This is a genomic window from Bradyrhizobium sp. 195, assembly GCF_023101665.1.
GTDB lineage: Bacteria > Pseudomonadota > Alphaproteobacteria > Rhizobiales > Xanthobacteraceae > Bradyrhizobium.
This window is the reverse complement of record NZ_CP082161.1, coordinates 3,655,023-3,712,450: the sequence shown is the minus strand read 5'-3', so window position 1 is coordinate 3,712,450 and position 57,428 is coordinate 3,655,023. Positions and strand designations below refer to the sequence as shown.

Below are 57,428 nucleotides of genomic sequence, written 5' to 3'. Positions count from 1 at the left end.
CCGCGACGCACGCGGATAGCAAGCTGTCCGTTCCGCCGTATTCTACCGGGAAAGGCAAGGTGAACAGACCGAGGTCCTTGAGCATGTCGAACATGTCTTGAGGATATTCGGCCTTGCGATCGATATCCTGGGCACGCGGGGCGACGCGATCTTTCGCGATCCGGCGCACCAGTTCTTGCACTTGCAGTTGGTCGTCGTTGAGCCACTGACTCACGAATGTGCGCTCCATCTTCATAGTCGCCGCTTCAGGGTCATTCGTGGACGCTGCGCTTTCTTGCGTCAACGTTCGGAGAGCGATGCCGCGACTTCAACACATCCATGTCGTCTCCATCTCGACGCAGCAAAGAGCGCGAGCGAACGAAATCCAGGATCCATCCCTCTGATTTTCCTATTCAATTTGACCTCTTGACAATTCATGACCATCGTTCAGAATACAGAACGCCGTTCGGAAAACGGTCCCGGAAAACAATAACGTAGGGAGATGTCCATGAGCGCTGATGGCAACACCGCATCTTCTCAAGATGCTCAGGTGGTCAAGTCCGCTGTGCGAACGCTTGAAATTCTCGAGTATTTCGACGAAGTGCGGCAACCGCTGAACGTGGTCGGAGTCGCCGCTGCGCTTGGCTACCCTCAGTCGAGCGCCGCTGCACTGCTGCGTAGCCTGACCGCCATGGGTTATCTGCACTTCAATAGGAAGAAGCGCACTTATATGCCGACCGATCGAGTGCCGTTCCTCGGCAGCTGGATCAATCCGCCTCTTTTCGAAGATGGCGCATTGCCAAGACTCATGCGGGCAATAGGAAGGCGGACGGGGCAACTGGTCGTGCTTGCCGCGCGCAATAAAGATCTGGCTCAGTACATTCACGTCTTGAACGAGCCGTCAGCTGTTGCTCATCACATCAAGATTGGACAAAAACGACCGCTTGCCACGTCTGGCGTCGGACAAATCCTACTGAGTGCGATGGATGAAAAGGCGGTTAGGCGCCTCTATCATCGAATGAACGCGTACACGGCTTCAACCAGCGAGAAGACCGACATTCCCGAACTTCTGGCGCAACTGTCCAAGGTACGGCAGCGCGGTTACACGTTCTCGCGTAACCGCGTGGTGGAGGGGTATGGCGTCATCGCATTTCCCGTCCCAACAGCGCGATCGAATCCCCATTTGGCGCTCGGAGTCGGTGGCCTCTGCGAAACATTGCAGACGCGAGAAACGGAAATAGTCGACGCGGTCAGAGAAGAATTGAAGGCTCATTTGAAGCTGACCAGTTTAGGATTTGGTGACACGCCGCGGCTCTCCGGGCATCGGCCGCCGGCATTCACTTCGAACGAGCCAGCGAATGTCGCTGCACAACGTGTCGCCTGATCGGAGTTTTCATGGGACCGCTTTCGGGACTCAAGATCGTCGAGATGGCCGGCATTGGCCCTGGTCCGATGACAGCCATGATGTTGTCGGATATGGGCGCCGATGTGCTCCGCATCGAGCGGCAGACGGACTCCGGCCTTGGAATTCGCCGACCAGAAAAATACGACCTGTTGCTGCGTGGTCGTAAGGCATTGGCTTTGGACCTAAAGAACAAAGCCTCAATCGAGATTGTTCTCGATCTCATCGGAAGATCCGATGCCCTGATCGAGGGCTTTCGTCCCGGCGTCATGGAGCGATTGGGACTGGGGCCCGAGATTTGCCTTGAACGGAGCCCGAAGCTTGTTTTCGGCCGCATGACTGGCTGGGGACAACACGGACCGCTCGCCCAGGCAGCTGGTCACGATTTGAATTATATTGCGTTGACAGGCGCTTTGAACGCGATCGGCAGAAAGGGACAGCTGCCGGCCCCTCCGCTGAATCTGCTAGGCGACTATGCGGGTGGCGCCACCTATTTGGCCTTCGGGATCGTCTGCGCAATGATGGAGGCACAACGCTCCGGTAAGGGGCAAGTCGTCGACGCCGCAATCGTCGACGGGACAGCTCATCTCATGACAAGCATTTTTGGCATGCATGGCGCAGGCATGATGAGCCCCAGACGGGGCGAGAATGTCGTCGACTCCGGCGCGTTCTTTTATGATATCTACGAATGCGCAGATGGCAATCTGATCTCGATCGCGCCGATTGAAGGGAAATTCTACAAGGAACTCCTGGAACGGCTGGGTATTGAAGAAGCCGACCTTCCGGCACAATTCGATCGCGCCCATTGGGAGGCTGGAAGATCGGTCTTCGCGGATGTGATCAAGTCCAAGTCGCGCGACGAATGGTGCACTATCTTGGAAGGAACCGACGTTTGTTTTGCACCGGTCCTAAACCTGGACGAGGCACCTCTCCATCCGCATATGAAGTCAAGAGAGACCTTCATTGAAGTGAACGGCGTGGTGCAACCGGCTCCGGCTCCGCGCTTCAGCCGAACCGTTCCCGATCGCCCCTCGCCTCCCCGAAAGGCCGAAAATACATCTCTCGCGGAGGCACTCGATGGATGGATGACCGCAGCCGAAATTGAAGCTCTTCGGGCTACCGGGCTAACCGTTCAATCCTGAACGGACCTTCGTGCATAGGGGATCAACGCCCGCGGAACGTCGGCTTGCGTTTTTCCAAGAATGCTTTTGCCGCATCGCGATGATCTTCGCTAAGGAACAGCATTGGCTGGTAGTCGACTTCAGCAGCCAAAGCATCTTCGAGGCTGACGCAACCTCTAGCGAACACCGTTTTGGTCAGCGCCAGGGGCAGAGGCGCCACAGCCGCATATTGCTTCGCGATTTCCAATGCTTCGGCAAGCGCTTGCCCTGCAGGCACAACGCGATCGACAATCCCGATCTTCTCGGCCTGGGCCCCTTCTACAACCTCAGCCAACATGATCATCCTTTTCGCTCGAGGAGCACCAATCCTCTGCGTCAGCGTATAAAACAGTCCAATGTCGGGAATGAGCCCGATCTTGGCGAACGCAGGACAGAACTTTGCGTTTGCGGCTGCAACAACGAAGTCCGACGCAGTGGCGAGCGACAAGCCCGCACCAAACGCGTAGCCTTCCACGGCTGCGACAACGGGCTTTTCGGAACCTACGATTGCCTTTACCAGACGATGGGCTGTCTTCATCCAGGCCCTGCTGTCGAGCACTTGGCGATCGGCGGTCATTCCCGAAATGTCTCCTCCCGAACTGAACGTACCTTCTGCTCCGGTTAGGATGATTGCGCGGCACGATTTGTCGGTCGCCAACTCCTCCAATTTGGCGATGAGTTCGAGGATCAACTTACGTGAGAGAGCATTACGGGCCTTGGGATTATTTAACGTGAGAACCGCGACCGTTTCGTCAAGTTGGACTGAGATCAACTGATCCATGGGAGCGCCTCCATGCGCAGCGTGAAAATCAGATGACCTTTTCTTCTGCGGCGCGTCGGGTCAAATGCTTCCTCGACACGGTGAGGATCAATCCGCCAGTGCGCATATATGTGCGATCGTCGCATCCGCCCGTCTTAGCTGTAGGGCCCATTCAGTACGAAGGTGTAATCTCGTACGTCTGACATGTGCGAGTGGACGATGACTACCGACGAAAGCCGGCCGACGGTCCTCTATGAAGTGAAAGATCAGATTGCCACGGTGACGCTGAATAGGCCTGAGCGCCTGAACGCGATCACCGACCAGCTGACTTCTGAGCTTTACGACATCATGCACACCGCCGCCGCCGACCGCGACGTTCGTGCAATTGTTCTGACCGGCGCTGGGCGAGCGTTTTGCGCCGGCGGTGATATTGCAGGCTTCGGAAGTCAGACACCAAGCGACCTCACTACAAAACTAGCGAGGTCCTTCGACATGAACCGCCGCGCCGATTTTCAGACCCGTCACACGTATTTCCCATCCATACCAAAGCCGGTTATTGGCATGATCAATGGCGCGGCTGCGGGTCTAGGGTTGCTATACGCGCTCTTCTGCGACGTCCGCTTCGCCTCAGAAGAGGCAATCTTCAGTACGTCGTTCGCTCGCCGCGGCCTCGGCGCCGAGTATGGTATAGCATGGATCCTCGCTGAACTTGTTGGGCACGCGAATGCCCTTGATCTTCTGATCTCGTCCCGAAGGGTGGAAGGCCCCGAAGCGCAACGGCTTGGCCTCGTCAACAGAACATATCCGCTGGCCGAACTGAGGAGTGCGACCTATGCGTACGCACAAGACCTCGTAACCTGGTGTGCACCGAGTTCGATGCGCATGATGAAACGCGGAGTGTACGAAGCTTCATTCCAGACTTTGCATGAAGCAGTCATCTTGGCGAACCAGGACATGCTCCGAAGCAACGGCTCTAGCGACTTTCGCGAAGGAACAGCTAGTTTCCTCGAAAAGCGTCAGCCGCGTTTCGACAAGCCACAGTAATTGGATAGATCTAATGGATGCTCCGATGAATCTGACTTCAAACGGCCAGATATGGGCTGTCGTTCAGCATCGGCTCGATAGTTGGCGAGATGCGAAGATTGAACGCATTTCTGCTCCGGAACCCCGTCCCGGGGAGGTTCTGATCGCGACAGAGGCCGCCTCGCTCAACTTCGCTGACCTTCTCATGATGGAAGGAAAATATCAGCATAAGGCTCCTGTGCCCTTCGTACCGGGCCGCGATGCTGCAGGTACGATCCTGGCCGTTGGCGATGACGTAGAATATTTTCGCATAGGGGACCGCGTTGTCGCGACCCCGAATTGCGGTGCATTTGCCCAACAAACGATCGCCGCAGCCGCCGTCTGCCAGAAGGTCCCGGCAGGCGTTTCCATCGAAGCCGCGGCGGCTTGCGGCACCGCGATTCCAACCATCGTCGCCGCTGTTCGGCTCCGCGCTAGACTGAAGGCCGGCGAATGGGTTCTTATATCGGGTGCGGCCGGCGGTATGGGTTCTCTTGCGGTCTCTTATGTCAAAGCCTTAGGCGCACGTTCGGTCGCTCTCGTCTCGTCGGCTGAAAAAGAGCAAGTGGTTCGTGATCTGGGCGCAGACCTGGTAATTCGCACCGACAAAATGCCGGATCTCAAGGCTGGGCTTCGCACCGCCTTGGAGGCGAACAATCTCGAGGGCGTCGATGCGGCAATTGATATGGTAGGGGGAGACGCTTTTGACGCGATGATCCGGTGCATCAAGCCGGAGGGACGGTTGGTTGTAGTGGGTTTCGCCTCAGGTCAAATTCCGAAGATTGCTGCGAATTACCTCCTGCTAAAGGATATCGCCGTCATCGGCTCTTCCATCACACGATTGTTCCGAGACCGTTCTGAAGCGTTTTTGCGTCTGTGCGACGAAGCTTACGACATGGTCGCGACTGGCCGCTTGCAAGTCGCCATCGACAGCCGCCACCCGTTGGATCGCTTTATTGATGCCGCAACCCGACTCTCCGACCGCGCGGTTGCGGGCAAGGTCGTTCTGCTACCGTAGTCGATGCCAGCCTTGGCATGCCCGCCGGTCTGACGTCGCCGGAAGGTTCTTCGCACCGACGCTCCGCGCATCTTCGGAGCCGCTGACGGTCACCTGGTAAACCCTGAACCTCCCAGCTCCCGGCGATGGAACTCGGCCGTGCTGTCGACCGCCCGGTTCGTAGACGAGAGGCAGCCAACAGTCGTCGATGCGCAAGATCGGCGTCACCGATGTCGACGAGCCCGACCGGGGCTGAATTGATTAATATCCGAGATAATGCTCGCGGATGTGATCACTTTCGCGCAGCTCGGCAGCTGAGCCCTGCAGCGCGACACGCCCTCCCTCGAGCACATACGCTCGCGCTGCAACTTGCAGAGCGAGCGTGACGTCCTGCTCCACCAACAACACCGTCAGACCGGTACCGATCAACCGCCGCACCGCCTCGTAGAGCTCCCTCACTACGAGCGGAGCAAGCCCCAGCGAAGGCTCGTCGAGCACGAGGAGCTTTGGCTTCCCCATGAGGGCCCGTCCAATCGCGACCATCTGCTGCTGGCCGCCAGACATCGTCCCAGCGAGCTGACGCCTCCGTTCAGCCAAGATCGGAAACAATGAGAGCACTTCATCCATGACAGCCATGCGCTCACTGCTTTGACGCAATACTGTCCCACCGACCAAAAGGTTTTCGACGACCGTCAGGTCCGGAAAGATGTGGCGGGCTTCTGGCACCTGGATCAGACCGCGGCGCACGATGGCATGTGGTGCGCTTCCCTTGATCGATTCATCCAGGAAGCGAGCATCGCCGGAGAATCCGAGTAAGCCCGACAAGCAACGCAACAGCGTCGATTTCCCAACGCCATTTGCGCCTAGGATCGCGACCGCTTCACCGGGCGCAACGGTTACATCAACCCCGCGCAAGACCGGCAGCGATCCGTATCCGGCCGCTAGGTTCGACACTTGAAGCATAGAGTTCATGCGGCATTCCCGAGATAGGCCTCGATCACTCGCGGGTCGCGGCTGATCTCCTCGGGCGTTCCGAAGCTGATCAACTCGCCGGCGTCGAGCACAACTATGCGGTCGCAGAGAGCCATGACCGCACGAACCATGTGCTCGATAACGAGTACGGTAACGCCGTGATCGCGAATCTTTCGGATATTCTCGATCGCTTCGTCGGCCTCACGCGGCGTGAGCCCCCCAAGGGTCTCGTCCAGAAGGATGAGGCGGGGCTTTGTCGCCAAAGCACGTGCGATCTCTAGCCTGCGCTGCTCAGCGAGGGTCAGCTCAGCCGATCTGACGTCTCGTCGGTGCTCAAGATTCATTTGACCGATGATTCGATCCGCAAGAGCGACCGCCTGCCCTTCTTCGTTCCTGACGAGAGCCGAAGCCACGACGATCTCCCTGACGCTCAAACTGGGAAACGCCTGAGCGATCTGAAACGTGCGCGCCACCCCCAGATGGCACACCTCGTAGGGCGGAAGCGCCTGAATTTCCTGAGCATCGAAGCGGATGGTGCCAGATGTTGGCCTAGCGAACCCTCCCAGCATCGAGAACAGCGTTGTCTTGCCGGCGCCATTTGGCCCGATAACTCCCAGAATTTCGCCACGCCTAACGTCGAATGAGACGTCGCTAACGGCGACCAGCCCGCCGAACGCCTTCCTCAGTTTCTTCACCTCCAGTACACTAGAACCGCTCGCCTGGGAGTACACTGCCACTTCGGCAGCGTCGGCCACGGAACCTGCAGCTGGGATTCTTAATTTCCCTCGCGACATTCCCAGTCGCGACAACCCCGCAACTATCCCGCCTGGCCACAGCAAAATGACAGCGATCAACGCGACACCATAGAGCATGTGATGAAGACCACCGCCCCCATGATCTTGCAAATAAATACGCAGAAGTTCTCCGGCGGGAAACAACACCAAGGGCCCAACCAATGGTCCGAGTAGCGTCCCGGCGCCGCCTACCACAGTGAAAAGCAGAATGAAGATTGTGATCTCGATACCGAACATCGATGGTGGATCGATGAATCCGATGAACTGCGCTTGGAAGCTACCCGCGAGCGACGCCGCAAAAGCGCTGAGGGCCAACGCTTCCTGCTTGATGTAAAAGGGATTGACGCCCATCGCGGCCGCAGCGGCTTCATTGTCATGGACCGCCCGCCAAAAGAACCCCCGACGGCTCGCGTAGAGCAGCGAGACGGCTGTTAGAAGGAGACACAGCATTGCGGCTATTACAAAGAGAAATGCCCGTGGCTCAGAGAACCGAAAGTCCCACAATGACTTTCCGATCGCCTTCGCATACAGGCCGTTCGTGCCCCCAAGAGCCCGAAATCCGCCAACCCCGAATTCAAGAATGTACGAGAATGCCAAGGTCAGTAACGCGAAGACCAGGGGGCTCATGTTTCGTCTAAATGGCAGGTATCCGACCGCAAGCGCGGCTGCCGACGCGATCACCCCACCGGCCACCATGCCTATCCAAGGGCTGATACCGAATGTGGAAGCGAGATACGTCGAGACATAGCCGCCAATCCCAAAGAATGCCGCATGTCCAAACGACACTTGCCCGACGATACCGCCGATAATATTCCACGAGACGCACAGATACATCCACGTGAGCAAACCGACCGCGACGGAGATCACGTAAGATTCCGTGAATGCCGCTACGATCGCGGTGAAGACAACGATCGCCCCGATGCTGGCCACAGTCGGTCGATCAATCCGCGAAACAAGCTTTTTCATGCGTTGCTTCCGCGGCCAAACAAGCCTCTGGGGCGGAAGAGCAACGCGGCGCCAAACACCAAGTATGTGAGCGACGGTGCCGCCGGATTATTAAGCAGCGCCGCGGCCAATGATTCGATCAAGCCGATGATCAATCCACCTGCAAATGCGCCTCTTAGGTCGCCGAGACCGCCAAGGACGACAACGAGCAATGAGAGAAGGCTCAACCTGATACCGGTTGTGGGCGTGACATAGGAGAATGTCATCAAACATCCGGCCGGCACTGCGAGCATCGCGATGCAACCGGCGAAGACAAAGAGTTGAGTTCGCTTAATGTCGACGCCACATAGCCATGCCATCGTGGGATCCTGCGCCGTTGCGCGGATACGATGACCCACTTCGGTCATCGTGAGAAACGCCGAGACAAGCCCACACATCAGGAGCGAAATGATGAAACCGGCTAGTTGCGGCGCACCTATAACGATCCCACGAACGCGGTAGGACATATCCCCGAATGCCGAATTCGCATTGAATAGGTCCGCTCCAAACATCATCAGAACTGCACTTTGGATCACGAAGGACACGCCGATTGTGAGCTGGGCCTGCATAAGCGGGCTCGCTCCGAGCACAGGTTTGATGATGAATTGGAACAAGACGACGCCCAATAAACCCATTACCGGGATGAGCACGACAGCAGCTAGATACGGCGGCAGTCCGAATTGTTGATTCAAAACGACGATGCCGTACATGGCGATCATCAACAGATCGCCGTGCGCGAAGTTGAGAACGCGCATAACGCCGAATACGAGCGCGAGCGATACTGCGATCAGTGCGTAGATGCCGCCTGTCAACAACCCGGAGATCGCAGCTTGCAGCAACAGTTCGACGCTAGGCATGTCCATTGCTCACCTTAGCGGCGCTGTCGTAGACGTGGCGATATTTGATGGGAATACGGTTGCTTTGCGGCTGGCGCCTTCCTTCCATTGCGCTACGAGCGCTCGCGCACCGGTATTCCTTCCGTCGGCATCGAACTTAATGCCCCCGGGAATAGGAGTCTGATCCGAATCGAGCTCAAAGCCGCGAAGAAGCTTTTGCAAGTCTTCACGCGTGGGACTCGCCGTCCTTTCATACGCGCGTTGCAGGATCTTGCCCAACGTCACGCCACCGGCGTAGCACATGCCGACGTAACTCGACGGAAGTGCATTGAATTTCTTCCGATATTGCTCCGTCAGATGGGCAACGCGCTTTAAATCCGGGCTGAAGTAATCGATGTTGGAGAGTTTCAGCCGTTCGATGAATTTCGGATCGACGAGCTCGGGCAGGCGCGGATCACCTGGCCCGCCGCCAATTCCAACGACGTATGGGGTGAAATCGAGCTGCTGCATCGCCTTAATGCCGGCCACCACATCCTCTGTATATCCGGCCCAGACGAGGATCGTGGGTTCCTTCTCTTGCACCTTCTTCATGATAGGCAAGAGATTTCGCTCGGCACGGTTGTACGAAACTTCAATGACCGGCTTTGCCTCCGCCCTTTCCAGTAATTTCCGGACCAATTCCCCGCTATCGGTACCGCGCGGGCTGTCCTCGTAGAGCAGCGCAATCTTTTGGCCCTTGAGCTCGGCATCGCCGCCCGCGAGCAATTTCAGAAATGCGACGGTCGTATCCGCCTCGTCATTGCTGGTGATCTGCTGCGTGAAGTACCATTGATAATGCCGATTGATGATTTCGGACGAGACCGCGCTTACGTTGAAGAAGGGCGTTTGGGAGGCCTCGGCGAACTGCGCCGCAGTCGAGGTTGCCGCGCTGATATCGCAACCGACCACCAAAGGGGCCTTCTGCAACCTCACGAGCCGCTCCATTTCGCGGCGCGCAACGTCAGGCTTGCCCTGCGAGTCCGTGAACTCCACGGACAATCGTCGTCCGTTTATGCCACCAGCATCATTGATCTGCTGCACTGCAATTTCGAGACCCTTTTTGCCATCTTGCCCCAAGATCGCGAGCGAACCTGTTAGTGGCGTCAAGACGGATACGGTGATGGGGTCTGAGGCAGGTTGGGTCTGCGCCTGGACGGCCGCGGCTTGAAGTACCGCGACTATTGCAGCAACGCACGGTAAGATACTCAGCGCCCTCATGGCTTCTCCCAGAGCTAGTTGTGGTTCTTCGCGGTGTCGTTTGCGGCTTTTGAGGCAAATCCACCCGCAAACCAAGTTAAGATCGGAACGGCGGGAGCGATGAACACATACGTGTTTTCCCGCGGGGTCCGAGACCTCGGGATTCGTTACGCGAAGTTGGGACGCCGCTTTTCCTTGAAAGAGGCGAGCCCTTCCTTAGCGTCCGCTCCCAGCAGTACACGGGTCGCGGCCGCAATCTCTTCCTGCAGTCCGTCCTCGACGTTCCCCGCAAGCGCTGTAAGCGACAACGATTTCATCGTCGCGATACCTTCGCGACTGCGAGTTGCCAATGTGTTGGCATATTCCAATGCCTTGCTCGCGAGTTCGTCCGCGGACACTAGGTGTGCGATCAAGCCCCAATCTTGCGCAGTCGTCGCGTCGATCCACCGTGCGCTGAACATGAGATCGCGTGCGCGCTGAAGTCCGATCGCTCGCGGCAATCGTTGAGAGTTTCCCCAACCAGGTATCAGGCCAAATGAAGCATGCTGATCGCCGAAACGCGCAGTATCAGCTGCGAATATAACATCACATGCAACGGCAAGCTCGAGACCTCCGGCGAGGCAAAGACCCTGGACAGCAGCCACAATCGGCAGCGGGCTAGTCACGTGAATCTAAAGTTCGCCACATAAAGTCTGTTGAGCTTTGTGGCAGAAGCGTTTGACGGAAGCCAAAATCTGATCGGCTGACTTGGTCCATTTGAAGGGCTTCGGGTTTCTGTTGTGCAGGTCGATGAAGGTACGGATGTCGGTCTCGAGCTGCCTGACGGAGGTGTGAACACCTCGCTGGATCTGCTTTCTGGTGAGTTCAGCGAACCAACGCTCGATCTGATTGATCCATGACGCGGAAGTTGGTGTGAAGTGGACATGATAGTGCGGCCGGCGAGCGAGCCACGCTTTGATCCTGGGTGTCTTGTGGGTGGCGTAGTTGTCCATGACGATATGGACATCGAGGCCTTCAGGGACCTGGGCATCGATCTCTTTTAAAAACTTCAAGAATTCGACTGCCCTGTGCCGCTTGTAGCATTTGCCGATGACGAACCCCGAGGCGACGTCGAGCGCGGCAAACAGCGAGGTCGTACCGTGCCGCACATAACTGTGCGTGCGCCGTTCCGGCAGGCCAGGCATCATCGGCAAGACCGGCTGCTCGCGATCGAGCGCCTGAATCTGGCTTTTCTCATCGATGCTGAGGACGAGCGCACGGTTCGGTGGGGATAGATAAAGGCCAACGATATCGCGCACCTTGTCGACGAACAGCGGATCGCTCGACAGCTTGAATGTCTGGCTACGGTGCGGCTGCAAGCCGAACGCCGACCACATTCGGCGGATCGTGGTGTGGGAAAACCCAGTTTCCGCCGCCATCGAGCGGATCGACCAGTGCGTCGCGTCGGCTGGCGTCGTCCGCAGCGTTCGCTCGATCACGGCGGCAACCTGATCGTCGTTGATGGTGCGAGGGCGGCCAGGTCGCGCTTCGTCAAGCAGGCCATCACAGCGATCCTTCAAAAACCGGCGACGCCACTTACCAACGGTATGTTCGTGAAGGCCGAGTTCGGCAGCTACGGACTTGCTTGGCAAGCCATCCGCACACCGCAGGATCGCACGGCATCGCTCAGATAGCGACCGGGCTACGCGATGGCGACGAACTTGCCTCTCCAAATACGCCCGCTCCTGCGCACTCAGCACTAACGGCGCGATCGGCCGGCCTCGCTCACCTGCATTCGCCACTCGCACTCTCCTCTGCAGAGATTCGAGCTATCAACTAATGTGACGAACTTGCGTTCCAGATGACTAGCCTCAAAGCGACATAGCGTCTTGTGCCCAAATTCGAGGAATGCTCTTAGGGTCTCGGCTGAGCGGCCGACCTCTTCGACTTCGTCGAGTTCGGCGCCGGTACAGAAATTCTTTCCTTGTGCCAGAACGAGTATTGCCCTGACTTCAGGGTTACCTTCGAACTCGTTCAATGCACTTTCGAAACGACGGAACATTTCCAACGACAGACAATTGAAGCGATCCGGCTTTGCTAGTTCGATGATGCCGATTGCATCCTGACGCCTGTAGTTGACAGGCGACCCCTGCCCCGTTCCGTCATTCATAACTGCACAACCTTTTTGAGATGCGGTCCTATCAAAGATGATCTCGACCGAGAGGCCGCCTGAAAAGGGCTGCTGGCCAAATCACACCCATATGCGATTTGGGCAGAACGACTTGCGCGCCGAGAGGCATTCTGGGACCTCAGCGCACCCCGCGCGGAGCTTCACCTACCTTCGTCCAAATCCTGGGAGCAATCGTGACAATCAAAGGCAAGGCCTATATCGCAGGCATCTACGAACATCCGACCCGCCATGCCCCCGAGAAATCGACGGCGCAATTGCACGCCGAGGTCGCGAAAGGTGCTCTAGCTGACGCGGGGCTGAGCATCCGGGACGTGGACGGATACTTCTGCTCCGGCGACGCCCAAGGTGTGCTGAACTCTTTGGTAATGGCGGATTATCTGGGCCTGAACAAGCTGAAGCACTTTGATTCCACCGACGTGGGAGGATCAAGTTACATTGCCCATGTCGGGCACGCCGCGGCAGCGATCGCAGCCGGAAAATGCAGCATCGCCCTGATTACCTTGGCCGGAAAGCCGCGCACCGAGAAGCCCCCGGTACGGCCTGGCGGACCAGAGATTGCATTCGAAGCGGCGCTCGGCGGCATTCCGGTCAACACCTACGCGATCTGCGCAATGCGCCACATGTACGAGTACGGCACTACCAGCGAGCAGCTGGCTTGGGTCAAAGTCGCAGCCTCCCATCACGCTCAACATAACGAGAATGCCTTTCTCAGAAAGGTCGTCACGGTGGACGACGTTGTCAACTCTCCCTTGATCTCGGATCCGCTACATCGCGATGATTGTTGCGTGGTCACAGACGGTGGCGGAGCGATCATCGTGACTACTCCAGAGATCGCGAAGAGCCTGAAGCGCCCCCTGGTCCGCATCATTGGACACGGCGAATCTCAGAAGGGGCAGTACGGCGGAAAGGACATCGATCTTACGCATTCCGGAGCGGTGCGCTCGGCTCCGGCGGCATTCAGCGAGGCTGGCGTGACGCACAAAGACATCAAATACGTCTCGATCTACGACTCTTTCACGATAACCGTACTGATGCAGCTCGAAGATCTTGGATTTTGCAAGAAAGGTGATGGTGGAAAATTTGTTTCGGACGGCAATCTTATTTCTGGCGTTGGAAAGCTACCCTTCAACACTGACGGTGGCGGCATGTGCAACAATCATCCGATCAACCGTGGTGGCATTACCAAGGTGATCGAAGCCGTCCGCCAATTGCGCGGGGAGGCGCACCCGAAAGTTCAAGTCCCGAACTGCGACATCGCCCTCGCACACGGCACCGGGGGCTTCCTGGGTGTCCGTCATGGCTCCGCTACCTGCGTCTTGGAGAGAGTGTAATGTCCGAAAGAACCTATCTGGCCCCCACGCCCAATCCGGAAACAGAACCATTCTGGACAGCGGCGGCCCAAGGCAAGTTCCTGATCAAGCGCTGCAGGGAGTGCAAGGACGTCCATTACTATCCTCGCGCACTTTGCCCTTTCTGCTTGGGCGAGACCGACTGGGAGGAAAGTCGCGGCGAAGGCGTCGTCTATAGCTTCACCATCACCCGACGCTCGCCTACCGGCCCCTACAGCCTCGGATATGTGACTCTCGCGGAGGGCCCACGCATCTACACGAATTTCGTCGATTGTGATCTCGAAAAGCTCCACATTGGCGCGAAAGTGAAGGTCGTCTTCAAGGCTACAGACGGGGCCGGCCCCCCGCTGCCTCTCTTCACGCTGGCCTAATCCTGAGCAGAAAGCCCGACGGTCGAGTTTCCGGAAGGCGCACGAGAGGAGCGCACGATGCCCATCGATTATCCAGCCATCCTCGGCCTAAAGTCAGAGGGTGTGAACTACTCCTGGAGCGATCGCGAAGTCATGCTCTATGCGCTAGGCATCGGCATGGGCGCGGATCCGCTTAACGAACAGGAATTGCAGTTTGTCAACGAGGCATATGCGACCCAACGGGCACTGAAGGTCGTCCCATCCTTCGCTTCTGTATGCGTCTGGGGCGCTCGTCCTGGATTTATCGATCTCAATCGAGTTATGGTCGTCGACGGCGAGCGCGATATTGTCTTCCACAAGTCGATGCCCACCTCGGCGGATGTGACCGCCGATGCGCGTGTCCGCGGCGTTTACGACAAGGGCAAGGACAAAGGCGCGATCGTTCAAAATGAAGTGGTCGTCAAAGACCTCCAAGGCGAGGCGATCGCCACCATAGTCTCTTCCAGTTTTGCCCGGGGCGATGGTGGCTTCGGTGGCCCGTCCGATGGAATGCCTGAACCTCATCAGATACCTCGGCGGGCTCCTGATCAATCACTTCGGATCAGCACTCGGCAGGACCAAGCGCTAATCTATCGGCTGTCCGGCGACCGGAATCCTCTTCATAGCGATCCCGAGTTCGCGCGTCGCGCCGGTTTCCCAAAGCCAATTCTCCATGGCATGTGCACATACGGACTGACCTGCCGGGCCGTTTTGCAGAGTTATGCCGATTACGATCCTTCAGCCTTCCGGCGGCATCGCGCCCGCTTTTCAGCGCCGGTATTTCCGGGCGAAACGGTTACAGTCGATCTTTGGAAGGACGGCGGCTCGATTTCATTTGAAGCTCATGTACGCGAGCGGAACGTCACAGTCGTAAAGAACGGACATACTGAGCTCGGTTGACCCCATCGCCACAGAACTCGCCGCATGTGAGCTGCGGCCGCCATTTGATCAAACAGACTGACGGGATTAGCATGCAAGATCATCTCGATCATCAAGACATACGCGATGCAGTTGCGAAACTGTGCGCACAGTATCCCGGCTCGTACTGGCGCGATCTAGATCGCAAAATGGCCTACCCGACGGAGTTCGTCAAAGCGCTCACGCAATCGGGATACTTGTCGGTACTGATACCAGAGAACTACGGCGGCGCCGGTCTTCCCCTCTCGGCCGGAACAGCGATCCTAGAAGAAATTCATCGTTGCGGCTGCAATGCCGCAGCCTGTCATGCCCAGATGTACACCATGGGCACGGTGCTAAGGCATGGTAGCGATGCGCAAAAGCAAAAGTTTCTGCCAGGCATTGCGAGCGGAGAGCTACGGCTCCAGGCCTTCGGTGTGACCGAGCCGACTAGCGGCACCGATACGAGTTCGCTGAAGACGACAGCCCGCAAGGAAGGCGAGCACTACGTTGTGAACGGTCAGAAGATCTGGACGAGCCGGGCTGAGCATTCCGATTTGATGCTGCTGCTCGCGCGCACGAGCTCGAAGGAGAACGTAAGGAAGCGCACCGACGGGCTTTCGGTTTTTCTCGTCGATATGAAGGCGGCGCTTGGTCAGGGTCTCACGATCCGCCCCATCCGGACGATGATGAACCATTCCACCACCGAGGTCTTTTTCGACAACATGAAGGTTCCTGCTGAGAACCTTGTCGGCGAAGAGGGCAAGGGATTCCGCTACATCCTGTCGGGCATGAATGCCGAACGGATCTTGATTGCGTCCGAGTGCATTGGGGACGCCAAATGGTTCATTAAGAAGGCCACCGACTACGCAAACCAGCGTGTCCTTTTCGGCCGGCCAATCTCCCAGAACCAAGGGGTTCAATTTCCGATCGCCAAAGCTTACGCAGCGATGAGGGCAGCCGAGCTGATGGTGCGCGAAGCGACGAGGCTCTATGAGGCCGGTCTCGATTGTGGTGCCGAGGCGAACATGTCCAAAATGCTGGCCGCCGATGCATCATGGGAAGCAGCTAACGCCTGCCTACAGACCCACGGAGGCTTTGGTTTCGCAGAGGAATACGACGTCGAGCGCAAGTTCCGGGAGACTCGCCTCTATCAAGTCGCACCTATCTCTACCAACTTGGTTCTGTCCTACGTGGCAGAACACGTGCTCGGAATGACGCGCTCCTACTGAGCACAACTCGGTAGCGTAGGGCAGATCATGCGGGCGCTTGACGGCATCAAAGTAGTATCGATTGAACGGGATATTGCGGCTCCGTTCTGCACCTCGCGGTTGGCCGACGCTGGGGCTACAGTTCTCACGATCGATCACCGCAACAGCGATCTTGTCCCCTCCCCTGATGCTTCCACGCCTGAACCAATCGGCTGCCTCGCTTGGCTCAATCGCGGTAAGAGTTCGATCGCCCTCGATTTTGCAACAGAAATTGGCCGCCAAACCCTCGAACGGTTGATTGCGACCGCCGACGTGTTCATGCAAAATCTGGGGCCAGGCGCGATGGACGCGCTTGGCTTTCCGCTTGAGCGTCTATGCAGCGCTTATCCTGGGCTCATTTGCTGCAATATCTCGGCCTTCGGCGATACAGGCCCATACGCGCATCGCAGAACATCTGATAATCTGATCCAAGCTGAGAGCGGCCTGGCGTCCATTACAGGTGGCCCGGAGGAGCCTGCCGTAGCCGGCATTCCGATCATCGAATTGGCAACCGGGGCTACGGCGCATGCAGCAGTGCTTGAGGCCCTCATCGCGCGCGGGCTAACAGGGAATGGGGCCGACATTCAAATATCGATGTTTGACGTCATAGCGGACTGGCTCACTGCTCCACTCTTGAATGCAGAAGCCGGTCGCTCGCCGAAGCGCACGGGACTCGTTCATCCCTTACATGCCCCGCATGGAGTATTTCGATCCAAAGACGGAAAAAACATTCTTGTCTCAATCCGAAGCGACGGCGAATGGACCAGACTCTGCCTTGAGGTGCTCGAGGCTCCGACGCTGCCAGATGATCCACGCTTCAGAACGGCGGCTGACCGCATTCGGAACCGGCGGGCTACCGACCAGGCTGTTTCTGACGTCTTCGCGACCTATTCCAGAGGTTCGCTAGTTCGGCGATTGACCGATGCCAAGATTGCGTTCGCGGACGTGAATACGATGGCGGACTTGAGCGCCCACCCCCATCTGCGACGTGTAACGGCAGAAACGTCAGATGGTCGGGTCAGCTTTCCGGCGCCTGCCCCTATCGTCATCGGTGAGTCCCGCAACTATGGCGTTGCTCCAGGCTGGCAAAGCTCTGATCGTTCCGGCCCTCAGTTGACGGCTGCTTTCACTCTCATCGCACGCGACTGAGGCGCGGCTCGCGCTTGGATACCTGGCTTCGGCAAGAGCCAATCCAGCTGATAGAGCGACCCAACGTCAGAGACCCGGTCAACATCCGCACAACTAACAACTTGGAGCACAATGTCTCAGCAGAAGTGGATCGTGACAGCGCCGCGCAATCATGACGCCCCTTGGGCAAGAGGCGTTGGACATTGGTGGCACGGAGCTACGAGGTCGAAGAGACGACTTGCCTTTCAGAATGCCTGTTCGGACCGATTGCCGCGCCCGCATCGAGCAACCGCTCGATAGCGCGATCGTCAAGACCGGCTTCCTTCAAGACTTCGACGCTATGTTGCCCCAGTTTTAGTGGACCTCGCCGAAAACTGGTAGTTTCATTGTCGAAGCGGGTGGGAGCGTCAGCAAGAAGAAGTGATCCCTCGGTTTCATGCTCGAACTCGTGGAAGAACCCTACTTCTCGAAGATGTGGATCTTCAAGCAGGCTGTCGATCGTGTTGACTTTGGCGTTTGGTATCTCGAGCCGTGTCAGTACTTCCTCCCATTCGGCTGTCGTTCTCGCTTTCAGGCATTCGCCGGCCAGACGGTACAAATCTGCGATGTTCGTCGTGCGAGTTGCGAGAGTCAGGAAACGCGGATCTTGTTTTAGGTCAGGTCGACCTACTTCGTCAAAAGCGTCTCCACTGGACGTCGCTGTAAGCCATCACCGCGATGTAACCATCTTTGGTCTCGTGAGGCCGCCGCCATGGATTGAGCAGCCGCGTGTAGCCCGAGTGCCAGTCCTCGTCCTGAAACATCTTACCGTAAAGGTGTTCGACCAGCACGAACGAGGCCATCGTTTCGAACATTGGCATTTCGACTATGCCACCCTTGCCGGTGCGTTCACGTTTGAGAAGAGCCGCCAAGATCGAATACGCGCCGGCCAGCGCGCATGTTTTGTCGGCTATGACGGTCGGAGCGAATTTGGGACGTCCATCAGCGTCGGCCATCAACGAAGCCAACCCGCACTGCGCCTGGATGACGTCATCGTAGGCTGGTCGCCCGGAATAGGCGCCCCCCTCGCGGTATCCATAGAGACCAGCGAACACGATCTTCGGGTTGCGAGCCAGTATGCGATCCGAAGAGAGGCCAAGTTTCGTCGCTTTCTGCGGACGCATATTGTGAACGAGGACGTCTGCCTGATCGATCAGCGCATAGAGAGCCTCGAGCGCTTCCGGCTTCTTCAAATTTAGCACAATGGACCGCTTGTTTCGATTGACGCCCATGAAGAGCGCGGCCATATCCGCGCTGCGGCCCGGCCCGGTGTAGCGCGTGCTATCGCCTTCCGGGGTTTCCACTTTAACGACATCCGCCCCCATGTCGGCGAGGATTTGAGTAGCGTAGGGCCCTAAGATGACGGTCGTAAGGTCGAGTATGCGGATGCCATCAAGAGGTCCAGACATTCGATGTCTCCAGATATTATTTTGACAAGCGGATCAACGGAAACCCACAAAGACGCGGCATTGTCGCCCCTACAAGCGTGATGACGCCATCCGCGGTAAATGAACACAACCGTGCTCAATGGATGTGTGATCGGCAACCACACCACCCAGTTCTCAGACGGAAAGAAGCTTCCTCCGCGCAAAACCTCTGACGCTCGCGCGCAGATGGAGATGAGCGTTGTCATCAAACGACGAGCAGAACGGAATCATACAGCCTTTAGTTCGGCTAAGATTTCCGGAACCGCCTGGTAGAGGTCGGCGACCAGGCCGTAATCGGCGACCTGGAAGATCGGCGCGTCCTCGTCCTTGTTGATCGCGACGATCACCTTGGAGTCCTTCATGCCGGCCAGATGCTGGATGGCGCCGGAAATGCCGACGGCGACATAGAGCTCGGGGGCCACGACCTTGCCGGTCTGGCCGACCTGCCAGTCGTTGGGCGCATAGCCGGCGTCCACCGCCGCACGCGAGGCACCGACACCGGCCCCAAGCTTGTCAGCGAGCGGCTCGATGTACTTGGCAAAATTCTCGCGGCTCTGCATGGCGCGGCCACCGGAGACGATGATCTTGGCCGAGGTCAGCTCGGGACGGTCGCTCTTGGCGACTTCCTCGCCGACGAACGACGACAGGCCGGGATCGGCCGCCGCTGCCACGTTCTCGACCGCGGCGCTACCACCCTCGCCCGCTGCCGCGAAGGTCGAGGTCCGCACCGTGATGACCTTCTTGGCGTCCTTGGACTTCACGGTCTGGATGGCGTTGCCGGCATAGATCGGGCGCTCATAGGTGTCGGGGGCGACCACCTTGGTGATCTCCGAGACCTGCATGACGTCGAGCAGGGCGGCAATGCGCGGCATCACGTTCTTGAAGCGCGAGGTCGCGGGCGCGACAATCGCGTCCGGAAGCCAGCGACACGACCAGCGCGGCCAGCGGCTCGGCAAGATCGTGCGCGTAGAGGTCGCCGTCGGCGAGCAGCACCTTCTTCACGCCGGCAAGCTTGGCGGCGGCATCCGCCGCGGCCTTGGCGTTCTGGCCGGCGACCAGCACCTCGACGTCCGCGCCGAGCGCGGCAGCCGCGGTCAGGGCCTTGTTGGTCGCATCCTTGAGCGACGCATTGTCGTGTTCGGCAATCAGAAGCGTCGTCATCAGAGCACCCCGGCTTCGTTCTTGAGTTTCGACACCAGCTCGGCGACGTCCTTGACCTTGACGCCGGCCTTGCGGCCGGCCGGCTCCGTCGTCTTGACGACCTCGAGACGCGGAGCGACATCGACGCCGTAATCGGCGACGGTCTTGTCCGCGATCGGCTTCTTCTTGGCCTTCATGATGTTCGGCAGCGAGGCGTAGCGCGGCTCGTTGAGACGCAGATCGGTGGTGACGATCGCCGGTCCCTTCAGCTTCACGGTCTGGAGGCCGCCATCGACTTCGCGGGTGACCTTGAAGTCGGAGCCTTCGACCTCGAGCTTCGAGGCAAACGTCGCCTGCGACCAGCCGAGCAGCGCGGCCAGCATCTGGCCGGTCTGGTTGCTGTCGTCGTCGATCGCCTGCTTGCCGAGGATGATCAGGCCGGGCTGCTCTTCGTCCGCAATCTTCTTCAGGATCTTGGCGACCGCGAGCGGCTCGACGCTGCCTTCGGCCTTCACCAGGATGCCGCGGTCGGCGCCCATGGCAAGACCGGTGCGGATCGTCTCCGACGCCTGCGCCGGGCCGATGGAGACCACCACGACCTCGGTGGCCTTGCCGGCTTCCTTCAGGCGCAGCGCTTCCTCGACCGCGATTTCGTCGCACGGGTTCATCGACATCTTGACGTTGGCGAGTTCAACGCCCGATCCATCGCCCTTGACGCGGACCTTGACGTTGTAATCGACCACCCGCTTTACCGGCACTAAGACCTTCAATGTTACCTCTTAGAGTTCTGATCGCAGATGCGCTGCGTTAAGGCTGCCGCCGCCCATGGATGCGAAGTCGATCTGCAGGCAACCAACGAATTCAGCAAGAGCCGCGATCTCTGTCCAGGAATTTGACACATATGCGCTATCCATTCGGATCGCCGGCCTTTTCCAAGTACATCTCGTGTTTCGTCTTCAGAACGACGTATACTCGACGCGGATCTCGTTCCGAACGAGCAATCCTGGCGCGAGAACCGTCTCAACTTGAACAGCCGCGCACCGCGAGGATCAAGCGATCTTCAACATTTGAACATGAGCAGGGAGGCATCGTGACAACAGCTGAGGTACTTCGCGAAAAAGATGGCGCAGTGACGGTTCTTACATTGAATAGACCTGAACGTCAGAACGCGTGGACGTACGATCTTGGGGACCTCTATTTCGACCATCTAGATGAGGCAGACGCGGACCCAGCCGTGAGGGTCATCGTTGTGACTGGCGTGGGGCGCGGCTTCTGTGTTGGAATGGACGCCCAATCACTCGAGAAGTCGGCATCTGGAGCTCGACGACTGCCATCGAAAGGCCGTCGCATGACCCACGCTCTCACCGTGCGAAAGCCCATCATCGGCGCGATTAACGGCGGGTGCGCTGGGTTTGGACTGGTTCAGGCTCTACATTTCGACGTCCGTTTTGCAGCAGAGAGCGCTGTTTTTTCAACGGCTTTCGTGCGCCGTGGACTGAACGCCGAATACGGCTCGTCGTGGCTATTGCCTCGCATTGTCGGTCACGGCCGCGCAATGGAGCTGTTGCTATCCGGACGGCGCGTCAGCGCAAATGAAGCTGAGCGAATCGGTCTAGTTACGGCGGTACTACCCGACTCGCAATTACTCGATCATGCAATGCAATATGCTCGTGAAATCGCGGCAAACTGTTCGCCCGTCGCGATGGCGGATGCTAAGCAGCAGGTCTTCAGTGATTGGCTTTCCGATTGCACCGCGGCCGAAGATGGAGCCAAGGCACTCGGACACGCGCCAGGGCACCGCATTGATTTCGCGGAGGGCGTTGCCAGCCTCATAGAAAAGCGGCCGCCACGCTTCGCCGACCTACAGCCAAAAGGCGAGTAATCATCCGATCGACCCAAAGGCGGACAGCTTGTCCACCGCCTTTGGGTTCTTGACTATTGTGCACCGGCGACGGCGGGAAGCCTGGCCATAGCCCCAACGGCGTCGTCGATCATGCGATCGATGATCACCTCCACGGGCTCGACTTTGTCGGCAAAAATGGCTGCATGTCCCAAGTCCAGCATGCCTTTGCTCCAGTCCCCGGTCCTATAGGCCTCGCGAGCGAGGTCGCCCATGATGTGCGGCCGGTACGCCTCGAAATCAACTGTTTGGAGACGATCCAACTCGGCTGCAGCTTTTGCGCTCTCGTTGTTAAGCACACGATGGTTGTCTCGAATCGCCGTTTTGACGACAACGCTCTCAGTACCGTCCAACGTCGTGACGTGCTCCTTGTAGCTGCGGCTGATCCAGAGCTCTTCGGAAACAATCATCCGGGTTCCGAGGATAACGCCTTCCGCTCCCATTGCCAGCGCACCAACCATCTGCCGACCAGTCCCAATACCACCGCCGATCACGACTGGCACATTCACGACAGCCGGCGCATGTGCCGCCTGGACCATGGTGCCGATTTGAAACACACCGGGGTGGCCTCCGCACTCGTTCCCGACAACGATGACGGCGTCGGCTCCAGCTCGCACGGTTGCCAGAGCGTATCTGACCGCGGGCACCTTGTGCAGGACCACAATTCCGGCGTCCTTGAGCCTCGCCATCAACGGCTCCGGACTGGCACCAGCGGTTTCAACGCAGGTCACCCCCTCTTCGATCAAGATGTCGAGCTGCCTCGCAGTCTTTTCGATGCCCCCGGAGATCCTCGAGATGTAGAGATTGACCCCAAACGGCTTACCGTCTGTCAGTTGGCGACAAAGCCGCAGCTCGGAGCGGAATTGCGCGGGATCAGAAAACCCGGCGGCAACGATAAAGCCCATCGCACCGGCATTGACGCAGGCCGCTACGTATTTCGCATCTGATACGCCCGGCCCAAGACCTCCGCAGAGAATTGGATGTCGGATGCCGAGCAATTCCGTCAATCGGGTTCGAAAGGCCTGCGGACGCATTTGGTGACTAGTTTCCTGAGGTTCGATGATCCTATCGGGCTAACCCTTAGCATCCCGCGCGCGCTCAGTGACGCGAGGAGCCGCCCAATGGCCATACGATCGCACATATGTGCGATCTGGTATCTGAGGACATACCGTTTATCACTCCCCAGAAACCGTTCTGCTCTCAGCCCTTGCCTTTCGGTTTGACCGTCCTCGCACTGGGGACGTGGCCAAGCATCTTTGAGATAGTCATCGCGGCGGTTCTGACCTCGGGCACAAGTCTAGCGAGTGTCTTCCCTACGCGCTCTTTCGGAGCTCCGAGCGCGCATGCCGCAATCAGTTCGCCATTGTGATCGAAAATCGGCGCGGCGATGCCGCATCGACCAAGCTCCGATTCATCGACGTTGACGCAAACTCCCTCGCTCTTCACTTTCGCCACCTCCTGCAGGAGCGTCTTTTTCGACGTAATGGTCTTGGGCGTATAGCGCTCGAGCTCGATGGACTGAACGACATCGTTGCGCTCTTCTAGTCCCATAAACGCCAAAAACACCTTTCCAGTCGATGTCGCGTGCAGCGATCGACGCTCACCCAACCCGACAGCGTAGCGAAGCCTATGCCTGCCCTCCACCTTGTCGACGTATAGGACGGCGCGCTTGTCGCTTGCGAGTACGGCGAGGAGAACCCCTTCTCCTGTTCTTCTCGAAAGATTCTTCAGAACTGGTCGGGCAACTTCTCTCAGGTCGCGCTCTCCCAGAGTCCTCATGCTCAATTCGAAGATTTTCGTATCAAGCTGATACCGCCCGCCTTCATCCAAGCTTAGATAACCACGCTGGGTCAGCGTCTTCAGTAGAGGAAATAGACTGCTTCGAGGCGCATGAAGCTCATCGCCAAGATCGGTCAACGTGAGCCCGCTCGCCGAGTAAGCCAGCAATTCGAGCACATCGAGGACGCGACCGGCCGTTCGATGACCCTCGCGACTTGTGCTTGACGATCCGGGTCGCCTCTTCTTATTGTCCATCTGTCTTTCCTATATCCGAACTTGTTTCGTAGATACGAAACGCCACCCCGGAGTTCCGCCTACGGCGGCGTCGAGCGCGATGCAACGAAGGGGCACAACCGGGTGATCGAGCACATGAACGATAAGTATCCCGACTTGAACCTTTATGTCGACGGCAGATGGGTTCGGGGTAACGGCGAAAGTAGGCGAGCAGTCGTGAATCCGGCTGATGACTCAATCCTCGGCGAGCTCCAATACGCCAGTCGGAACGATCTCGATCGCGCAATAGAAGGGGCCGAGAGAGGGTTTTCCGAGTGGCGAACCGTTGCGCCAGCCAAACGTGCGGACATTCTCCTTACTGCCGCGCGGATTCTTCGACAGCGGAAGGATGAAATTGCGCGACTTGCTGCTCTTGAGGAGGGGCAACCGTTCGAGGAGGCCAAGAGCTACGTTCTCCGCGCTGCGGAAATTATCGAGTGGGACGCGAATGAGGCCAGGCGACTGTATGGCCGCGTTGTCCCGTCGGAATCAGGACTGCGTATGATGGTGCTACGTGAGCCCATCGGTCCGGTCGCTGCATTTACCCCGTGGAACGCGCCTGTGTTCACGCCTTGCCGCAAAATCGGTAGCGCGTTGGGCGCGGGCTGCTCGCTGATCATGAAGGGCGCCGAAGAAACGCCTGCCAGCACCGCAGCCGTTGTCCAATGCTTCGTCGAAGCAGGCCTCCCAGATGGCGCGCTCAACTTGGTATACGGAGATCCTGGGGAGATTTCCTCCTACTTGATCGCTTCGCCCACGATCCGGCTTGTTACTTTCACCGGCTCGGTTTCCGTGGGCAAGCGGCTGGCTGAGCAAGCAGCTCGTCACATGAAGCCCAGCGTCATGGAACTCGGCGGCCATGCTCCGGTCATTGTATGTGAAGATGCCGACGCAGTCGCTGCCGCTCAAAAGCTCGCTTACGTAAAGTACCGAAATGCGGGCCAAGCTTGCCTATCCCCAACGCGTTTCTGGGTCCATGACCGAGTCCACGACGCGTTTTTGGATCGCTTCGTCGCCGAGGTGTCGAAGATCAAGGTAGGCCCCGCCTTCGAGGCCGGCGTGTCCATGGGGCCGGTGGCAAATTCGCGCCGATTGGCAGCAATAGAGGGTCTCGTGATCGATGCCGTCGCTCATGGTGCACGGGTGGCGTATGGCGGAAACCGTATCGGGAATGGCGGCTGCTTTTTCGAGCCGACAGTCCTCGTCGACGTCCCCGATCAAGCACGGATCATGTCCGAGGAGCCTTTTGGTCCAGTCGCAATCATCAACCGGTTCAACGAACTTGAGCCAACAGTCTCACGCGCAAACGGACTTCCCTACGGACTTGCCGGCTATGTCTTTACGCGTTCCGCGGCGACGGCCGAGCTTCTTGCGCGGCAATTGGAATGCGGAACGATTGGAATAAACCATCTCACCGTGTCGACTTCCGGCATTCCATTCGGAGGAATCAAGGACAGCGGCTTCGGACGCGAGGGCGGCATCGAGGGAATAGAATCTTACACGATTGCCAAGACCGTTTCGCATCTAATGTGATCGCATCGAGAAAAGCGTGGAAGGAAAGAGACCGATGGCAGCTAGAAAGACCTGGTTCATCACGGGCTGTGATTCTGGAATGGGACTTGCGATCGCCGAGACAGTTTTGGAACATGGCAACGTTGCCGTTATGACGGCGTTGAATCCGGCGAATGTCGCGGGATTGCGCGAGCGCTTTCCGAATACCGCAATCTGCCACCAGCTGGATATTACAGATGGCGGATCCATCAAGCGCGTCGTCGATGCGGCGGAGACCATGACCAAAGGCATTGACGTACTCGTCAATAACGCTGGATATGGAATCCTGGGCGCGGCGGAGGAAACCACGCCAGCCGAATACCGGCCGATGTTCGAGGTAAACTTCTTTGGGCTGGCCGAGGTCACGCGCGCCGTGCTTCCGGGAATGCGGAAGCGTCGGAGAGGCCACATCTTCAACACCTCCTCTTCCGGCGGTTATGCTGCCTCCCCAGGTTTCGCGTTTTACGCGGCAAGCAAGTTTGCCGTCGAGGGGTTTTCCGACGCGCTGGCACAAGAAGTCGCAGCCTTTGGCATCAATGTCACGATCGTTGAGCCAGGTTCGACACGAACGAACTTCGCCGGGAGTTCGCTGAAGCGTCCACTGAATCCAATTCCCGACTACGAGCAATCAGCTGTATCGCTGACCGCTACGCGAATGACTGCGCGTGATGGGGCGCAGCCAGGGGACCCCAAGCGGCTTGCCAAGGCCCTGATTCAGCTTACTGACGAAAAGAACCCGCCGCTGCGTATTCCGCTTGGAGAAGATGCCATCGACCGGCTCGAGAAACGGGTCGCGACACAAGCTGCGGAGTTCCAGAAATGGAGATCCCTTTCACTATCGATCGCCTTTGACTCGCCGGCGAATCCCGTCTGAACAGCGCGCGCCTGCGCCCTGAAAAGGTATCGGTTGATCTAGATGAAAGCCATTCTTTGCGAACACTGGTGCGGACCAGAAGATCTCAAGCTGGTAGATTTGCCTGATCCTGTCCCCGCACCTGGCGAGGTCGTCATAGAGATACGAGCAGCCGCTCTGAACTTTTTCGACTTGTTGAAGATCCAGGGTCGGCACCAGATAAGGCCGGCCCTACCATTTTGTCCCGCAAGCGAATTCTCGGGCGTGATCGCGCGGGTTGGAGCGGGGGTAAGCGATCTCAAGCCGGGCGACCGTGTTTTGGCAAGAGCGGGAACCGGCGGAGCAAGCCAGCAGGCCGCCGTCGCAGCCAAACTGGTCTCAAAGATCCCTGACAATCTCGACCACGATCGAGCTGCTGGTCTGACGGCAATCTACACGACCGCACTCCACGCTCTGTCTGATCGCGGCAATGCACAAGTTGGGGAGTCGCTTGTGGTCCTTGGCGCTGCCGGAGGCACGGGCCTTGCTGCCATCGAAATAGGAAAGCTGTTGGGGTTGCGGGTCATTGCCTGCGCGTCAACCGACGGGAAGCTGGAGTTTTGCAGGGCTCACGGCGCCGACATCTTGGTAAACTACGCAAGATCCGACTTTAAGGAGAACTTGAAGCGCATTGGTGGCGAGAGAGGGATTGATCTCGTCTTCGACCCGGTCGGTGGTGATCGTAGCGAAGTCGCCCTGCGTTCGCTCGGCTACGGCGGGCGCTTCCTTGTGATTGGTTTTGCTGCGGGCGACATCCCGCGGATCCCGCTAAACCTGCCGCTACTCAAAAGTTGCGATATTCGCGGTGTCTTTCAATGGCTGTTTGAGGAGAGATTTCCCGCTCATGCACGATCCAATATGGACCAAATCATTCAGTGGGCGAGCGATGGGAAGCTGTCCTCCCACGTCCACTCGATCTTCCCGCTCGAGCGCATCAAAGACGCGCTCTCCATCCTATCCACGGGCAAAGCAATGGGAAAAGTGATCCTGCACCCGCAAGGCTGACGTTGTTTAATAGCTGCGGACATGTCGGCCGCATCAGCCTGGCGCCCTAAGAGCAACCAAGGCGTCGACAGCAACGATCTGATCACCACGGCAGATCAGCGGATTAATATCGATTTCTGCTATGCGGTCGGCCTGATCCGCGACAAATTCCGAGAATAAGGCAATCACAGTTGCAAGCGCCTCGATATCAACTGGTTTCGAGCCGCGGAAACCTTCGAGAAGGCGCCGTCCTTTTAGCATTCGCAAGAGCAGAATGGCCTCGGGCTTCGTTACCGGAGCCAGCGCCGTCACCGTATCCCTCAGCAATTCGACGAACACTCCACCAATCCCGATGATCACCAGCGGTCCAAACAGAGGATCGACTTTTGCTCCGAGCAAGATTTCGACACCATCCTTCAGCATCTGCTGAACAAGCACACCGTCGATTCGCGGTCGAGGACTGATCGCTTGGATCTTCGCTAGTATGGCGGCAAAGGCCTCGCGCACTTCGCTCTCATTCTTCAAATTGAGGTGGACGCCCCCGATCTCAGTCTTGTGCGGCAAATCCGGCGATACAATCTTGAGAACAACGGGGAAACCCAGATCCAAAGCCGCGAGCACGGCCTCTTCAGGCGTCTTTGCCAGCCGCTCTTCGACGGTGGAAATACCGTAAAGTCCCAGCAACTGCTTGGACTCGTCCTCGGTCAGAATGGCGCGTTTCGTGGCAGACAGAAATTCATGCGCGCGTAATCTTGCATCTTTTGACACGCTCTGTCGCTCTGCCGAGGCAATTCGGCGCACTGCTTCGCGCTCATGCCAAGCCTTCAAGGTCGCGCAACATCTCTCCATCGAACGAAAAAGAGGCAGATGCGGCGCCTGTTCAAATTCGGCGGCTCCTGGTCCTGTCAACCAGCCGGGCGTCCATACGACACAAAGTGGCTTGCCGGTTTCGGCAGCCAAAGCTTCAAACGCAGGTATTCGCGAGATCGCATATTCTGCCGGCATCGGGTGAGGAATAATGGCTGTACCGTATGAGTCATGGGTAAGGAATGCGCGCAAGACGTTGGTTATGACCTCCGGCTTGGCTCGTCCCACGCCCGTCATATCGCAGGGATTGTCGGCCGTCCCGAAGTCGGGAATTGAAGCCTTGAGTTGGGCCCGCAGATCTTCGTCGAGGGATGGCAGAATCAGCCCGTTCGCCTCGGCCGAATCGGCCGCCATGATGCAGATACCTCCTGAGGTACCGGCGACAGCGACCCCCTCGCATGAGGGCCTCGGTGCTTTCGCGAAGAATGCTGCAGTTTCTAAAAGGGCCTCCCAGGTGTCGACGACGATTGCTCCAGTTTTGCGCAGGAGCGCTCTGTACGCAGCTTCTGACCCGGCCAAGGAGCCTGTATGGGACATCGCCGCCCTTGCACCTCCCTCGCTCCGTGCAAGCTTCAGCACTATCAGGGGCTTGTCAGCGGCCTGCGCTACTTCGGCGGCCGCCAAAAGACGCCTTGGAGCACTATGTCCCTCGAACACGCAGGCTATCGATTTGCAATCTGGGTCTTCAGCTAGAAAAGCGATGAAGTCCGCCACATCGACATCGCAGGAATTGCCGCCTGCAAGCATATGACTGATCGAGACGCCTTGTTGGTTTGCGGTTGCGAGAGAACCGCCCATCGCGCCGGACTGGCTGACGATCCCGATCGCGGGGCCGCGTGCCGGCAGGATCTTGACCCCGCGGTTAAACATTGCAGCAAAGCCGGTCATGAAGTTGATGACGCCAATGCAGTTGGGCCCGACAAGCCGCAAGTCTGCTTCACGCGCAATTTCGGCGATACGCCGTTGCGACGAAACGCGATCGCTCCGTCCTGTCTCTGCGAAACCAGAGGAAAAGATTATCGCGCCGCCGACTTGATTATCGGCGCACTCCTTCACAACCGCCTCTACACCCTCGTACGGAACCGCGATGACGGCGCAGTCGATTTTTTCAGGCAAGGCCCGCAGACTGGGATAGCACCTGTCATTTCCGATAAGCTCGTACTTGGGATTAATCGGATACACACGACCAGCGAATCCCCGCAGATTTTCGAATGCTGAGCTGCCCAGTGCTGCAGCGTTCTGAGAAGCCCCGAAGACGGCAACTGTCTTGGGTTCAAGTAACCGGCTAAGCCGTTCGCGGCGATAGAGTCCCCGGACCAGGTCTGTCTCAGTCATTACAATCCCTACGCGATCGGCCAGTCTGCCATCAGGACGCGGCAAGCGTCCGCCCGATAATGCTACGCAGTATTTCGCGAGTACCGCCGTAGATTGAGAAGGATGGAGAAGCGAGCATCACATAGCGAAAGACATCGCCGAAGGCGCTGTCTTCCAACTCCGTCATGTCCAATATGTCGCGGGCGACTTCGGGAATCGATTGTTCGAAAATCGAACCGAGGTCCTTGACCATCGATGCCTCGACGCCCACTTCAAGACCTGCCTGAAGGGCCCCGGCGATGGAGAACGACATTCGCCGCAGTGTGGCAAGCTGCGCCGTCAAGCGACCTATCGCGATCGCCATGCGCTCAGACGACTTCGACTTGGACAGGCGTACTAGCTCTTTAAGCAAAATGCTCGCAGTTAGGAATCGCTCCGGTCCGCTCCGCTCGAATGAGAGTTCGCTCATCACCTGCTTCCAGCCAGCCCCCTCCTGGCCGATAATGGCACTGTCAGGCACAAGGCAGTCTGTGAACACGACTTCGTTGAAGTAATGATCGCCGGCGATATTCAAAATTGGTCGTATGGTTATTCCAGGCCACGACAGATCGATGAGGAACTGGCTCATGCCTTCATGTCGCTTTTCAGCTCTCGGCCGTGTCCGGCAGAGCAGTATCATATAGTGCTTTCTGTGAGCTCCAGAGGTCCAAATCTTGGTACCGTTGATTCGCCACCCGCTTCCGTCGCGTACGGCGCGGGTTCGCAAATTCGCCAGATCTGAACCGGCGTCGGGCTCGCTCATCCCGATACAAAAGAAGATTTCGCCGCGAACAAGCCACGGAAGAATCTCCTGCCGCTGCGCTTCAGTGCCATAGCGAAGAAGGAGTGGCCCGCTCTGCCGGTCGCCAGTCCAATGCGCAGCGACGGGCGCACCCGCAGCCAGCATCTCTTCGAGGACGACGTAGCGTTCAAGCATCGTACGCTCGTGTCCGCCATACTTCTTGGGCCACGTCAGCCCTATCCAACCGCGTTCAGCGACCTTTCGGCTGAATCCAGGATCAAATCCGTGCCATGTCCGCGCACGCTCGGCGGCCGGTAGGGATTCCAGCGAATCTGCAAGGAAGCTGCGCAATTCGGATCGAAGATCGTCCAGGGCAGTCGAACGGGAAGGAAGCGGAAAGAACATTGTCATTTCACCGTTTCATAAACCTGCGGCCTTTGTATTGAGATCCCATAGCTGCTCCTCGCCGGCTGCCATGATCTCAGAGCCAATACGCTTTGCCCAATACGCCTCATTGCCGAACTCGTCGCGCCAAGACCAAAGGCGCCGCGTGGATTGATGAAGAGTGTGCTCATATGTAAAGCCGATGGCCCCGTGTGTTTGATGCGAAAGTCCCGCAACAAACGGCACCGCTTCGCCGTTACGGATCTTCGCCATGCCAACGGACATACTCGGGTCTCGCGGCCAGCGGGCCAATGCGTCTATGGACATATCCGCGGCGGCGTTGGCCGCCGCTGCGTGACCTGCGAGAATCCCGAGATTTTGCTGAACTGCCGCCAGCTTGTTCAGGGGCTGCCCGAATTGGACCCGCTCGCCCGCGTATTTGATCGCGAGATCGCGCGCTTTTCCGAGCGCCCCCGCCATTTGCTGCGCTCTCAGCGTCGCACCCAGCACTAAGGCAATGTCGTCAGCGAAATCCGTCGGCAAAACCCTCACGTCGTCTTCCGGGATCAGTACATCATTGAACTTGAAGTGGCTGCGCTGCTCGCCGGCGAGGTTGTTGGCGTGGGTCACCGAATTTGCGATGGCGGGATCGACCGTCACAAGCATCGCACCTCGGTCTGTTGAAACAACCACTACAAGCCGGTGTAACCACATGCCCCAGGGCACATTTCGCAAAGATCCATTAAGAGCCCACCCTCCGCCGGGCTGCCGCTCCAGGGAGATCGAAGGGCGAGGCTCCGTTGGACCGAATCCCAGCGGACCATTCGGGACAGAGAGACCGACTTGCGCCAACAGCCAACCGGCAATGATCGTCTCTCCGAGCGGCAACGGGACGGAATGGCGGCCAAAAGCTCGTCCGAGGAAAAGTGCATTTGGCAGAGCAATTCCGGCGCCGCCACACTTGTCCGGTAGCGCCGCCCTCACGAGCCCCTGCAGTTCAGCCGCATCCCACAATTCTTGGGGCCACGTTCCCGCCTCTGAGCGGTTCACGACTTCTTTGCCGCCGTAATCGGCAAACAGCCTCTCCGCGGTGGAGAGCAACAGGTCCCGTGTCTCGATATCAGCTTCCATCGCGAGCCGCCCAACTTCCGCCACGCACCTAATCCCCGCCAGCTCTCCGTACCGATACGCCTGCGGCCGTTTCGTATATACGAATTAATTTCGTATTTCGGAACCGTCGGAAAGGAATTCGACATATATGTACGATTGGCAGCGCTCATTGGCTGAATGAGTTCAACTCGTTCGCCGTAGCGCTATCCTGACTTGGGAACGGAACCCACTCGGGAGGAAAGAAAATGAACTCAGTATTTGGCTGGCTATTGGCGGCAGCCCAGATATCGGTGGCAACCCAAGCAATTGCTGGCGAAACGAACTTCGAGGTCGGAGTAAGCGCGACCGAGATCAAGATCGGAAACTTGATGCCCTATAGCGGCCAAGCTTCGATGTACAGCGTGATTGGAAAGACCGAGGCGGCCTATTTCAAGAAGCTGAACGATGAAGGTGGGATCAACGGCCGTAAGATCACTTTCATTTCGTATGACGACGCACAAAGCCCCCCAAAGGCCGTCGAGCGTACCCGGCAACTCGTCGAGAGCGACGAAGTGTTCGCGATGTTCGGCGCAACCGGGAGCGCCGCGAACGCCGCGACCATGAAATATCTGAATTCGCGAAGCGTTCCCCAGTTATTTATTGCCGCCGGCGCCTCGAAGTTTTCAGACCCGAAGAATTTTCCGTGGACGATGGCGTGGATTCCGACCTACCGGGTCGAGTCTGCTGTTTATGGAAAATACATCGCTGATCACACCCCCGACGCAAAGGTCGCGATCCTTTATCAGAATGACGATTTCGGACGCGATCATCTTGCCGGACTCGAAGCGGGGCTGGGAAACCGGGTGGGGACGTTGCTCGTAGGAAAGGCATCGTACGAGACTAGCGAGCCCACGATCACTTCGATGGTCGTGTCCTTGAAGGCGACCGGTGCGGACACGGTAGTGATCGCGGCGCAGTCGAAATTTGCGACCCAAGCAATCAAAACGATGGCCGAGCAGTCATGGAGGCCGACAGTTTACATCAGCAATGCGTCCGTAGGCGTAAGCAGCGTACTCGCACCGGCAGGATTGCAGAACGCCAAGGGTTTCATCTCGGCCGCATATCGAAAGGACCCCGAAGATCCGGCTTGGAAGGATGACGCAGCAATGCAGGAGTTCTACGCCTTCATGGACAAGTATCTCCCAGGAGAAAAGAAGAACGATCAATCGGCATTCGGCTACTTGTCTGCCCAGACGCTTGAGTTTGTTTTGCGCCAATGCGGCAACGAGCTGACGCGCGCCAATCTGGTGAAGCAGGCCGCCAATCTGAAAGACGTCCAACTCGGCCTGCTGCTGCCCGGCATCAAGCTGAACACAAACGCAACGGACTATGTCTCGATCAAGCAGTTTCGCCTGATGAAATTTTCCGGCGAGCATTGGACGCTATTCGGTGACTTGGTGACGCCCTAAGCGAGCTGACACGCCAAGCCTCGCCGCAGGCCAGTTCATGCTCTTCGATCACTTGGGCGTAGCGTCGGCTTTGGCCGACGCTGTCGAACCGATATGGGAGCACTTTATGACCGTCACGCGAGGTTGATGCTCCCCAGAAGTCTGGAGCATGCCGCCGCCAATCAGAGGCTCCGGTCCAACAAATGCACCAGAGCCGGCCGTCGCCCCAGCGACCATGGCCCTGAGGCGTGACCGTTGAGGACCAAGAGCGTCCCGGCGGCTCTCGCCGGTCCGCCCTTTGAGGCGCTTCCGTGATAGGAGGCAGCAGGGCGGCACCGAAAGCCGAGCCCTTCCATGAAGAGTTTGGTCCCGAGGGACTTCTTGAGGAAGACCTGCTTGGGCTTCTCGGCTTTGAGGGCACGCGCGACGGCCTCTTGCAGGCGCTCAGGCACCTTCCGCTGGGCGTAGTAAGTCCCGTGTCTGTCCTTGATCAGTCCCGGCAGTCGGAGTGGCGAGCCTGTTTGATCCTCGGAGCGGACGGACGATGGTCCGCTACCGGTCGCGCCGCCGCCCGACACCGAGCTTCGGACCCGCTTGCTTGGCGGGGGGAGCTGAGTTCGATCGCCCATCAGGGTCTGCAGGTGCGCCACCGCGGCGCGTTTGGCGGCAGACCCTACCGTTTCTTGAGTTCTTGAGAGCGGCTCCCGCAGCTCTGCCGCATCGAGCATTTGCTCAGCCAGGAGCTTCTTCAGCCTGGCGTTCTCATCATCGAGGGCCTTGAGGCGCTTGGGCTCGCAGACATCCATGCCGCCGAATTTGGCCTTCCAATTGTGGAACGTCGCCTCGGAGATTCCGTGCTTTCGGGCAAGGCCGGCCGTCGAGCTGGATCGGATCGTAACGCCCTGACATCGATACGATCGCGCGCTCCATCCCGCCATCGTCATAAGAGGCATCGGATCGCACGAAAACCGAACAAAACCTCCAACCGACCTCCGAACTGAGAGCTTTCGGCTTACGGTCCCATCGTAGGCACAATAGACATGGCGGCTACCGGCTCGCGCGACGAACATACCCCGCGGGCGCAAGTGAGGAAACATACGCACATGCCTATGAATTTCTCTCGGTGTAGGACGACGCCATGGTGACGAGAGTTGCCGTTGGCTGGCGGAAGACACTGTTTTGGGTGGCTATCACGTCATTCAGGGTTTCGATGAATTCGTGCGCCAGACGAGACGGCAACAAATGACGAAATCGTACGAGCTTCCCAGCGATCTTGATCGAAGGATGAAACGGCCGCATCACCAGATCGGTTGAAGGCGTTCCCATCATCGCCAACCCGTCCAACAGCGCAAGCCCTGCGCCGGCACGCACCAACGCGCAAGCAACGGTGGATTGCGACACCTCAATTGCAACCTTCAGCGGAACGTCGGCGTCGGCAAAGATGCGGACGGCGTGGATCCCCAGGGGGAGGTGCCGGCTCAGACATATCAGCGGTTCGTGCTCGATATCAGCGGGCACGACGTGATCCTTCGATGCCAATGGATGCGTGTGCGGCATGGCGCATCCGAACTCTGTCGCCCAGAGATCGCTCACCGACACACCGGGCGCAGCAATGGAGTCGATGACTAATCCGAGGTCCGCCTGGTGGTTGGCGACATGGGCGGTGACTTGCTGCGCACTCATCGACTGGAGCGTGATCGTGACATCAGGGCGTGAGTGGCGGAATTGTGCCACCGTGTCCGGCAGCAACGCATTTGCGAAAGCTGAAATCGCCGCGATGTTGAGCACGCCCGCTCGCCCCGCCCGCAGGTCGACGGCGCGCTTCTGGACGACGTCGAAGGCCGCGAACGCGTTGACGGTTTCGGGAAACAGCGATTGCGCTTCGGGTGTCGCCAACAGCCGCTTCTTTCGCCGCAGAAATAGCGCAAACCCCAGCCGCCGCTCGGCCTGCTGCAGTGTTCGGCTGACGGCCGGCTGCGAAATATGAAGCATTTCGGCAGCAGCAGTGATGGTGCCCAATTCCATGACGCGCCGAAATACTTCAAGTTCGCGCACACTCAACATCATAACCCCAGAACATGTTTGGTACAGCTTTTGGCATTTTGAACACATGTATTCCGAGGCCACAATGGGCACGGCGGTCGGCTCAAAGCCAACCGTTCAATTTACGCCAGGTTCGTCCAAGGAACCCACCAATGAACTCGCCGCGGATTGCGACGATTACGGCATTTCCACTGGGAATTCCGTTCGACCATTGGGCCGCACCGCCGATGTTCGCCGGCCGCCCGCGCACCAGCCTCGATACCGTCCTGGTGAGAGTAACGACCGATCAGGGGACGTTGGGATGGGGCGAAGCCTATGGCAGCTTTTCGTCCGCCGTCGCTGCGGCCATCGAGCAATGGATTACACCGCTGGCGATCGGGCAAAGCGTCGACGACGTTGGACTGCCGGCGCGGATTGAACGGACATTGCACAATCTCGGCCGTGCGGGTGCCACGATCCACGCTATCAGCGGCCTCGACATCGCGCTGTGGGACATCAGGGGCAAGCTCGCGGGAGTGCCGGTCTCAACCCTGCTGGGCGGGCGGCGGCGCGACCGCATCGAGGTCTACGCATCGCTGCTGCAATACAACGGCAATACCGAGGAGATCAGCCGCGTTGTGGATCGTGCGCTCGGCGAGGGCTTTCGCCAGATCAAACTGCACGAGCGCACGGCGAAGGCCGTCGCCGCTGCCCGCGTCGCGGCGGGTCCGAACGTGCCGTTGATGGTGGATACCAATTGCGCCTGGTTGCCGGCGGAGGCAACCGCCGCCGTGACGGAAATGGCGCCATTTGATCTGCGATGGGTCGAAGAACCGATCTGGCCGCCCGAGGATTTCGCCGCCCTTGCAGCTCTCAGGCAATCGACGCGCGTTCCGACCGCCATCGGAGAGAATGCTGGCAATGCGCTGGATTTCAAGAAGATGCTCGCCACGGCGTGCGTCGATTATGTCCAGCCCAGCGCGATCAAGATCGGCGGTCTGACCGCGCTTTGGCAAATCTGCACCGAGTCGGAAGCGGCCGGAGCGACCTGCGTTCCCCACTCGCCCTATTTCGGACCGGGCTATCTTGCCACCATTCACGTGCTGGCGGCCAAGGCGAAGGTGAGCGCCCTGGAGCGATTTTACTGCGACCTTGCCTTCGACCCCTGCGGCGGCTTCGTTCCGATCGAAGCAGGCTTCCTCGCCGTGCCCGATACTCCGGGGCTCGGAGGCGATCCGAACCTGGCATTGATCGAACGATACCGGCTCTGACGGTCGCTAAAACAGGGAGGGAAATTCATGGAAAGAATCAACCGGCGTTCGCTACTGATCGGACTGACGTCCGCCGCGACAATGTCGCTCTCCAGCGCGCGCGCACAGCAGCAAGCCTATCCGCAGCGTCCCGTCCGGGTCGTCGTTCCCTATGCGGCCGGCGGCGCGTCTGATATCGTGGCGCGTCTCGTCGTCGCCGCCATGGCCGAGCAGCTCGGCCAGTCGCTGTTCGTCGACAACCGGGGCGGCGGGGCAAGCATGATCGGCACTCAGGCAATCGCCACGGCCGCGCCCGACGGCTATACGATCGGCGTTGTCGACAGCGCGTTCACCATCAATCCCAGCCTGTTCGGCGCCAAATTGCCGTACGACACCAAAAGGGATTTCACGCCAGTATCGCTGCTGGCGCGGACCTCGCTGGTGCTGGTCGTCCCGGAACCTCTTCCGGTCAACAACGTCAAGCAACTGATCACGCTCGCCAAATTAAAGCCCGGCGCGCTCAGCATGGCGACTGCCGGCCTCGGTACGGCGGTCCACCTCGGCTGCGAACAGTTCCGGCAGGAGGCCGGCATCGACGTTGTCGCGGTGCCATATCGCGGCGGCGGGCCATCGATCGTCGACCTGCTCGGCGGCAAGGTCGATTTTACGTTCAGCACCATCCCCGCCGTTCTCGAGCATGTTCGCGGCAACAAGCTGAAGGCGCTGGGAATTACGACGGGACGTAGCGCGCAACTACCTGACGTGCCCAGCATGGCAGAGGCCGGTCTGCCAAAGGTAGATGCCGCGCCGGACTTTGGAATCGTGGCGCCCGCCAATCTGCCGCCGGCGATCCTCTCCCAACTCGCCGCCGCCGCGCAGGGCGCGCTTCGATCCGACGATCTGCGCCGGCGGTTCGATGAAATCGGTTACCAATCCGTCGGCTCCACGCCACAGGAATATGCTGTCTATATCGATGCATCGATCGAGAAATGGCGCCACATCGTGACCGCCGGCAACATCAAGCCGGAGTAACGCAGAGGCTCGTTCCGAGATGGCGGTCGTCTCGATGATTGCAGAACGCCAATCACCGGGCAGCCCGGCGGATAGCTTCAGATCTCGAGCTAGCAAAGACTTCCATTTGGCCTTTAATGCACAGATTCCCTGCAGTACCGGTACGGTTGAGGTGCCATCGCGCCGACGAGTTAGATGAAGCTGGCAAATGCCTCCCGTTGGGCCGCCGTAAGGTGCAGGCCATGTTTGGTGCGCCGATCCAAAAAGTCCTGAGGCTCCTTGGCCCACTCGGTCTCGCGTAGAAACGCAGCCTCACGTTCATAAAAGTCTCCACCGAAATGCCGACCGAGATCCGCCGAGACCCGGGCCGGGCCAAGCAGTCCGCGCGCCCGCGTACCGTACAGGCGCGCATAGTGATGGATCAGCTTGCGCGGAAGGTCGGGATAGGCGATCGCAAGTTCTTTGACGAAACGATCGAAGGGGCCATTGATGTCGCCGCCCGGCAGCGGCGTGCCGGCCGTCCATTCCGGCGATATCTTCGGAAACCAGGCTTCGAGGTGGCGGAGTGCCTGCTCCGCGAGCCGGCGATAAGTCGTGATCTTGCCGCCGAAGATCGACAGCAGAGGGGGCACCTCCGGCGTGCCGTGAACCTCGAAGACATAGTCCCGCGTCACGGCCGAGGGGTTCTCGGCATTATCGTCATAGAGCGGCCGAACCCCGGAGAAAGCATGGACGACCTCGCTCCGGTGCGGCGGTGCCTTGAAGTAGCGGCTCAAGACGCCCAGCAGATAGTCGATCTCGCCCTCGTCGATCGCGACATCTTCGGCGCAGCCGTCGTAGGAAATATCCGTGGTACCGATCAGCGCGAGATCGTCCTCGTAAGGGTTGACGAAGATAACGCGGCGATCCGCGTTCTGGAGCAGATAGGCCTGCGGCCCGCTCCAGAATTTCGGCACCACCACATGGCTTCCCTTGACCAGCCGGACATTGTGCGCAGAGTTGAGGCCCGCGACGCCCTGCACGACGTCTTGCACCCAGGGACCTGCCGCATTGACGAGGGCGCGCGCGCGAACGATCTGCGTGCCGCCGTCCCCGCTCTGCATCTCCAGACACCAGACCTCCCCTTCCCGGCGCGCGCTCACTGCGCAGGTGCGCGACAGGATCTTGGCGCCGCTCTCCGCTGCATCGATCAAATTGAGGATCACGAGCCGGGCATCGTCGACCCAGCAATCCGAATATTCAAAGCCGCGGCGGAATTCGGCGCGCAGCGGCGCGCCCTCCGGCGCATGCGCGAGGTCGAGCCCGCGGCTCGCAGGTAAGCGCTTGCGGCCGCCGAGATGGTCGTAGAGGAACAGGCCGGTGCGGACCAGCCAGGCCGGCCGCTGCTCCGGCGAATGCGGCAGCACGAAGCGCATCGGCCATATGATGTGCGGGGCCGATGCGAGCAGGACCTCGCGCTCGATCAGGGCTTCGCGGACCAGGCGAAACTCATAATACTCGAGATAGCGCAGCCCACCATGCACCAGCTTGCCAGAACGCGACGAGGTGCCTTCGGCGAAATCGCCCTTCTCGCAGAGCAGGACCTTCAGACCGCGCCCCGCCGCATCGCGGGCAATACCGGCGCCGTTGATGCCACCGCCGATGATGGCGATGTCGACGAGCCCGTGATCGCTGCCCGCGTCAGGCGCAGTCATCGCTTTCCGCTGCGCTTCTTCTCAACCCGTTGCCGTGCCGCGGCCTTCGCGGCTCGCGCCTTGGCTGGCTTTGGATTCGACTTGGCCTTCAATTTAGCCTTGGGCGCCTGCAATCCGTAAGTCGAGAATCCCCTCACCGTTTCCTCGATCTCCGCCTCACTGAGAATATGCGGCGCGCCGAGCGCGAGCGAGAGATAATATTGACGCGCGATGGTCTCGAGCTCGACGGCGAGCCACATCGCCTTGTCCAGATTGGCGCCCACCGCGATCATGCCGTGATTGGCGAGCAGACAACCATTGCGGCCCTCCAGCGCTTGCAGGGCGAGTTCGGATAGCTCGGCAGTACCGTAGCGCGCATAGCCCGCGCAGCGGATGTCCTTGCCGCCGAACGCTGCCATCATGTAGTGGCAGGCGGGAATCGGCTTGCGCGTGATCGCAAGCACGGTGGCATAGGTCGAATGCGTATGCACGACGCCACCGACATCCGGCCGCCCGCGCATGATGTCGAGATGAAAGCGCCATTCGGTGGATGGCTGGAGCGATCCTTCCCAGGAGCCGTATTCGCCCTCGAGCGGCATCGACGCGATCATCTCCGGCTTCATCGCGTCATAGGGCGTCGCCGACGGCGTGATCAGCATCCGGTCTTTGTAGCGGGCGGAGATATTGCCTGACGTCCCCTGGTTCAGACCCGAGGCATTCATCCACCGGCATTTGGCGATGATCGCTTCGCGTAACTGTCGCTCCTCACGCGTCATATCGAAACACCTTTCGTCTTCAGCAAGGGTTGAGCGGTGGCTCGCCGGTGAGATAGCGGCGAACCTCTTCCGCGGCCTGATCGGCAGCTATGGTGACGGTGCGCAAGGAGGCGCCGGCGATGTGCGGCGTCAGCGTGACGTTGGGCAGTTGCAGGAGCGGCCAGTCCGGCGGCGCAGGCTCGACCGCAAACGTGTCGAGCATGGCGCCACCAAGGCGCCCCGAGGACAAGACATCGAAGAGAGCCTGGTAGTCGACCAGCGGGCCGCGCGCCGTGTTGATCAGCAACGCACCAGGTTTGATGCGCTCGAGTGCAGCGCGGTCGATAAGGCCCGTCGTCTCGGTGGTAACCCGCGCATGCAGGCTGATGACGTCGGCGCGCGCCAGCAAGTCGGCCAGGCCGACATGCGCGACGCCGTCATTGCGATCCTGCGCGCTGAGCTGGACGTAAGGGTCGGCGACCAGGATCTTGCAGCCGAACGCCTTGAGCAGCTTCACCACGCGCGTACCGATCGCGCCGTAACCGACGATGCCGACCGTCATCTCGCCGAGCTCGCGCCCGGTGCGGTCGGCCCGATAGAGATCGCCGCGCCACTCGCCACCGCGCAAGGATTCGTGGCCGCTGCGGATCAGGCGCGTCTCGGCGAGAATGGCGCCGATGGTGAACTCGGCGACTGCGCTCGCGTTGCGGCCCGGGGTGTTGACGACGATCACCCCGTGATCGCGCGTGGCCTGCATGTCGATATTGACGGGACCGCCACGCGAGACCGCAATGAATTTGAGGTTCGGCAGGCGCTCCAGCATCGACCGCGAGATCGGAGCGAGGTGCGTCACGAGCAGCGCTGCGTCGCCGATGAACTCTACGACCTCGTCCGGATCGCCCATGAACTCCTTCAGCCCATCGAGCTTGGAGCCGGCATAGCCGTGCTCCATCGGCTCGTCCGGCCAGGGCTGCTCCAGAAGGCGGATGTCGACGCCGTTGCCGCAGGCAGCCGTGATCTTGTCGGCAAAGACCGACGGCAGCATGAAGCGGTCCCCGACGATGGCAATGGAGCTAGACATGTCCGGCTCCCGTACGTAGCGCCGCGAGTTGCTTCCAGACCGGACGCGACGCCAGTCTCGCCTCCAGATAAGCCGGGAACATTTTCGCATAACGCGTGGCCAATGCGGCATCTGGCGTTTGACATTCGTTCAAATACGGTCTCACCCAATCCTCAGCACAGCTGGTCATATCGGAATAAAGGCCGGTTGCGACGGCCGCAATCATCGCAGCGCCAGCCGCCCCGGCTTCGCCGCGGCTACAGACGCGCACTTTGCATTCGAGCACAGCCCCAAGGATAGTCCCGAGCGCGCGACTGCGCGCCGCGCCGCCGGTGATCCGCACCTCGCCCGGCAGCGCGCCCATCGCGGCGTAGCAATCGCGCGCGGCGAAGGCGAGTCCTTCCATCACGGCTCGCATCAGGTCCCAATAGCCGTGGCGTGATCGCAGTCCGATGAATTGCGCGCAAGCCTCATGCGCAACGAATGGCCCGCGCTCGCCGGCATCTGAGATGAAGGGGTGAAACAAGAGCTCGCCGGCCTTCGCCGTCAATACCTTCTCGTCCAAACGCCGGATGAGATCAGAACGCGATCGCACGACGCCCTCGGCGGCCAAAAGATCACGCGCGAGATCGAGCAGCCAGTCGATATTCAGTGTTGCCGCCATATTGGACTGCATCTGGGTGTAGTGCCCAGCGACCGGGAACGGCATGGTGTAGCCGGTCGCCTCTGCATTCAGCGTGACCGCATCAGCGCTGGTTGCGAGGCGCATATGCATGCCGGTGGACCCGATGATGGTGCAGCCGACATCGGGCGAAGGATCGTAGAGGCCCGCGCCAAGCGCATTGCAGACCACGTCGACGTAGCCGAGCGAGACCGGGACGCCCTCGGGCAGTCCGGTCTCGATGGCAGCGGCGGCACTTAGCGGATATGTCGTCGTGACCCCGTCGACCACCTCGGGAAACAGAGCCGCGCAATCGGCGATGCCGATTAGCCGCGCCGTCTCCGCATCAAAGCGGCGCTTGCGGAAATCGCCGCAGGTGAAGGTCGATTCCGACGGATCGGTCGTGCGCTGGCCGGTGAGCAGGAAGTAGAGCCAATCCTTGCAGTGAAAAGCTGTCCTGGCCCGCGACAGCGTCTCGGGCGCATGCGCTCGCAGCCAAGCGAGCTGCGGCCCCTGCTGGCAGGCGTTGAGCCCGGAGCCAGTGCGCCGATAGAGGGCGGCATTGCGCTCGCTGGAGCGGATTCCTTCGACGAGGCCGGCGGCGCGGGAATCCAGCCATAGCAGCGCGGGCGCGACTGGGCGGCCGTCGTCGTCGATCAGCCAGGTGCCATCGCCCTGCCCTGTGACGGCAATGGCCGCCAGACGCTGGGAAATCTCCGGCACGGCGGCCACTAGCCCGCGCAATGCGGCGACCGTGTCGGTCCAGGTCCGCGACATGTCTTGCTCGACGTGGTGGCCGGGCGATATCGTGTATGTATTGGGCAGAGAAAAATCGCCGAGCTGCCGCCCGTCGCGCGTGAAGGCCACGGTCTTGATCAGAGACGTGCCTGCATCGATGCCGATGATCATATCGCGCTGCGGCGAGATTTGCATGGTCACCCCCCCTCCGCGTGACGAATGCAGCTGCCGTCGGCTCCGAAGATGTGAAGGTAGCGCGGCTCCAGCGCGAACGGGATGACGTCGCCCGGCCGCGCCGCGATCCGGTTCGGCGTCACCGCGATCATGAGACGGCCTGCACACTCGCCAGCGACATGCGACTGGTCACCGAGCCATTGATTGGACACGACGCGCACGCGGGCATCGCCCGTTCCGACCGCGACCTTCTGCGGGCGGATGCCGACCCGGACCCGCCTGGTCTGCCCGAGCGCCCGCCGCGCGGCCTGATCAAACGCATCACCTGGAATTGCGAACGCGATGTCGGAGCCGACCGACAGGCGGAAACCGCCATCGGCGGGTGCAACATCCGTCTCCAGCAGATTCATCGGCGGCTCACCGATGAAGCTGGCGACGAAGAGATTCGCCGGGCGGTTCTTCAATTCCCTTTCGCTGGCGAATTGCTGAAGGACGCCGTCCTCCATCACCGCGATGCGATCAGCGAGCGCGCTCGCCTCGGTCTGATCATGGGTGACGAAGATCGCCGTCATGCCGCGCTCGGCCAAAAGGCCCTTGATTCGCCCGCGCAACACGGCGCGAAGTTGCGGTTCGAGCTGGCCCATGGGCTCATCGAGCAGATAGAGGTCGGCGTCGCGCACCAAGGCACGCGCCAGCGACACACGCTGCTGCTGCCCGCCCGAGATCGCGCGCGGGAAGCTGTCCAAGATATCCTCGATCTCGACCAGCTGCGCGATCGCTTCGACCCGGCGCGATATTTCGCTGCGCGAGAGCTGCTGCGCCTTGAGTGCAAACCCGATGTTCTCGCGCACCGTCAGCGGCGGATAGAGCGAATAGCCCTCGAAGGCCATCGCCACTTTGCGCTTCGCCGGCGGCAGCTTGTCGATCCGCCGCTGCGACAGCGCGATCGCGCCCGAGGTCACGCTCTCGAAGCCCGCGATCATCCGCAAGGTCGATGTCTTGCCGCAGCCGGAGGAGCCCAAGAGAGCAACGATCTCGCCCTTCTTCACTTCCATGTCGAGCGCGCGCACGGCATGCACCGGCGGTTTGCCGCGGCTGCTGTAGACCTTGTCGACATTCTTGATTTCGAGCATGCCCATGGGTCCGCTCTCCTCACGCCGCCTGACGCCGATGCGGCAGACAAACCCGGAGCCCGGTCGCACGATCGAACAACAGTGCCGCCTCCGGCGCAAAGCGTACGAAGACGCCGTCGTCGGCAATCGCCATCGGTGAATCTGGCGGCAACGCCGCGAGCCATTCAGAGCCGTCGGCAAAGCGCAGCAGGAGCACGGCCCTTTCGTGCATGGGTGTGACCGCGACGATGCGCGCGGGAACGGCGTCTTCACTGGCTGACCGGGTGATGACGAGATCATCGGGGCGAATGCCGAGCCAACACTGACTGAGGTCGGCTGGCTGCTGATCCGCGGGATCGAGCCTGACTTTTGTCCCGGCAATTTCGGCCGTCAACGCGCCCTGCTCGGCGTGTGGTGTAACCTCGGCAAGATTGATGCTGGGATCGCCGAACAGGCGCGCCACCGCAACGGACGCCGGCTGAGCGTAAATCTCTTCGGGACGCGCGACCTGGACGAACCGGCCTTCGACCAGCACCGCTATACGGTCCGCGATCGCCATGGCTTCACGATAGTCCTGGGTGACGTAGAGCACCGCGGCGGAGCTGCGGCGCAACAGACTCGGCAGCTCAAGCCGCATTTCATAGCGAAGTTTTGCATCGACGTTGCGCAAGGGATCATCCAGGAGCAGCACCTCCGGATTGCCGATCAGCGCACGCGCCAGTGCCGTCCGCTGCTTTTGCCCGTTGGACAATTCACGCGGCATGTGACCGAGCACATGCTCGATCTTCAACAACCGGCTGATCGACGTGACCCGCGAGGCCAGCTCCCCGCCCTTGGCCTTCGCCCGCAAGCCGCTCGCGATGTTGTCGTGCGCGCTCATGTGCGGGAACAGCGCAAAGTTCTGGAAGGCCATGCCGATACCGCGCCGCTCCGGCGGCGCGCCGACGATCGATTGCCCGCCGACCAGGATGTCTCCCTCGTCGGGCTCGAACATGCCCGCGATCATACGCAGCAGCACGGTCTTGCCGCTGCCCGAAGGCCCGAATACCGCGACGATCTCGCCGGGCTCGACCGCCAGCGACAGGTTGTCGACGCAACCCGCCGCGCCGAAAACCTTGCCCACGGAATTGAGTTCGAGACGCGCCATCCTGTCAGCCTTTCACCGCGCCGAGCGAGAGCCCCTCAACCAGATAGCGTTGCGCATAGAGCGCGAGCAGCAGCGTCGGCGTGACCGAGAGGACAATGGCGGCCGCGATCTGGCCGTACTGAATGCCGGAGGCCGTGACGAAGGCAAGCGCGCCCACGGTTACCGGCTGCTTGTCGGCGGAAGCCAGGATCAGCGCGAAGACGAAATTATTCCAGCAAAAGATAAAGGACAGCAAACCTGCCGCCGCGATCCCGGGACCGGCGAGCGGCACCGCAATGCGGGTAAAGGCCTCGCGCCAGGAATGGCCGGCAAGTCGATAGGCGTGCTCGATGTCCGGAGTGATGTCCTCGAAATAGCCGCGCACGATCCACAGGATCAGGGGAAGCGCGATGAGCTGATAGACCCAGACGATGCCGAAATACGTGTCGCTAAGCCCGACCTGCTGGTAGTACAGCGACAGCGGCAGCAGCACGAGCAGAGGCGGCGCAAAGCGGAACGACAGCAGTGTGAATGCGATGCTCTCGCCCAGGCGGAACTTGAACCGCGCGAAGGCATAGGCCGCGGGCACACCGAGCAGCAAGGCCAGCAGTACCGCGGCGCTCGACAGCACGAAGCTGTTCATGAGGTTGCGCATGAAGGAGATCTCGAGATTGCCGGCCGTGGTGCGGAGCTGGCCCGAGATCAAGGCCTGGTAATTTGCGAGCGTCGGCTCGAACAGGATGTGCGGCGGAATCCGCAGGATCTGTTCATTCGTCTGGAACGACATCATGAGGATCCAGACAATCGGGAACATGAAGAAGACGAGCACCAGCGCCAGCGCCACGCCCCGAAAGATGCGGCCTGCGAGACTGGAATGATCCATTCACTGCCTCCTTCGCTTTTACGCGTGACCGTGGGCGCGTGCGCGCAGCCGCAGCCAGTTCTTGATGAAGATGTTCGACAGGATGTTGGTGATCACCCACAGGATCATCAGCAGCGCCGCCGAACGGCCGACATTGGTGTACTGGAAGAATTCGAGATAGGCCTGGACCTGGAACACCATCAGCCGGTCGCCCGGGCCGCCCTGCGTCATCGCGTAGATGATGTCGAACTGCTGGATTGAATCCAGCAGGCGAAACAGCGAGGCCGTAATGATGTAGGGCGCTAGCATGGGCAGCGTGATGCGGAAGAACACGAAGCTGGCCGGCACGCCGTCGAGCGCCGCCGCCTCGAACGGCTGCCGCGGCAGCGAGCGCAACCCAGCGAGAAGCAGGATCATGATGAAGGGCGTGTAGACCCACATGTCGACCAGCACCACCGTGAACAGCGCGCTCGACGGATCGGATGCCCATTTGAAGTCATGCACGCCGAACAGACTCACGAAATAGGACAGGATGCCGAAGCTCGGGTTGGTCATGAGCTTCCACATCAGCGCGGCGATCGCAGGTGCGGTCATCAGCGGCAGCAGCAGAGCGATCGACACCGCATTGTGAAAGCGGGTCGGTCGCCGCAACAGCAAGGCGATGCCGAGGCCGAGCAGCAGCTCGAGAACCACCGTCAGCGCGGTATAGGTGAGCGAGATGCGAAGCGTATTCCAGAAGGCGGGGTCGGAGAGGAAGTCAATGTAATTGTCGACCCCGATGAAGCCGCGCAAATACGGCAGATTCAGCCGGTAGCGCTGGAGCGAATAGACCGCCGCGGTCACGAAGGGGACGAGGATGGCGATACAGACGAGCAGAGCCGGCAGGCTCAGCAGGTAAGGCAGCATGCGCCCGCGCAGCCTCGTGGTGCGGCGCGGATGCACATTTGTCTGGGACAGCTGGACCATGCTCATGATGATACGGGATCACGCGTTGGCTTCAACACCGCCGGCCCGGATCGGGTAGACTTTCCGAACCGGCGGGTTGGCGTGGCGCGGAGGAATCGGCGCCACGCAAGGCGTCAGGACGAGGCAGTTCAACCAAGGCAAATCACCCAAGACCTGCCTGCTTGAGCTGACGGTTGATGCTGTCGGCGAGCTTGTCGAGCCCCTCGTCGACGCTGACCTCCTTGGCCACCATCTTCTGCAGGGAGGCGGCCCATTCCGTGGTCAGGTCGAAGAACAAGGGCTGGGCCGTGAAGTAGATCTTGGCGCCCGGCGACGACAAATCGTGCTGTTCGAGATAGCCGGGATAGGATTTCGCGATCCGATCGCGGAATTCGCTATCCTTCCAGACCGACGCGCGCACCGGATTGACGAAATCCATCTTGCGGGCCCCGAACAGATCGTGCTCGGTCGAGGCCGCCCATTGCATGAACAGCCAGGCCGCGTCCTTCTGCTTGGAGAAGCTGGAGAGCGCGAGCGACCAGATCCAGACGTTCGGCGTCGGCGCCTTGGCGGCGGGATTTGCCGCGAAAGGCGCGTAGCCCAGATGTCCCCTCTCCTTGTTCTCGCCGCCGTTCATGAAGTAGCCGAGAATGTCGGCGTCGAAGATCATGCCGGAGGCGCCGGCGCCGAGATCCGTGCCAACCTGATACCAGGTATAGGTCGACCAGTTCTTCGGCCCCGAGGTCTGGATCATCTTGACCCATTTCTCGTGGAACTCCTTGGAGGCCTTGGTGTTCATGGCGGCCTTCAGCTTGCCGCCTTCCATCACGAAGTCCTTCTGGCCGAAATTCGAGTAGGCCGAAAGGAAGCCCGGATGGATCGTGGCCCAGGAGCGCGAGCCGCGCACGCCGACGCCGTAAGGCCCGCCCGCGTCCTTGGTGATCTTGGCGGCGACGTCGAGCATCTCGTCGAGATTCTTCGGCGGCTTGACGCCGACCTTGTCGAAGACGTTACGGTTGTAGGTGATGTTGTTGAGCTCATAGCCCCACGGAATGCACCATTGCTTGGCCTTGCCTGAGCCGAGCTCGGAGCCGGCAACGCCGTCCCATGCCGTCGAGGAACGAAGGCCTGGCAAGACGTCGTCCCAAGCAAAGGCCGGGTTTGTCTTTGCGGGGTCCTTGATGTAGGCGTTGAGATCCTCGATCCAGCCGGCCGGACCGTAGGTCCAGGTCATGTAGGCGCCGGTCATGAAGGCGTCGTACTGGTCCGACTTCGATGACAGCGCCGCCGTGACCTTGTCGAAATAGACATCCTCCGGGAAGATGTCGTAGGCGACGTTCATCCCTGTCAGCGTCTTGAAGGCTTCGATATCGCCGATCATCGCATCGACGTAAGGATGCTTGTTCAAGAGCAGCTTGACGGTCTTGCCGCTATAGGCCTTCCAGTTGAAGTCCGCCGCCATGGCCCGCGACATCGCGGCGACGTACGCCGAGTTGGCGGCTACGCCGGCGATGCCGAGCTTGGCGGCACCATCTAGCAGATCACGCCGGCTGATGCGTTTGGCGGCGTAGGAGTCGAATAGATTCTTCTCGCGATCGTACATGGGTTACCTCCCGTTATGCGCGTTTACTTCCCTTCTGATCCCTATTCTTGGTCTTGTTGTTCTTGTCCTTGCCGGATGTCGCCTCCGGCTTGTCCGTTGCGAGGGCCTGAGCGGTCGCCTCGTCGATGATGAGACCGTGCAGGAGACGGCTGCGCAGCACCGCGCGCAGTGCCGTCACTTTGGCGAGACCGCCGCCGATGGCGACGATGCGGTGTTTCCTGAGGTCTGCCGCCTCCATCGAGGTCGCGCGCGCCGACAGGTCGATGTCCAGCAGCGCGCCATCGGCGCTGAAGAAATGCCCGAGCAGGTCGGCGCAGGCACCGGCACGCTTCAGTTCGAGGACCTCGTCCGGCCTGATCATACCGCTTGAGACCAGGAAGCCCTCGGCGTGGATCTGCCCGATGCCGACGAACAAGAGCGAAGCCTTGCGCGCGAGCGCGAACACGTCCGCGATGCCGTATTGCTGCATCAGCACGGCACGGTCGGCGACCGAATTGGCGAACACCGGCACCGGCAGGAGATAGGCCTCCGCCCCGGTGCGTTCCGCCAGCCGGTGAATGACGTCGAACGGATTGGCGGCGAATTTTCGCGTCAACCCGCCCAGCAGGGAGACGAATTGCACGCCTCGCGCCGGCGTCTGCGGCAACTGCTCGATCACCGCCGCCAGTGTGCGGCCATGGCCGACGCCGATGATCTTGTCCTCGCCGCGCTCGAGGATCTGCCGCAGGAAGCTTGCGCCTTCGAGAGCGAGCGCCCTGAGCGGCAGGTCGCCCTCGCCGAGATCGGGCGCGACGCGGCAGAAGGCAAGGCCGTAGCGCTCGACGAGCGTGTTCTCCAGCGCGACGCATTCGGCCACCGGCCCTTCGACGAAGACGCGGATCATGCCCTCGCGGCTCGCCCGCGCGATCAACCGATGCGCCTTGGTGCTCTGGATGTTGAGGCGGTCGGCGACCTCGGACTGGGTCAACCCGGCGGCGAAATAAAGCCACGCCGCCCGCGTTGCGAGCGACGCCTCACCATCAATCATCGGGACCCTTTCGGAAGGTATGGCCACGCCGTAAAAGCCCCCTTGCAATTTTCTTCACGTCTTGCAAAAAATTGCAGAGACGGGTTGGAACGTCAATCCCCCAAACGTGCTGCGGTGCAATCTTGCTGCGCGCACCTTGCCGATGAATCATCGTCGGGCTGTGGAGGTCGAATGGCAGGAGTGTTCCTCGGCATCGACGTCGGAACCGGCGGCGTTCGCGCCTGCGCCGTCGATGCGCGCGGCGGCAAGCTCGGCATGGAATCGGTACCCCTCCCCGCGCCACGGCAGAATGGCCATGCGGTCGATCAGGATCCGGAACTCTGGTGGGATGTGACCGCGGCCGCGATCGGAAAGCTCCGCCGCAAGGTCGACCTCCAGGCTGTCGAGCGCGTCAGCGTCGACGGCACGTCGGGCACGCTGCTGCTGATCGACGCCGCAGGCCGGCCCTGCACGCCGGGGCTGATGTACAACGACGCGCGTGCGGCGGCCCAGGCCGCGCGCATTGCGGCCGTCGCCCCCTCGGACAGCGGCGCGCTTGGCGCGAGCAGCGCATTGGCAAAGCTGTTGTATCTGTCGGATCGCGGCGAGATCGGGCAAGCGCGCTTGGCGGTGCATCAGGCCGACTGGATCGCAGGAAGGCTCGCCGGACATCACGGCATCAGCGATGAGAACAATGTCCTGAAGCTCGGCTACGATCCCGTGACGCGCACCTGGCCGGGTTGGCTCGACGAGCTCGGCGTGTCCCGCGAGCTGCTGCCGAAGGTGCTGGTGCCAGGAACCCCGTTTGCCGTGATCGATTCCGCTGTCGCATCCGCACTGGGCCTGTCCCCGGCCGCGCACATCGCGGCCGGCACCACCGATGGTGTCGCCGCCTTCGTCGCGACGCGCGCCGATTCGCCGGGCGACGCCGTGACCTCGCTGGGAACGACGTTGGTGGTGAAGCTGCTGGCGACACGACCGATCTTCGCGGCCGATCAGGGCGTCTACTCGCACCGGCTGGGCGAGCGCTGGCTCGCGGGTGGCGCCTCCAATTCCGGCGGCGGCGCGCTGCTCGCGCATTTCACGGCCGCCGACATGGAACGATTGACACTGCAATTGCAGCCGGAGACACCAACCGGGCTCGATTACTACCCGCTTCCCAAGCCCGGCGAGCGCTTTCCAATTGCCGATCCGGCTTTGCCGGCAAGGGTTACGCCGCGCCCCTTGGACGACCACCGCTTCTTCCAGGCGCTGCTCGAAGGCATCGCGGGGATCGAAGCGCTCGCCTATCGGCGCCTAGCCGAGCTCGGTGCCCCAAAGCTGCGACGCCTTATCAGCGTTGGCGGCGGGGCGAAGAACGCGGCCTGGACCGAGATCAGGCGGCGCGCCCTCGGCGTCGCCTTGACCGTTGCCGAGGAGACGGAGGCAAGCTACGGCGCCGCGCTGTTGGCACTGCGAGGCGGGCCGCCATGACGGCCACCATCAGCGACATCGAAGGTCTCGGCACGATCGTCGGCCGCTTCGATCACGTGCTGCTCGATCAATGGGGCACGTTGCACGAAGGCAAGGCGGTCTTTCCGCTCGCGCGTGACTGCGTGTTGCGGCTGCGCGAGGCTGGCAAGCTCGTGCTCGTGCTGTCGAACTCCGGCAAGCGCGCCGGCAGCAACGCGACACGGCTTGCCTCGCTCGGCCTTCCCGCGGACGCCTATGACGGCATCCTGACATCAGGCGAAGTCACGTGGCACGGCTTGAAAGCGCGCGCGCACGAGCCCTTCATTGCGCTTGGCCGCAGCTGCTTCCTGATTACGCGCGGCGGGGACCAGGCGATCGTCGACGGGCTCGATCTCGATCTCGTCACCGACGCCGGAACAGCAGACTTCATCCTGCTCGCAGGCCTCGACGACGCGGCGGCCGAGCCCGAACACTGGCGCGCCTTCCTGACCAAAGCCGCTGCACGTGGCCTGCCAATGCTGTGCGCCAATCCCGATCTCGCGATGTTCGGCGCATCGAGATTGATTCCTGCGCCCGGTGCACTGGCCCGCTTCTACGAGGCGCTGGGCGGCCGCGTGACCTATGTCGGCAAGCCGCACGCGCCGATCTTCACGGCGGCGCTCGAGCGGCTGGGCCAGCCGGACCCATCGCGCGTGCTAATGATCGGGGACAGTCTCGACCATGACGTGGCAGGCGCCTCCCGGGCCGGCATGCTGACGCTGCTGCTCAGATCCGGCGTGCACCGCGATCAGGCACGGAGTTCTTCGAACGGAAACCTCACGCTGCGGAAGCCGGCAGTCGCCAACGTGCCGATGCCGCACTGGACGATGGACCATCTGGCCTGGTGAGAGGCGCGCGATGCAACAACAACCTGCCCTGCTCCACGAGCTTCGTCGCATGTCGGCGCGCGTCGGCCGCAACATCCTTCTGGTCCAGGGCGCCGGCGGCAATTCCTCGATCAAGCAGAATGACCTGCTCTGGGTAAAAGCCTCCGGCACCTGGCTTGCGGATGCCGAGCACAAGAACATCTTCGTGCCGGTATCGCTCGGTGCGGCGCGCGCGGCGCTCGCGCAAGGCGACGAACGGGTACCCCTCGCGCCCGGCGCCAGCACGGCCTTGCGCGCCTCGATCGAGACATCGCTGCACGCGCTGATGCCGCACCCTGTTGTGCTGCATGTGCATTCGGTCAATACCATTGCATGGGCGGTGCGGATCGATGCGCGGGAGGAATTTGCGAGCCGACTGGAAGGACTCGCCTGGCGTTGGATCGACTATCACCATCCGGGACTCTCGCTTGCCAAGGTCGTGAACGACGCACTGGCGCGAGACAAGGTGGATGTGCTGGTCCTCGGCAATCACGGGCTGGTGGTCGGCGCCGAGACCAGCGCCGCAGCAGAGGCGCTGGTGGACGAGGTCGAGAGGCGCTTAGCGCTCACGCCGCGTGGAGCCATCCCAGCGGACGATGAGGCGCTTCGCTCGATATGCGCGGGCACGGCGTATCGCCTGCCCAAAGATCCGCTTTGCCACAGCATCGCCATCGACCCTTACAGCCGCGCAATTGCGACCAGCGGTTCACTGTATCCGGATCATGTGGTTTTCCTCGGTCCGGGCTTACCCGTGCTGGAACAAGGCAAGGATCTTCACGGCTCGGCGTCGCGAGCGCTGGCGGACGGGCCGCCTCACCCGGCCGCGCTGCTTATTCCGGGCCTTGGTTGCGTTGTTCGCAAGGATGCAAGCAACGGCGCCGAGGCGATGCTAAGCTGTCTCGCCCTGGTGACCTGCCGTTTGCCTCTCACTGCGCAGGTCCGCTACCTAACTCAGAACAATGAGTCCGCGTTGGTGAATTGGGATGCCGAGCGGTATCGCCAGCAACTGACCGCAAATCGCGTCACCGACTGAACTTAACAATCCTGACTGCCGGTTACGAACCCTGCGCAGGCTCCTCGGGGTCGCCCCTATTGTCCATTACATCTATTGGCGAACGACAACACCTTTGTCGGCGTCCGAGGCGAGCGGCAATATGCGCGGAGCGTCAAATAGCGCGACGCAATATCGCGACGCGCCGGTTACGCCAGGGTCTTGGCGCCCTGCTGGATATCGCTGACACACCTCTGTCCGGCTAGATGCGGCCTCGTGGCATGCTCTTGCGTCAGGGGCGACGTAGTCGGGCCGGTCGAAATACGGAATGGCCTGCAGATAGGTCTTGGCCTCGATCAGCTTCTCGGTGCCTCGATGCAGCAGTCCGAAATGGGGATCGACGCGCGCGACGACTTCGCCGTCGAGCTCGAGCATTCTGCTTCCGATCGAAACGTCGACGCGATCACCCTAGCCGTGATCCACCGCGAGCGGCTTCACACTGGTTAATCGCGCGCCTAATCCCGAGCTTGGCGTGCTGGGGTCCGTTTGGAACGCAAGCCTCACTGGCCGCGTTCAATATCGAAATTGGAGATTTCAAATGAAGCATCGTTTGCTGATAGTTGCCGTCGCCCTGTCGTTCGTGGCAAGTTTTGGCTCTTCGACCTCCGCGGTTGCCCAGGATCGCTACTGCCTCCAGGGCCGGACTTGGGGCTATCCGGGCAATTGCCAGTTCGCCAGTTACGCTCAATGCATGGCGACCGCATCGGGCACGTACGCTTCTTGCGGCATCAATCCTCGCTATGCCTATGCACGCCGCCACAGGGGATATCGGTGATCAGCCCGACCTTCAGACTGACAACCGGGACCTGACTTGAGTGATCGGACTGAGCTGAGCGGCATCGAGATGGCGGAGCCAGAGCTCACCGCCGTTGTCTTCTCCGGCGGTCTCGGGCTCGGAGCCTTATCATGGCGGTGCGTTCGAAGCGCTCGCTTCTGTCTCGTCGCGGATCGATTGGGTGACCGGTTCATCGGCTGGTGCGATCACGGCCGCGCTGATCGCGGGAAGCCCGAGCGCCGATCAAATCCGGGCTCTCAACAGCTACTGGCGGGGCGCGGGTGGCCCAGCCGTTCCGCCGAGCGCCGGCCGCCATCTGTTCGCCTGGGGGCTGAGCTCGATCAATACGTGCGGCAACGCCGTGCTATTCGAACCGATCCTGGAATCCTCGAACCCCCTTCGCCTCTATGTGATGACCTCTTCGCTCGCGACGGTGACGTGCCCGATGGCATCGAAGCCGCAGCCGAGCGCAAGAGCGACCTGACCTTCGGCAACCATCAGGCAGTCTGCCAGCGGTTGCGGTCCCAGAATAGGTCGAGGTCGCCCTTGTGCGGGACAACGTAGTCAACAACCTCAGTGGCAGCACCAGGCCGACAGCCTCGCAACCAAGACACAGCGGATTGTGGAGCTTGAACAGCGCCGCTGCCCTCTCCCATTGTCGATCGTAGCCTCGAGCCCTCGCGCCGTTTCGCATCTCAAAAAATGCGTTTCTAAAAGCAGTCCATCTCATGGGGCAAAGCAGACTAAGGCTGTCGCATCCTAAGGCTGTTGCATCCTAAGGCCCGCTAAGGGCCAGTAGGCAACCATACTCAAATACCTCGGCAGCGAAGCAGGGACTTTGCCGTCGATGTGCTTAGCCTTGCTTTGGAAGGCGCGGCGACTTGCCCATCGCTGACTTGGAGGGCATGATTGAGGATTATGCGTAACGCCGTCCGAACGGCCAAGGCGCCGATAGGCGGTGGTGCTATTAATTTTTGACAATCGTGACTTGCGGGGGAGACTGACAATGAATCTCCGGAGGATAGCGACGACGATTTTCAATGGTGACATTCATTACGCGCTGGGCCGATTCCGGACAGTCCGTTTGGCCTATGGTGGCGCAAGGCGACTAATGGATCGCCACGTGCTGCAGCAGAACGGATGTTCGACATTGTTTCCCGACCAGAATGTCGGTCAGATTGTCGAGGCTATTTCCGAAGAGGCGGTGTTCATAGGCTTGAACCTTCCCACGCATATAGTTGGTGAAATTGACGCGTTTGCACGCACGGAGCCGCTCCACACCAATTACGATCCAAATGGCCCCACTTTCCGATATTCGGATGTCATCCGAGGCAAAGCTCCCGACGGGAGACTCGTGCCAATCGCCGAGATTCGAGAGCCGACCCGTTGTCCTGCCGTGCGGTCCATCGTCCATGATCCTGTACTACGAGCCATTGTGCGGACTTATCTGGGGCACGAACCGCGTCGAGTGATGACGATCATCAACTGGAGCTTCGCCGCCTACTTTTCCGAGGAAGAGCGCCGACGGCTGAGGCATAAAAACGTTCTCGACTACCATTATGACGTCGAGGGATACAATTTCGTTTACGCTAACTTCTATATCACCGATACCGATTGCAACTCCGGGGCGCATGTCATGATGAAGCGCTCGCATAAACGCAAGCCCCTTCGTATGCTCTTCGGCTCGGCGGCTGCAAGCGAAGCGAGTGTGCGTGAGCAATTTGGTATCGAGAACGAAATCATGATCGAAGGCGAAGCAGGCACCGGCTTCGTCCAAGACACATCATGTTTCCACCGCGCAACTCCGCCGACCCATCGCGACCGGCTCATGCTTGCTGTTCGATTTATTGATTGAACGGGGTGGACGAATGCCTGCGCGGCGGAGTGAATGCGAAGCTCTGCTCGGGGTCAAAAACCGACCTTCGATCATGCGCTAAAGGGGGGTACGCTTCCGGCGATAAGCGGACCCCACTTGACTCGACGTGGACGAACCCAGCGCAAGGGATCGGGGCCCATTCAGAGCGATTCAGAAGCGGAGTCCTAACCATCCGCCCGCCCAGATCTGCCAAACCCGGTGCAGCAGCAGCCGTATGTTGGGATCGAACTTGCTGCAGCCGATGAAGAGCGGGTGCATCCCAAGGCGTCAGCGCGAAAACGGATATCTAGCGACGAGTAGAACGCCAACCGGTTGAGAAAGTCGGTTTCTGTCAGAACGAGCGAGGCATCGTCGTCGAAGTCGCCGTGGAACTTGATGATGTGTGCCAACGGGCGGGGCGCTCGGGATGTCTTTGCATTGCTGATCTTCGCGTAAGGCCTTCTCAGGACATCGAACGCAGTCTCGAGATTGCGATCATAGTTCGTCGCGTAGATGATCGGAAAATCGAGCTCGACGATGATCCGGTGGAGCTCCGAGGTGGCGATCCTCTCTGGATCAACGCGCCAATTGCGATCGAGCCAACTGCGGAGCGGGCCAATGCTTCCACGCTGCAGCCGGTAGTACTCCGCAAGCATCTGATAGCTGCCGTGCATTCCGTCGACGACGTCGCGATCGAGACCGAGATCGTCCAGCAGATGCTCGATCAACGATTGCCAGGACGGCAATCCGACGGCCATTGAAACGCCGGCGCTGACGAACAGGACCGCTCGGCGCCGTTCTATCGCCGTCGCAAGAACATCGTGAGGGGGGCCGCTCCTCAGATGCGAGCCCTGTCGGACGTTCGTTCACTGAGCAACTGCGATGGCATACGCCCTGTTCAAGCGGGGAAAAGCTGAGCCGAACGTTTCCGACAAAGGCGGAAACGTTCGAGAAGGCCGATGAGGCTGGACTGGTTGAACACGGCGACGATCGGCCGACGCTCGAGGATGAGCTCAAGATCAAGCCGTGCTCGCCAGACCCTGAACGTCGCGACGACTCAGATCTCGACTGGATGCGGGACTAGCCGGCGTCATGCACTGCGTCAGCATCCTTTGCAGATGCTCTTGATCTTTCGGTCGGCCTCGGAGTTCCCCGAGCTTTCCGAACGGATCTGATCGTCGCCCTGCAGCGACGGGCCTGGGGTGACCGTTCCGTCGATCCGTCCGCTGTTGATGCCGCCCGCGAGATTGCCGGGTCGTCCGACGGTGGTCGAACCGCGCGGGCCGGACCCGCCGCTCGATTGAGCTGTTCCGGCTGCGTTGGTTCCTGGAGCTGTAGTGGCTCCCGCACCCCCACCGGCCCCCGAACCTCCACCTCCGCCCCCTCCCTGCGCAGTAGCAGGCTCCATCGAAGCTGCTGCGAGCATCGCAACCAAAATGAGAGCTGACCTGGTTACACGCATCGAATTCTCCTTTCGCTCAAGTCCCGGAAATTCCAGGCACCGGCATCCGCTATTCGGAGCAAATGAGTTCCTGCTGAGCTCGTTCCTGGGCTGATCGCCGCAGCTCCAACCAACGTAGCCAGCCGCAAGGAACGACGCACAGGCAGACGAACGAGCCCTGGCAGGGCAATCCCGAAAAAGAGCAGATCGACCCGGAACGACCTCCGATCGACCTGGAACGGTGGCAGAAGTCGAACACGCATTAGGTAACACGACGTGCTCGCAGCCGCCTGCGTGTTCTCAGCAAGCATCAAGGTCATGGATGATGGGCTGGAGCGGACCACTGCGATCCAGTTCGAGCGTGGCAACCGTGATCGGCAGCTTGAAGCGCCTCTTTCCTGCGCTTCCTGGATTGAGGTAGAGCACCCCGTCGGCGACGTCGATACGTACGCGGTGCGAATGGCCGGAAATCACGACGTCTATTCCAAGTTCGACCGTCCCATCCTTCAGCTCGTTCAGGTCGTGAAGGACGTAGAAGCGTCGGCCGCCGAGATGCAGCGTCTCGGTTTCCGGAAACTCTTTGGCCCACTCGTCCCGATCGACATTCCCCCGGATTGCGGTGACGGGCGCAATCCGGCGCAGGCCTTCCACAACGCCCAGAGCGCCGATATCCCCGGCATGGATGATGTGCGACACCCCGGCGAAGCAGTGTGCCACC

General features: G+C 60.2%; 49 protein-coding genes and 5 pseudogenes (2 of these 54 cut by a window edge). 22 read left to right on the top strand and 32 right to left on the bottom strand.

The features are described from left to right. Nucleotides 1-235, bottom strand: partial view of an acyl-CoA dehydrogenase family protein gene (locus tag IVB26_RS16940; protein WP_247972690.1) — the beginning only. Its footprint begins 932 nt before the window's first position; 235 of the gene's 1,167 nt are visible here — the first part of the coding sequence; the start codon lies at nt 233-235; the stop codon falls past the left edge of the window. A gap of 252 nt (nt 236-487) precedes the next feature. On the opposite strand from IVB26_RS16940, the gene IVB26_RS16935 reads away from it, so the two are divergent. Both IVB26_RS16935 and IVB26_RS16930 read left to right on the top strand, forming a co-directional pair. After that, entirely contained in the window at nt 488-1,363 is an 876-nt protein-coding gene (locus tag IVB26_RS16935) for an IclR family transcriptional regulator (RefSeq protein ID WP_247972689.1), read from the top strand. A gap of 11 nt (nt 1,364-1,374) precedes the next feature. Further along, nucleotides 1,375-2,523: a CaiB/BaiF CoA transferase family protein gene (locus IVB26_RS16930; RefSeq protein WP_247972688.1), complete on the top strand. Its 1,149-nt coding sequence runs from the start codon at nt 1,375-1,377 to the stop codon at nt 2,521-2,523. Between the two features lie 22 nt (nt 2,524-2,545). Here IVB26_RS16930 and IVB26_RS16925 read toward each other — a convergent pair whose 3' ends face one another. Further along, nucleotides 2,546-3,322, bottom strand: coding sequence for an enoyl-CoA hydratase/isomerase family protein (locus tag IVB26_RS16925; protein ID WP_247972687.1), 777 nt, complete (start codon nt 3,320-3,322; stop codon nt 2,546-2,548). Between the two features lie 198 nt (nt 3,323-3,520). Between IVB26_RS16925 and IVB26_RS16920 the strand changes: the two genes are divergently transcribed. Both IVB26_RS16920 and IVB26_RS16915 read left to right on the top strand, forming a co-directional pair. After that, a complete protein-coding gene (locus IVB26_RS16920; RefSeq protein WP_247972686.1) occupies nt 3,521-4,345 on the top strand; it encodes an enoyl-CoA hydratase in 825 nt (274 codons plus the stop codon). Between the two features lie 25 nt (nt 4,346-4,370). Beyond that, nucleotides 4,371-5,381 carry an NADPH:quinone oxidoreductase family protein gene (locus IVB26_RS16915; protein WP_247972685.1) on the top strand — a complete coding sequence of 337 codons (1,011 nt, stop codon included), beginning with the start codon at nt 4,371-4,373 and terminating at the stop codon, nt 5,379-5,381. Between the two features lie 240 nt (nt 5,382-5,621). Here the strand turns inward: IVB26_RS16915 and IVB26_RS16910 are convergent, their stop codons facing one another. From IVB26_RS16910 to IVB26_RS16880, 7 genes are all read right to left on the bottom strand, one after another. Beyond that, entirely contained in the window at nt 5,622-6,323 is a 702-nt protein-coding gene (locus IVB26_RS16910) for an ABC transporter ATP-binding protein (protein ID WP_247973191.1), read from the bottom strand. Between the two features lie 5 nt (nt 6,324-6,328). Further along, nucleotides 6,329-8,092 (bottom strand): branched-chain amino acid ABC transporter ATP-binding protein/permease, encoded by a 1,764-nt coding sequence (locus IVB26_RS16905; protein WP_247972684.1) that lies wholly within the window; start codon nt 8,090-8,092, stop codon nt 6,329-6,331. Then, complete coding sequence (locus IVB26_RS16900) at nt 8,089-8,967, bottom strand: branched-chain amino acid ABC transporter permease (RefSeq protein ID WP_247972683.1); 879 nt, start codon at nt 8,965-8,967, stop codon at nt 8,089-8,091. The genes IVB26_RS16905 and IVB26_RS16900 overlap by 4 nt, the downstream gene beginning before the upstream one ends. 9 nt (nt 8,968-8,976) lie before the next feature. Next, complete coding sequence (locus IVB26_RS16895) at nt 8,977-10,203, bottom strand: ABC transporter substrate-binding protein (RefSeq protein WP_247972682.1); 1,227 nt, start codon at nt 10,201-10,203, stop codon at nt 8,977-8,979. A 146-nt stretch (nt 10,204-10,349) separates the two neighbouring features. Then, nucleotides 10,350-10,826, bottom strand: a complete 477-nt coding sequence (locus IVB26_RS16890) for an enoyl-CoA hydratase/isomerase family protein (RefSeq protein ID WP_247973190.1) — start codon at nt 10,824-10,826, stop codon at nt 10,350-10,352. Nucleotides 10,827-10,853: 27 nt separating this feature from the next. Beyond that, entirely contained in the window at nt 10,854-11,963 is a 1,110-nt protein-coding gene (locus IVB26_RS16885; protein WP_247324369.1) for an IS630 family transposase, read from the bottom strand. Continuing rightward, nucleotides 11,921-12,331 (bottom strand): enoyl-CoA hydratase/isomerase family protein, encoded by a 411-nt coding sequence (locus IVB26_RS16880; RefSeq protein WP_247972681.1) that lies wholly within the window; start codon nt 12,329-12,331, stop codon nt 11,921-11,923. The genes IVB26_RS16885 and IVB26_RS16880 overlap by 43 nt, the downstream gene beginning before the upstream one ends. 194 nt (nt 12,332-12,525) lie before the next feature. Between IVB26_RS16880 and IVB26_RS16875 the strand changes: the two genes are divergently transcribed. From IVB26_RS16875 to IVB26_RS16855, 5 genes are all read left to right on the top strand, one after another. Further along, nucleotides 12,526-13,683, top strand: a complete 1,158-nt coding sequence (locus IVB26_RS16875) for a thiolase domain-containing protein (RefSeq protein ID WP_247972680.1) — start codon at nt 12,526-12,528, stop codon at nt 13,681-13,683. Beyond that, nucleotides 13,683-14,072 carry a Zn-ribbon domain-containing OB-fold protein gene (locus tag IVB26_RS16870; protein ID WP_247972679.1) on the top strand — a complete coding sequence of 130 codons (390 nt, stop codon included), beginning with the start codon at nt 13,683-13,685 and terminating at the stop codon, nt 14,070-14,072. Before IVB26_RS16875 ends, IVB26_RS16870 begins: the two co-directional genes overlap by 1 nt. 57 nt (nt 14,073-14,129) lie before the next feature. Then, on the top strand, nt 14,130-14,990 hold the full coding sequence (locus tag IVB26_RS16865) for a MaoC/PaaZ C-terminal domain-containing protein (protein ID WP_247972678.1): 861 nt from the start codon (nt 14,130-14,132) through the stop codon (nt 14,988-14,990). Between the two features lie 71 nt (nt 14,991-15,061). After that, on the top strand, nt 15,062-16,219 hold the full coding sequence (locus IVB26_RS16860) for an acyl-CoA dehydrogenase family protein (protein WP_247972677.1): 1,158 nt from the start codon (nt 15,062-15,064) through the stop codon (nt 16,217-16,219). Nucleotides 16,220-16,246: 27 nt separating this feature from the next. Then, a complete protein-coding gene (locus IVB26_RS16855; protein ID WP_247972676.1) occupies nt 16,247-17,386 on the top strand; it encodes a CaiB/BaiF CoA transferase family protein in 1,140 nt (379 codons plus the stop codon). 196 nt (nt 17,387-17,582) lie between these two features. On the opposite strand, the pseudogene IVB26_RS43210 reads toward IVB26_RS16855, so the two are convergent. The 3 genes and pseudogenes from IVB26_RS43210 to IVB26_RS16840 all read right to left on the bottom strand — a co-directional run bounded on the left by IVB26_RS43210 (nt 17,583) and on the right by IVB26_RS16840 (nt 20,741). Then, nucleotides 17,583-18,813: pseudogene (locus tag IVB26_RS43210) on the bottom strand (CaiB/BaiF CoA transferase family protein). Between the two features lie 245 nt (nt 18,814-19,058). After that, nucleotides 19,059-19,992 (bottom strand): annotated as a pseudogene (locus IVB26_RS16845) (electron transfer flavoprotein subunit alpha/FixB family protein). Then, the gene (locus IVB26_RS16840) at nt 19,992-20,741 is read right to left on the bottom strand and encodes an electron transfer flavoprotein subunit beta/FixA family protein (protein ID WP_247972675.1); all 750 of its coding nucleotides are present in this window, start codon (nt 20,739-20,741) and stop codon (nt 19,992-19,994) included. The pseudogene IVB26_RS16845 and the gene IVB26_RS16840 overlap by 1 nt, the downstream one beginning before the upstream one ends. Before the next feature lie 320 nt (nt 20,742-21,061). Between IVB26_RS16840 and IVB26_RS16835 the strand changes: the two genes are divergently transcribed. Next, a complete protein-coding gene (locus IVB26_RS16835) occupies nt 21,062-21,853 on the top strand; it encodes an enoyl-CoA hydratase-related protein (protein WP_247972674.1) in 792 nt (263 codons plus the stop codon). A gap of 53 nt (nt 21,854-21,906) precedes the next feature. Here the strand turns inward: IVB26_RS16835 and IVB26_RS16830 are convergent, their stop codons facing one another. Both IVB26_RS16830 and IVB26_RS16825 read right to left on the bottom strand, forming a co-directional pair. Continuing rightward, on the bottom strand, nt 21,907-22,905 hold the full coding sequence (locus IVB26_RS16830; protein WP_247972673.1) for an NAD(P)H-dependent flavin oxidoreductase: 999 nt from the start codon (nt 22,903-22,905) through the stop codon (nt 21,907-21,909). A 166-nt stretch (nt 22,906-23,071) separates the two neighbouring features. Next, on the bottom strand, nt 23,072-23,905 hold the full coding sequence (locus IVB26_RS16825) for an IclR family transcriptional regulator (protein WP_247972672.1): 834 nt from the start codon (nt 23,903-23,905) through the stop codon (nt 23,072-23,074). A 114-nt stretch (nt 23,906-24,019) separates the two neighbouring features. Between IVB26_RS16825 and IVB26_RS16820 the strand changes: the two genes are divergently transcribed. From IVB26_RS16820 to IVB26_RS16810, 3 genes are all read left to right on the top strand, one after another. Next, nucleotides 24,020-25,456, top strand: coding sequence for an NAD-dependent succinate-semialdehyde dehydrogenase (locus tag IVB26_RS16820; RefSeq protein ID WP_247972671.1), 1,437 nt, complete (start codon nt 24,020-24,022; stop codon nt 25,454-25,456). Nucleotides 25,457-25,535: 79 nt separating this feature from the next. Next, nucleotides 25,536-26,348, top strand: a complete 813-nt coding sequence (locus tag IVB26_RS16815) for an SDR family NAD(P)-dependent oxidoreductase (RefSeq protein ID WP_247972670.1) — start codon at nt 25,536-25,538, stop codon at nt 26,346-26,348. Between the two features lie 42 nt (nt 26,349-26,390). After that, the gene (locus IVB26_RS16810) at nt 26,391-27,371 is read left to right on the top strand and encodes an NADPH:quinone oxidoreductase family protein (RefSeq protein ID WP_247972669.1); all 981 of its coding nucleotides are present in this window, start codon (nt 26,391-26,393) and stop codon (nt 27,369-27,371) included. A gap of 33 nt (nt 27,372-27,404) precedes the next feature. Here IVB26_RS16810 and IVB26_RS16805 read toward each other — a convergent pair whose 3' ends face one another. From IVB26_RS16805 to IVB26_RS16795, 3 genes are read right to left on the bottom strand one after another with little or no spacing between them, the layout of a single operon-like run. Continuing rightward, nucleotides 27,405-29,552 (bottom strand): acetate--CoA ligase family protein, encoded by a 2,148-nt coding sequence (locus tag IVB26_RS16805; RefSeq protein WP_247972668.1) that lies wholly within the window; start codon nt 29,550-29,552, stop codon nt 27,405-27,407. Between the two features lie 31 nt (nt 29,553-29,583). Beyond that, nucleotides 29,584-30,717 carry an acyl-CoA dehydrogenase family protein gene (locus IVB26_RS16800; RefSeq protein ID WP_247972667.1) on the bottom strand — a complete coding sequence of 378 codons (1,134 nt, stop codon included), beginning with the start codon at nt 30,715-30,717 and terminating at the stop codon, nt 29,584-29,586. Between the two features lie 15 nt (nt 30,718-30,732). Then, nucleotides 30,733-31,827, bottom strand: a complete 1,095-nt coding sequence (locus IVB26_RS16795; protein WP_247972666.1) for an acyl-CoA dehydrogenase family protein — start codon at nt 31,825-31,827, stop codon at nt 30,733-30,735. 224 nt (nt 31,828-32,051) lie between these two features. Between IVB26_RS16795 and IVB26_RS16790 the strand changes: the two genes are divergently transcribed. Then, nucleotides 32,052-33,254 (top strand): ABC transporter substrate-binding protein, encoded by a 1,203-nt coding sequence (locus IVB26_RS16790; RefSeq protein WP_247972665.1) that lies wholly within the window; start codon nt 32,052-32,054, stop codon nt 33,252-33,254. 602 nt (nt 33,255-33,856) lie between these two features. Here the strand turns inward: IVB26_RS16790 and IVB26_RS16785 are convergent. Both IVB26_RS16785 and IVB26_RS16780 read right to left on the bottom strand, forming a co-directional pair. After that, nucleotides 33,857-34,108: pseudogene (locus tag IVB26_RS16785) on the bottom strand (transposase); the annotation flags it as partial. A gap of 232 nt (nt 34,109-34,340) precedes the next feature. Then, a complete protein-coding gene (locus IVB26_RS16780; protein ID WP_247972664.1) occupies nt 34,341-35,288 on the bottom strand; it encodes a LysR substrate-binding domain-containing protein in 948 nt (315 codons plus the stop codon). Between the two features lie 140 nt (nt 35,289-35,428). Between IVB26_RS16780 and IVB26_RS16775 the strand changes: the two genes are divergently transcribed. Both IVB26_RS16775 and IVB26_RS16770 read left to right on the top strand, forming a co-directional pair. Continuing rightward, nucleotides 35,429-36,526: a mandelate racemase/muconate lactonizing enzyme family protein gene (locus IVB26_RS16775; protein ID WP_247972663.1), complete on the top strand. Its 1,098-nt coding sequence runs from the start codon at nt 35,429-35,431 to the stop codon at nt 36,524-36,526. Nucleotides 36,527-36,553: 27 nt separating this feature from the next. Then, a complete protein-coding gene (locus tag IVB26_RS16770; RefSeq protein ID WP_247972662.1) occupies nt 36,554-37,537 on the top strand; it encodes a Bug family tripartite tricarboxylate transporter substrate binding protein in 984 nt (327 codons plus the stop codon). A 170-nt stretch (nt 37,538-37,707) separates the two neighbouring features. Here the strand turns inward: IVB26_RS16770 and IVB26_RS16765 are convergent, their stop codons facing one another. The 10 genes from IVB26_RS16765 to IVB26_RS16720 form a co-directional block, all read right to left on the bottom strand. After that, nucleotides 37,708-39,210 carry a glycerol-3-phosphate dehydrogenase gene (locus IVB26_RS16765; RefSeq protein WP_247972661.1) on the bottom strand — a complete coding sequence of 501 codons (1,503 nt, stop codon included), beginning with the start codon at nt 39,208-39,210 and terminating at the stop codon, nt 37,708-37,710. After that, nucleotides 39,207-39,965 carry a class II aldolase/adducin family protein gene (locus IVB26_RS16760; RefSeq protein ID WP_247972660.1) on the bottom strand — a complete coding sequence of 253 codons (759 nt, stop codon included), beginning with the start codon at nt 39,963-39,965 and terminating at the stop codon, nt 39,207-39,209. The genes IVB26_RS16765 and IVB26_RS16760 overlap by 4 nt, the downstream gene beginning before the upstream one ends. Before the next feature lie 19 nt (nt 39,966-39,984). Continuing rightward, complete coding sequence (locus tag IVB26_RS16755) at nt 39,985-41,025, bottom strand: 2-hydroxyacid dehydrogenase (protein WP_247972659.1); 1,041 nt, start codon at nt 41,023-41,025, stop codon at nt 39,985-39,987. After that, a complete protein-coding gene (locus IVB26_RS16750; RefSeq protein ID WP_247973189.1) occupies nt 41,018-42,598 on the bottom strand; it encodes an FGGY-family carbohydrate kinase in 1,581 nt (526 codons plus the stop codon). The genes IVB26_RS16755 and IVB26_RS16750 overlap by 8 nt, the downstream gene beginning before the upstream one ends. A gap of 2 nt (nt 42,599-42,600) precedes the next feature. After that, the gene (locus IVB26_RS16745) at nt 42,601-43,710 is read right to left on the bottom strand and encodes an ABC transporter ATP-binding protein (protein WP_247973188.1); all 1,110 of its coding nucleotides are present in this window, start codon (nt 43,708-43,710) and stop codon (nt 42,601-42,603) included. Between the two features lie 19 nt (nt 43,711-43,729). Further along, a complete protein-coding gene (locus tag IVB26_RS16740) occupies nt 43,730-44,836 on the bottom strand; it encodes an ABC transporter ATP-binding protein (protein ID WP_247972658.1) in 1,107 nt (368 codons plus the stop codon). A gap of 4 nt (nt 44,837-44,840) precedes the next feature. Then, nucleotides 44,841-45,698: a carbohydrate ABC transporter permease gene (locus IVB26_RS16735; RefSeq protein WP_247972657.1), complete on the bottom strand. Its 858-nt coding sequence runs from the start codon at nt 45,696-45,698 to the stop codon at nt 44,841-44,843. A gap of 18 nt (nt 45,699-45,716) precedes the next feature. After that, entirely contained in the window at nt 45,717-46,643 is a 927-nt protein-coding gene (locus tag IVB26_RS16730) for a carbohydrate ABC transporter permease (protein WP_247973187.1), read from the bottom strand. A gap of 142 nt (nt 46,644-46,785) precedes the next feature. Next, nucleotides 46,786-48,225, bottom strand: coding sequence for an extracellular solute-binding protein (locus IVB26_RS16725; protein WP_247972656.1), 1,440 nt, complete (start codon nt 48,223-48,225; stop codon nt 46,786-46,788). Nucleotides 48,226-48,238: 13 nt separating this feature from the next. Further along, nucleotides 48,239-49,252 (bottom strand): sugar-binding transcriptional regulator, encoded by a 1,014-nt coding sequence (locus IVB26_RS16720; protein WP_247972655.1) that lies wholly within the window; start codon nt 49,250-49,252, stop codon nt 48,239-48,241. A gap of 171 nt (nt 49,253-49,423) precedes the next feature. Here IVB26_RS16720 and IVB26_RS16715 point away from each other — a divergent pair, with 171 nt between their 5' ends. From IVB26_RS16715 to IVB26_RS16705, 3 genes are read left to right on the top strand one after another with little or no spacing between them, the layout of a single operon-like run. After that, the gene (locus IVB26_RS16715) at nt 49,424-50,704 is read left to right on the top strand and encodes an FGGY-family carbohydrate kinase (RefSeq protein WP_247972654.1); all 1,281 of its coding nucleotides are present in this window, start codon (nt 49,424-49,426) and stop codon (nt 50,702-50,704) included. After that, entirely contained in the window at nt 50,701-51,570 is an 870-nt protein-coding gene (locus IVB26_RS16710) for a TIGR01459 family HAD-type hydrolase (RefSeq protein ID WP_247972653.1), read from the top strand. The genes IVB26_RS16715 and IVB26_RS16710 overlap by 4 nt, the downstream gene beginning before the upstream one ends. 49 nt (nt 51,571-51,619) lie before the next feature. After that, nucleotides 51,620-52,621 carry a class II aldolase/adducin family protein gene (locus tag IVB26_RS16705; protein ID WP_247972652.1) on the top strand — a complete coding sequence of 334 codons (1,002 nt, stop codon included), beginning with the start codon at nt 51,620-51,622 and terminating at the stop codon, nt 52,619-52,621. 252 nt (nt 52,622-52,873) lie between these two features. Here the strand turns inward: IVB26_RS16705 and IVB26_RS16700 are convergent. Then, a pseudogene (locus IVB26_RS16700) lies at nt 52,874-53,014 on the bottom strand (NADH-quinone oxidoreductase subunit D); the annotation flags it as partial. Nucleotides 53,015-53,177: 163 nt separating this feature from the next. Here IVB26_RS16700 and IVB26_RS16695 point away from each other — a divergent pair. The 3 genes from IVB26_RS16695 to IVB26_RS16685 all read left to right on the top strand — a co-directional run bounded on the left by IVB26_RS16695 (nt 53,178) and on the right by IVB26_RS16685 (nt 55,269). Next, nucleotides 53,178-53,414, top strand: coding sequence for a DUF3551 domain-containing protein (locus IVB26_RS16695; RefSeq protein ID WP_247972651.1), 237 nt, complete (start codon nt 53,178-53,180; stop codon nt 53,412-53,414). A gap of 181 nt (nt 53,415-53,595) precedes the next feature. Beyond that, nucleotides 53,596-53,898 (top strand): patatin-like phospholipase family protein, encoded by a 303-nt coding sequence (locus tag IVB26_RS16690; RefSeq protein WP_247972650.1) that lies wholly within the window; start codon nt 53,596-53,598, stop codon nt 53,896-53,898. Between the two features lie 522 nt (nt 53,899-54,420). Next, nucleotides 54,421-55,269 carry a phytanoyl-CoA dioxygenase family protein gene (locus tag IVB26_RS16685; protein ID WP_247972649.1) on the top strand — a complete coding sequence of 283 codons (849 nt, stop codon included), beginning with the start codon at nt 54,421-54,423 and terminating at the stop codon, nt 55,267-55,269. Between the two features lie 201 nt (nt 55,270-55,470). On the opposite strand, the pseudogene IVB26_RS16680 reads toward IVB26_RS16685, so the two are convergent. Together IVB26_RS16680 and IVB26_RS16675 are read right to left on the bottom strand one after the other, a co-directional pair. Continuing rightward, nucleotides 55,471-56,139 (bottom strand): annotated as a pseudogene (locus IVB26_RS16680) (SIR2 family protein); the annotation flags it as partial. Between the two features lie 871 nt (nt 56,140-57,010). After that, nucleotides 57,011-57,428 carry the 3' portion of a metallophosphoesterase family protein gene (locus IVB26_RS16675; protein ID WP_247972648.1) on the bottom strand. Its footprint extends 47 nt past the window's final position, so only the last 418 of its 465 coding nucleotides appear in the window; the start codon falls outside the window, past its right edge — the gene reads right to left on this strand; its stop codon occupies nt 57,011-57,013.

Bases quoted from the DNA above. Each gene is read 5' to 3' on its own strand.
- IVB26_RS16935 (WP_247972689.1), top strand. From the start codon at position 488: ATGAGCGCTGATGGCAACACCGCATCTTCTCAAGATGCTCAGGTGGTC.
- IVB26_RS16930 (WP_247972688.1), top strand. From the start codon at position 1,375: ATGGGACCGCTTTCGGGACTCAAGATCGTCGAGATGGCCGGCATTGGC.
- IVB26_RS16925 (WP_247972687.1), bottom strand. From the start codon at position 3,322: ATGGATCAGTTGATCTCAGTCCAACTTGACGAAACGGTCGCGGTTCTC.
- IVB26_RS16920 (WP_247972686.1), top strand. From the start codon at position 3,521: ATGACTACCGACGAAAGCCGGCCGACGGTCCTCTATGAAGTGAAAGAT.
- IVB26_RS16915 (WP_247972685.1), top strand. From the start codon at position 4,371: ATGAATCTGACTTCAAACGGCCAGATATGGGCTGTCGTTCAGCATCGG.
- IVB26_RS16910 (WP_247973191.1), bottom strand. From the start codon at position 6,323: ATGCTTCAAGTGTCGAACCTAGCGGCCGGATACGGATCGCTGCCGGTC.
- IVB26_RS16905 (WP_247972684.1), bottom strand. From the start codon at position 8,092: ATGAAAAAGCTTGTTTCGCGGATTGATCGACCGACTGTGGCCAGCATC.
- IVB26_RS16900 (WP_247972683.1), bottom strand. From the start codon at position 8,967: ATGCCTAGCGTCGAACTGTTGCTGCAAGCTGCGATCTCCGGGTTGTTG.
- IVB26_RS16895 (WP_247972682.1), bottom strand. From the start codon at position 10,203: ATGAGGGCGCTGAGTATCTTACCGTGCGTTGCTGCAATAGTCGCGGTA.
- IVB26_RS16880 (WP_247972681.1), bottom strand. From the start codon at position 12,331: ATGAATGACGGAACGGGGCAGGGGTCGCCTGTCAACTACAGGCGTCAG.
- IVB26_RS16870 (WP_247972679.1), top strand. From the start codon at position 13,683: ATGTCCGAAAGAACCTATCTGGCCCCCACGCCCAATCCGGAAACAGAA.
- IVB26_RS16865 (WP_247972678.1), top strand. From the start codon at position 14,130: ATGCCCATCGATTATCCAGCCATCCTCGGCCTAAAGTCAGAGGGTGTG.
- IVB26_RS16860 (WP_247972677.1), top strand. From the start codon at position 15,062: ATGCAAGATCATCTCGATCATCAAGACATACGCGATGCAGTTGCGAAA.
- IVB26_RS16855 (WP_247972676.1), top strand. From the start codon at position 16,247: ATGCGGGCGCTTGACGGCATCAAAGTAGTATCGATTGAACGGGATATT.
- IVB26_RS16830 (WP_247972673.1), bottom strand. From the start codon at position 22,905: ATGCGTCCGCAGGCCTTTCGAACCCGATTGACGGAATTGCTCGGCATC.
- IVB26_RS16825 (WP_247972672.1), bottom strand. From the start codon at position 23,905: ATGGACAATAAGAAGAGGCGACCCGGATCGTCAAGCACAAGTCGCGAG.
- IVB26_RS16820 (WP_247972671.1), top strand. From the start codon at position 24,020: ATGAACGATAAGTATCCCGACTTGAACCTTTATGTCGACGGCAGATGG.
- IVB26_RS16815 (WP_247972670.1), top strand. From the start codon at position 25,536: ATGGGACTTGCGATCGCCGAGACAGTTTTGGAACATGGCAACGTTGCC.
- IVB26_RS16810 (WP_247972669.1), top strand. From the start codon at position 26,391: ATGAAAGCCATTCTTTGCGAACACTGGTGCGGACCAGAAGATCTCAAG.
- IVB26_RS16805 (WP_247972668.1), bottom strand. From the start codon at position 29,552: ATGACTGAGACAGACCTGGTCCGGGGACTCTATCGCCGCGAACGGCTT.
- IVB26_RS16800 (WP_247972667.1), bottom strand. From the start codon at position 30,717: ATGTTCTTTCCGCTTCCTTCCCGTTCGACTGCCCTGGACGATCTTCGA.
- IVB26_RS16795 (WP_247972666.1), bottom strand. From the start codon at position 31,827: ATGGAAGCTGATATCGAGACACGGGACCTGTTGCTCTCCACCGCGGAG.
- IVB26_RS16790 (WP_247972665.1), top strand. From the start codon at position 32,052: ATGAACTCAGTATTTGGCTGGCTATTGGCGGCAGCCCAGATATCGGTG.
- IVB26_RS16775 (WP_247972663.1), top strand. From the start codon at position 35,429: ATGAACTCGCCGCGGATTGCGACGATTACGGCATTTCCACTGGGAATT.
- IVB26_RS16770 (WP_247972662.1), top strand. From the start codon at position 36,554: ATGGAAAGAATCAACCGGCGTTCGCTACTGATCGGACTGACGTCCGCC.
- IVB26_RS16765 (WP_247972661.1), bottom strand. From the start codon at position 39,210: ATGACTGCGCCTGACGCGGGCAGCGATCACGGGCTCGTCGACATCGCC.
- IVB26_RS16760 (WP_247972660.1), bottom strand. From the start codon at position 39,965: ATGACGCGTGAGGAGCGACAGTTACGCGAAGCGATCATCGCCAAATGC.
- IVB26_RS16755 (WP_247972659.1), bottom strand. From the start codon at position 41,025: ATGTCTAGCTCCATTGCCATCGTCGGGGACCGCTTCATGCTGCCGTCG.
- IVB26_RS16750 (WP_247973189.1), bottom strand. From the start codon at position 42,598: ATGCAAATCTCGCCGCAGCGCGATATGATCATCGGCATCGATGCAGGC.
- IVB26_RS16745 (WP_247973188.1), bottom strand. From the start codon at position 43,710: ATGCTCGAAATCAAGAATGTCGACAAGGTCTACAGCAGCCGCGGCAAA.
- IVB26_RS16740 (WP_247972658.1), bottom strand. From the start codon at position 44,836: ATGGCGCGTCTCGAACTCAATTCCGTGGGCAAGGTTTTCGGCGCGGCG.
- IVB26_RS16735 (WP_247972657.1), bottom strand. From the start codon at position 45,698: ATGGATCATTCCAGTCTCGCAGGCCGCATCTTTCGGGGCGTGGCGCTG.
- IVB26_RS16730 (WP_247973187.1), bottom strand. From the start codon at position 46,643: ATGGTCCAGCTGTCCCAGACAAATGTGCATCCGCGCCGCACCACGAGG.
- IVB26_RS16725 (WP_247972656.1), bottom strand. From the start codon at position 48,225: ATGTACGATCGCGAGAAGAATCTATTCGACTCCTACGCCGCCAAACGC.
- IVB26_RS16720 (WP_247972655.1), bottom strand. From the start codon at position 49,252: ATGATTGATGGTGAGGCGTCGCTCGCAACGCGGGCGGCGTGGCTTTAT.
- IVB26_RS16715 (WP_247972654.1), top strand. From the start codon at position 49,424: ATGGCAGGAGTGTTCCTCGGCATCGACGTCGGAACCGGCGGCGTTCGC.
- IVB26_RS16710 (WP_247972653.1), top strand. From the start codon at position 50,701: ATGACGGCCACCATCAGCGACATCGAAGGTCTCGGCACGATCGTCGGC.
- IVB26_RS16705 (WP_247972652.1), top strand. From the start codon at position 51,620: ATGTCGGCGCGCGTCGGCCGCAACATCCTTCTGGTCCAGGGCGCCGGC.
- IVB26_RS16695 (WP_247972651.1), top strand. From the start codon at position 53,178: ATGAAGCATCGTTTGCTGATAGTTGCCGTCGCCCTGTCGTTCGTGGCA.
- IVB26_RS16685 (WP_247972649.1), top strand. From the start codon at position 54,421: ATGAATCTCCGGAGGATAGCGACGACGATTTTCAATGGTGACATTCAT.